Below are 51,499 nucleotides of genomic sequence, written 5' to 3'. Positions count from 1 at the left end.
GAGCCGGGAGCGCAGGCCGGCGATGTCGCCGACGCCGTCACCGTCGCCGTCGGCGAAGCTGCGGATGTAGACCTGGTAGATGACGGCGCTGCGCCACCAGGGCGAGGACGTGGTGGAGGACATGGTGCGAGGGGGTCCTTTTGAGAGTGGGGGAAGGCACGGTGCGGCGGTCAGGAGTTACTTGGCCGCGCCCGCGGTGAGTCCGGCGACGATGCGGCGCTGGAAGAGGAGCACCATGATCACCAGGGGGACGGTGACCAGGACGCCCGCGGCCATCTGGCTGCCGAACGGGATGTCGAACTGGGTGGCGCCGGTGAACTTGGAGATGGCGACCGGCGCGGTCTGGATACTGGGCCGGTTCGTCATCGACAGGGCGATGAGGAACTCGTTCCAGGCAGCGATGAAGCAGATGATCGCCGTGGTGAAGATGCCCGGCGCGGCGAGCGGAATGATGACCTTGCGGAACGCCTGACCCTGCGTGCAGCCGTCGATCATCGCGGCCTCTTCGAGCTCGTCGGGCATCTGTTTGAAGAACGTGGTCAGGTTCCACACCGCGAGCGGCAGCACGAACGACATGCTCGGCACGATCATCGCCTGGTAGGTGTTGATCCAGCCGATGTCGGTGAACAGCTTCAGCAGCGGGACCACGATCGAGACGACCGGGAACATCGAGGTGGCGATGATCAGGGTGAGGATCAGCCGCTTGAACCGGAAGTGCAGTCGGGCCATCGCGTAGGCGGTGAACGTGGCCAGCAGCAGCGCCAGCACGGTGGTGGTGCCGGAGACGATCAGGCTGTTGAGCAGGGCGCGGCCGAAGCCCTGGGAGGGGCTGAAGACCGCCCGGTAGTTCTCGAACGACACCGAGGTGGGCAGGAGCGAGGTGTCGAAGATGTCGGAGCTGCGGCGCAGGCTGGAGACCAGCATCCAGTAGAAGGGGGCCAGACAGTAGGCCACCACCGCGGCAACTCCCAGGTGGAGCAGCCAGGTTCGCCATTTCGCGGTCGACGTCATGCTGTCGGCACCTCCGCACTGTTCCGAATCGAGCCGCGCCGGAGTCTGCTCTTGCCCTTGGTCCTGGCCGGACCGCCCACGTCGCCGACAAGGTCCGCACCCAGCAGCCGGACGAAGCCGAGCGCGATGAGGAAGACGTAGACGAACAGGAGCACCGCGTAGGCGGCGGCCGGTCCGAAGCGGACGTTGGACGCCTCGTTCTGGGCGAGCATGGACAGGGTTTCCACGGAGTTCTTCTGGGCGCCGATGAGGAGGTAGGGCAGGTCGAACATCCGCAGCGCGTCGAGGCAGCGGAAGAGGACCGCGACCAGCAGGGCGGGCTTGACCAGGGGCAGGGTGATCCGCCAGAACTGGGCGAGTGGGCCGGCCCCGTCGAGGCGGGCCGCCTCGTAGACCTCCTTCGGGATGACCTGCAGTCCGGCCAGGACCAGCAGTCCGATGAAGGGGGAGGTCTTCCACACCTCGGCGATGATGACGGCGACCTTGGCGTGGAAGCCCTCGGTGGTCCACAGGACCTGGTGGCCGATCAGGGCGTTGGCGATGCCGTCACTGTTGAAGATCCACCGCCACAGCAGGCCGGAGATGGCCGTGGGTACGGCCCAGGGGATGAGGATGCTGGCGCGGATCAGGGCCCGGCCGCTGAAGGCCCTGTGCATGATCAGCGCCATCGCGACACCGATCAGGGTCTCCAGACCGACCGTGGTGACAGTGAAGAAAGTCGTGTTCCAAAACGCGTTCCAGAACCGGTCGCCGGCGTCGCCGAAGATGTCGGCGTAGTTCTGCAGACCGACGAACGGCTCGGTGTCGCTGATGAAGCCGGTCTGCGGGTCCAGTCCCTTGGTCCCGTACAGCGACTCCTTCAACGCCATGAGCGTGGGGTAGAGGACGACGACGGTGAGCACCAGGAGGGTCGGCGACACCAGCAGTGCCGCCGTCCGCCCCGAAGCCGCGGTCGCCCAGGTCCGCTTGCTCCCCTTCACCGGCGCGGGACTCTTCCCGGTATGGCTGCCGGTCCGGTCTGCGGCGCCGGGTGGGATCTTGGTGTCGACCACGGCTTTTCTCCTCACTGAGCCGCGGACTTCTGCAGCTCGTCCTGCAGGTCCTTCAGCGCCTGCGCACTGGACTTGTCGCCGTTCAGAGCCGCGTACGCTTCCTGCTGGATCGCGGAGGACGCGTCACCGTACTGGACCACCCTCGGGCGCGGTACGGCGTTGAGGATCGACTTCTTCAGCACCGGCAGGTAGGGGTACTGCTTGACCAGAGCCTGGTCGTCGTAGAGGGCCTCGTACGGCGGGGCCATGGAAGCGTCCTTGAGGAACGTGGTCGCGGTGTCCTGGCTGGTGAAGAACTTCATGAAGTCCAGTGCGGTGGCCTTGTTCTCGGCGAACGAGGACAGGGCCACGTTGTGGCCGCCCAGGCTGGAGGAGCCGGCCCCGGTCAGGCCGGGCAGCGGCGCGACCTCGAACTTGCCCGCGACCTTGCTCTTCTCGGCCAGCGAGTACACGTACGGCCAGTTGCGCAGGAAGACCAGCTTGCCGGACTGGAACGCCTGGCGGCCCTCCTCCTCCTGGTAGGTGATGGCCTCCTTCGGGATCGTGCCGTCCTTGAAGGAGTCGACGAGGAAGTCCAGGCCCTTCTTCGCCTCGGGTGTGTCCACGTTCGGCTTGCCGTCGGCGTCGGTGATGACACCCCCTGCGGAGTTCACGGCCTCGGCGAAGTTGACGGTGAGGCCCTCGTACTTCTGGAACTGGCCGGCGTAGCAGTCCATGCCCTTGGCCTCAGGCAGCTTCTCGACCTTGGCACAGGCGGCCTTCATCTCCGCCCACGTCGTCGGCGTGGCAGCGACGCCCGCCTTCTTCAGCAGGTCGGAGCGGTAATACAGCACGCCGCCGTCGGAGGACTGCGGCACCGCGTACAGGTTGTCGCGGTACTGGCCCGTCTGCACCGTCGGCTTGAGCATCTTGTCCAGCGGGAACTGTGCGGCGGGCAGCTGGTCGATCCACTGGTGGGCGGCGAACTCCGAGGTCCACACGACGTCCAGGGAGAGCACTGTGTAGGCGTCGGACTTCGTCTCGGCGTTCTGGATCATCTGCTGGCGCTGCTGGTTCACGTCCGCCGGCAGCTGGACGAAGGTGACCTTCTCCTTGGGATGCTGCTCGTTCCAGCTGTCGATGACCTTCTGGACGACGCCGGAGCTGTCCTTGGCGGCCGCGTACGTGATCGGGCCGCGGCCCGAGAACGACGGGCTCTTCGACGCCCCCGACGAACTGCTGTCATCGGAGGAGCCGCAGGCGGTGAGGACGAGCCCGGCGGCGACGAGCACGGCCGAGCACTGAAGGACTCTGCTGGTTCTGGCGTTCACTGTCTCTCCTGGACGTGCGGAACCGAAGTCTCGGCGGGGGCGCCCTGTAGGGAGTAGCTACCGAGATGACTCTGGGATGTCTCCGTTACGAGACTGTGCTGTCACGGCGTTGTGTGGAACGAAAGCGCAGGTCAAGGCAGCCTATGTATGACTTACGGCGACAGCTTGGCCTCCAATGAGACAACGCTTGCACCGTAGGAGTGCACCTGACGGAAGTCAATGCGTAACGTCGCGGTAGCGCAGATGATTTAGACGACTCATACCGCCCACTGGCTGGATGTAACGGGCATTCTGCCCGCAGGGCTGCGGCGTGACAGCGCTGTCACGAAGACTCCCGTCGAGGGCTCGAACTGTGCTAACTTCCGCTCATGTCACCAGCTCAGCGGCACCCCACCTTGGCCGACGTCGCCGAACGGGCCGGGGTCTCTCCCTCCACCGTCTCGCGCACGATGCGCGGCCTGACATCGGTCTCACCCGAGGTCCGTGCCCGGGTGGAGCGAGCGGCCCATGAGCTGAACTTCGCGATCTCGCGACAAGCGTCGAGCCTGGTCACCGGCCGGACCGGTGTCATGGCGGTGCTCGTGCCCACGCTCGACTCGTGGTTCATGGGAGCAGCGCTGTCCAGCCTGGGCCCGCTGCTGCGCCGGGCCGGCATGGAGCTGACCGTGTACGTGGTCCCGGACCTGGACGAACGGGCCGCGTTCTTCGAACGCCTGCCGGCCCGCCGTAACGCGGACGCGCTGCTGGTGTTCTGCTTCGACCTCACCGGCGAGGAGACCACCCGGCTGGACGACCTCGGCATGCCGGTCATCTACATCAGCCAGCACGTCGAAGGCCGTCCCAGCGTCTACGTCGACGACGTCGCCGGCGCCTGCAAGGCCACCCGCCACCTGATCAACCTCGGACACCGCCGGATCGCCTTCGCCCATACCACCAACGCCCGCGGCTTCAGCTTCAGCTCACGCGAGCGCCTCCTCGGCTACCAGCAGGCGCTCACCGAGGCGGGCATCCCGCTGGACGACGACCTGATCGTCACCACCCCGCCCCGCGACAAACGCGGCACCACCCAAGCGGTCGGCAGCCTGTTGAGCCTGCGCGAACCCCCCACCGCGATCTTCGCCGAACAGGACGAACTCGCCGCCTCCCTCATGCTGAGCCTGCGCACCGTACAGATCGAGGTGCCCGAACGGATCTCCGTCCTCGGCTTCGACGACCAGTTGATGGCCGAATGGCTCGACCTGTCCACGGTGGCGCAGTCACCCGCGGACATGGGCCAAGCCGCGGCCGAACTGGCCCTGGAACTCATCAACGACGCCGAGGCGAACCGCGAACAGCACATCGTCCTGCCCACACACCTGATACTGCGGGGGACCACTGCCCCACCGCAGAGCCCTCAGGGAGAGCAGGAGATCAGCGGGCAGCCGAACGGAAACGCTCGCCACATCTGAACCGGCCAACTATCCCGCAACAAACGGAATGCCGCCCCACGTCGCCCAACTCGACTGCGGGCTCACGGGAACACCGGCTCTCACGGGGGTGCGGCGTGACACGGAATCTCGTACCACCGCAGGGCACCCCGGCCGATGCCGAACCGGGTGGCGGCGCGCCCGCCGAGGTGGTGCCGCCTCCGCTTTTGGCGGAGATCCTCTAGGGGAACACACCGACTGGCCGACACGAAGATCGCCGACAAGGTCATCGTGCTGGACCACGGCCGGATCATCCACAGGGCACGTACGGCGAACTCGCCACCGCCGACGGCACGTTCAGCGAACTGCTCGCCCTCTCCCACGGCCGCTGACCGGTAGCCGTACCTCACCGCACACTCAGCACGATCTTCCCGCGAGCGCGGCCCGTGGCACTCAGCGCGTGTGCCTCGGCGCCGCGCTCCAGGGGAAGGACCTCGTGCAGGGGCACGGTGAACCGGCCCTCGGTGGCGAGTCCGGCGGCCGTGGCCAGACCGGTGTACCCCGGGCTTCTCGGAGCCGCCGGGGCCGCTGTGGGAGAGTCGTACGCCGTGCTCGTGTGCGGTGAAGTCGGCGATCGAGACGACCCGCTTCGGGTCACCGCCGTCGTCATAGGCAACGGGGCCGGCGCCCCCGCCGCGTATCTCGCGGCCGGCCTCGTGGTCCTCCTCTTCTCCATCGGCTTCGTGGCCATGGGCCGCCACGTCGTCGACGCCGGCGCCTTCTACACGTACATCGGCAAGGGCCTGGGCCGCTCGACCGGCTCCGGCAGCGCCGCCGTCGCCCTCTTCGCCTACTGCTCGATCCAGGCCGCCATGTACGGGCTCTACGGCGCGACCGTGAGCGGCCTGGTCGAGCACTACGCCGACGTACACATCGCGTGGTGGGTGTGGACCCTGCTCACCATGGTGGCCGTCCAGGTCCTCGGCGCCGCCGGGATCGAGATGGGCGCCAAGCTCCTGGCCGTGTTCGTCCTGGCGGAGTTCAGCATCCTGATCGCCTTCGCCCTCGTGACCTTCTTCAAGGGCGGCGGCCCCGAGGGGCTCGGCTTCGCCGACAGCTTCTCGCCGGGCGCGGCCCTCCAGGGCGCGCCGGGGGTGGCCCTGATGTTCGCCGTGGCGTCGATGTTCGGCTTCGAGGCGACCGCCATCTACGGCGAGGAGGCACGGGAGCCCAGGAGGACCGTCCCGCGCGCCACCTATCTGTCGGTCGCGGTGGTCACCTGCTTCTTCGCCTTCACCTCGTGGATGCTGGTCTCCGCGCACGGTGCCTCCAGGGCGACCGAGGAGGCGGGCAAGGCGCTGGAGAGCGGCGACGCCACGTCCTGGGTGTTCGCCCCCATAGCGGCGCAGTTCGGCGCGTGGACCGGTGACGTGCTGCCCGTCCTGCTGGCCACCTCACTGTTCGCGGGCATCCTGGCGTTCCACAACTCCGCCAACCGATACCTGTTCTCCCTGGGCCGTGAAGGGCTGCTGCCGCACGGGCTGACCGTGCTCAACCGGCGGCACTCCCCCTGGGTGGCCGGCATCGCCCAGACGGTGATCGCGGTGGGCCCTGGTGATGCCGTTCGCGCTCCTGGCAAGGACCCGGTGCTGACGCTCTTCTCCTGGTTCAGCGGGGTCGCCGTCCTCGGAATCATGCTCCTCTACTTCCTGACCTCCGTCTCCGTGGTCGTCTTCTTCCGCCGATCGCGTGCGGACACCCGGCCCTGGAACACGCTGATCGCACCGGTGGTGGGCGCGCTCGGCATCGCCGGGGCGATCTGGCTGATCATCAAGAACTTCGCCACGCTCATCGGCGGCGACGAGACCACCGCCGTATGGCTCCAGCTCACCGTTCCGGCCGTGCTGATCCTCGGGCTCGTCGTGGCGCGGCTGACCCGGCGCGGGCCCACGGCCACGGGCTGACCCCGGCGGCCCGCACTCGGGGCCGGTGGCGGCAGCACTCCCCGGATGCAGCCACCGGCCCCGGTTCGCGGGCCCCTCTCGCCGCCATGGATCCGAACCGTCGAGAACCCTTCGAGAACCCATCAAGAACAAGGAGAGCTGATGCCGGCCCTCGTCCACGACGACCTGCTGCGTCGCGCCAAGGATCTGCGCCTGCCCGCCCAGCACCACATCGACGGCGTGGACGAGCCGGGCGGGGACAACGCTTTCGCCGTCGTCTCGCCCCGCGACGGACAACTCCTCGTCGAGGTCGCCGACGCGCGGGCCGCCGAGGTCGACCTGGCCGTGGCCGCCGCGCGCCGAGCCTTCGACTCCGGTCCCTGGCCCCGCCTCGCACCCGCCGAGCGCGGCCGCGTTCTGCTCCGCATCGCCGAACTGCTCGAAGAGCAAGGGGAGATGCTCGCCCTGACCATCACCCTGGAGATGGGCAAGCCGATCACGGGCGCGTACGCCATCGAACTCCGCGCCGCGATCAACACCTTCCGCTGGTACGGGCAGCTGGCCGACAAACTCACCGACGAGTCGCCCCACACCGCTCCCGACGCCCTCGCCCTGGTCACCCGGGAACCCGCGGGTGTCGTGGGCGCCGTCGTGCCGTGGAACTTCCCGTTGACGCTGGCGAGTTGGAAAGTGGCTCCGGCACTGGCCGCCGGCTGCACGGTCGTACTCAAGCCGTCGGAGAACTCACCGCTGTCCGCCCTGCTCCTCGGCCGGATCGCCACCGAGGCCAGGCTGCCGCCGGGCGTGCTCAACGTCGTGACCGGCGACGGGCCGGTGGCCGGCCGGGCGATCGGTCTGCACCCCGATGTGGACGTCCTCGCCTTCACCGGCTCCACAGCGGTCGGCCGCCACTTCCTGCGCTACTCCGCCGACTCCAACCTCAAGCGCGTCTGGCTCGAACTGGGCGGCAAGTCGCCGAACATCATCCTTCCCGACGCCCCCGACCTGGAGAAGGCCGCCGCCACCGCCGCCTGGGGCATCTTCTTCAACCAGGGCGAGATGTGCACCGCGCCCTCCCGGCTGCTGGTGCACTCCTCCGTCGCCGAACGCGTCACGGAGGCGATCGTGGCCCGCGCCGGGGAACTGCGTGTGGGCGACCCGCTCGACCCGGCCACCGAGATGGGCGCACTGGTCGGCGAGAACCATCTGGAACGCGTCCTCGACCACATCGGCTCCGGCCTCGACGAGGGCGCGCGGCTGCGGGCGGGCGGCGGTCGGGCGCTGACCGACACGGGCGGCAGCTTCCTGCGCCCCACCGTCTTCGACCGGGTGGACCCCGGTATGCGGCTGGCCCGCGAGGAGATCTTCGGGCCCGTCCTGTCCGTCCTCGCCTTCGACGACCTGGACGAGGCGGTACGGCTCGCCAACGCCACCGAGTACGGCCTCGGCGCCGGCCTGTGGACCTCCGACCTGTCCACCGCCCACCAGGTCTCCCGCGCGCTCCGGGCCGGCACGGTCTGGGTCAACTGCTATGAGGAGGGCGACCTGACCGTGCCCTTCGGCGGTATGAAGCAGTCGGGCAACGGCCGCGACAAGTCCGCCCACGCCATCGAGAAGTACACCGAGCTCAAGACCACGTGGATCCAGCTGTGATCCGCCCCTTGATCGCCGTCCCCGCCCGCTTCTCCGCCACGACCTCGGCACTGCGGTACGCCGCCGAGGTCAACGCACACCTCGTGCACCCGGTGGCGATCCGGCGCGGCACCCTGCTGGAACAGGCCACCGGCGCACAGAAGGTGGAGGCCTCCTGTCACCACCACCAGCGGGTGAACGACATCGCGCCCGGCCTCACGATCACCGCGCGGGCCGCCGACGGCACCGTGGAAGGCCTCGAACTCGTGGGCGGGGACGGGTGGTTCACCGCCGTCCATTGGCACCCGGAGGACACCGCCCACGAGGACCCCGCGCAGCAGGGCCTCTTCGACGCCCTCGTACGGGCCGCCGCCCGAAACGAAACCCGAAACCGAAACTGATGGCCCGCGCGGCTCGTCTGGGAAGGTGCGGGGGCGAGTGGATGGGGAGAGATGGCCGAGCGGGCGGGCGGAGACGGCACGTCGAGGGCGAAGGCGGCGGCAGCGGGGCGGTGGATCTGGTCGCGGGCTCGGGGGCGGGGCCGGGTGCTCGCCTCGGCGGCGGTGCTGACGGCCGGGCTGCTGGCGTTCCATCGGGCGGTGCCCAACACCCCTGCTCGCCTGGGCAGTTCGCTGGAGTCGTTCCTGCCCTGGCTCGGCCTGGTGATCGTGGTGCTGCTCGGCCTGGGACTGCTGCGCCGCTCGGCTGTCGCACTGCTGGCGCTGTCGCTGCCGGTGGCGGCCTGGACGTACCTCTTCGGCGGGCTGTTGCTGCCCGGGGCGGAGTCCGGCGGGCGCGACCTGGTCGTGGTGCAGCACAACGTCAGCGACGAGAACGCCGACCCGGTGGGCACGGCCGACGCGCTGGCCGCCGCCGGGCCCGATCTCATCGCACTGGAGGAGCTGGTGCCCACGGCGCTGCCGGTCTACGAGAGGACGCTCGCCCCGGACTACCCGTACCACTCTGTGCAGGGCACCGTCGGACTCTGGTCGAAGCATCCGCTCACCGGTGCCCGGCCGCTGGACATCAAGCCCGAGGGGATCACGGAGACCTGGAATCGCGGGCTGCGGACGGCCGTCCACACTCCGCGCGGCGAGATCGCCGTGTATGTCGCGCACCTGCCGTCGGTCCGCGTCCGGGCGAGCGGCCTCGCCTCCTCCTGGCGCGACGAGAGCGCCGAGCTGTTGGGTGCGGCGGTCGCCGCCGAGCGGCTGACCAGGGTGATCCTCCTGGGCGACCTCAACGGCACGGTCGACGACCGTGGGCTGGCCCCGCTGACCGCACGGCTGAACGTGGCGGAACGGGGCTTCGCCTTCAGCTTCCCCGCCGCCTTCCCGGTGGCCCGCATCGACCAGGTCATGGCCCGAGCGGCCGCAGTCGGGCATATCCGCACCCTGCCGGCGACCGGCAGCGACCACCTGCCGGTCGCCGCCCGCATCACCCTGGACTGAGCCGGACGGCATGACCCACCAGGGTGGTCCGGAACGGGAACCCCGGAGTCCGTCCTCCGCGTCAATGGCTCCGGCGTGTGCGAAGCAACTCGTGGGAACCGCTCCCGCCTGGATCGCGTACATCTGTACGATCACCGGTCACGCACGGGGAATTGCGGTGGAGGGGGCGGCGATGGGCGACAAAGGCGCTGGACGAAGAGGTGGTTGGCGGTTGAGAGCCGCCGTGTCGGGGACGGCGGCGGCGGTGCTTCTCGGCGGTTGCAGCATGGGGGCGACGGAGGGGGCGGCGGAGCCGGGGGCCAAGGCTTCGGGGTCCCGGGCGCCTTCCGCTTCCGCGTCCGGCGAGGTGTCGGCGGAGGGCTCGGAGCCGTCGGCGACACCGTCCGCGGCGCCGTTCGAGGCGGACCCGGATCGCGTACCGACGTCGGGGACGCGGGGCGCCACGCTGGCGGCGGCGATCGTGATGCGGCCGCAGGACTGGGGCGCGGGTTTCGAGGCGCAGCCGCTCGCCCGCAGCGCCGAGGGCACCGTCGCCGTACTGGACGAGGAGTGCCGGTGGCAGCGCCGGGCCCTGCCCGAGGGCGTGCTCGCGTCGCTGTCGCTGTACAGCGAGCTGCCGGGCACCGGAAAGCGCGGCACGGTCAAGGTGACGGCCGCGGTGACGGTGCACACCACGGTGCTCGGCGCCGACGACCAGTTGTCCGAAACGCTGGAGGAACCGCTGCGCTGCCCCGAGCAGCAGGTACGCGCCGATGAGCGGATCGCGGAGCTCAACTCCGTGGGCACCCCCCTCGGCATACGCGGCAACAACTACGCCGACGACTCGATCTACGAGCAGGGCGCCTATCTGACCGGCGGCGGCAAGGCCTCGTACCGGTGGATGGTCACCCGGCTCGGTCAGGTGACCGTGGCGGTGGCGCTGAAGGGCGCCGAGGGATACACCAGCAGCGAACTGGAGCAGTACGTGACGCGCGGCACCACCACCATGCTCGACCGGGTGAGATTCGAACTGGGCGGAGGCGAGGGCTGATGGAGCGGCTGCGTTCTTCCGATCCCGCCCGGATCGCCGACCACCGTCTGCTCGGCCGGCTCGGCGCGGGTGGCATGGGTGTGGTGTATCTGGCGCGTACCCCGGCGGGTTCGCTGGTGGCTTTGAAGGTGTTGGCGGCGGAGTACGCCGAGGATCCGGGCTTCCGGCGGCGCTTCAGCCGTGAGATCGAGGTGGCCCGGCGCATCAGCAGCCCGTGGGCGGTGCCGCTGGTGGGCGCCGACGCGGACGCGGAGGCGCCGTGGCTGGCGACGGCGTACGTGCCCGGTCCGTCCCTGGCGGAGTCGGTCGCCGCGCACGGGCCGCTCACCGAGCGGGGTTTGCGGGTCCTCGGCGGCCGGCTGGCCCTGGCGCTGGGCGAGGTCCACCGGGCCGGACTGGTCCACCGGGACCTCAAGCCGGGCAACGTACTGCTGGCCGCGGACGGGCCCCGGCTCATCGACTTCGGTATCGCCAGGGCGCCCGAGGACTCCGCGCTCACCGCGACGGGCCTCGTGGTCGGCACCCCCGGCTATCTCTCGCCGGAGCAGGCCGAGGGGCGCGGCGGGCAGACCATCGGTCCGGCGAGCGACGTGTTCTCCCTCGGCTGTGTTCTGGCGTTCGCCGCGACGGGCCGCGCGCCCTTCGGCGCCGGCGCCCTCGACGCCCTCCTGTACCGGGCCGTGCACGACCCCGCCGACCTCGACGGCATCCCGCCCGCGCTGGCCGGCCTGGTGACCCGCTGCCTGGAGAAGGACCCGGCCCAGCGACCCGAGGTCGGGGAGCTGGTACGGCAACTGCTGCCCGGGGACACGGCGGAGGAGGGCGGCGAAGACACCGCCGACCTCGCCGACGCGCCCGCCGAGGCTCCCGCCGCTGTCCCAGCGGATGCGCCGGACGACCCCACCGCCCCCTGGCTCCCCGAGGAAGTCATCCGGCTGATCGCCCGGAGCTCCACCGAAGCACTCGCCCTGCCGGACATCGAACACACCGAGATATCGGCCGCCGCCCCGTCCGCGGACGCCTCCCCGGACAGCGGTTCCGAGGACGGGACCGGCCCACAGCACTCCGCCCCGGACAAGGGCAGAGGCAAGGGCCAGGGCGCCGACACCGCGGCCCCGGCCTCCGGCGCCGACGACACTCTCCCCACCCCCGCGGACACGCCCCGGCCCTCCAGCCGCCGCCGCGCCCTCCTCCTCGCGGGCGCGGGCGCGGTCCTCGCCGCAGGTGGTGGCGCGACCTGGTGGGCCGTCGGCCGGGACGGCGACGGGAGCGGCAAGGAGCCGGCCGCTGCGGCCTCCTCCCGGCGCCCCGCGTACACCGTCGCTCTGCACGGCGACCTCAGTGGCGACCGGCGCGACACCGGGAAGGCCCAGGAGCGCGGACTGCGGCTGGCCGTCGCGGAGTTCAACGCGCGGGACGACGCACCCTTCCACGTGGACGTACGGGCCGTGGACGACGCCGGCGATCCGGCCGCGGCGGCCCGGATCGCGAAGGAGCTCGCCGACGACGAGTCGGTGCTCGCCGTGGTCGGTCCGACCACGGACACGACCGCCCAGTCGGCGCTGGCGGCGTACGACGCCGTCCTGCTGCCCGTGGTCCTGGTGTCGCCCGGCGCCATCAACCTCTCCGTACAGGGCTTCCGTTCGCTCCTGCACGCACGGCTGCCCGACACGCTGCTGCCCTTCTACATCGACGCGTTCCTGCGCGGCACCCGCCCGCGCAAGGTCGGTGTCGTCGTCGACCGCGCGGCCGACAACTACGGCTGGGAGATCAGCAGCACCCTGAGCAGGCAGCTGCAGACGGCGGCGCAGCCGTATCTGCCCCGCGTGGTCAGTGCCATGCGGTCCGGGTTCGGCGACGCGGTGGACGATCTGCTGGCCGCCGACACCGATTCGTTCGCCTTCGCCGGACTGCCCGACCGGGGCGCCTCGTTCGCCAGGACGCTGCGCGAACGCGGCTTCTCCGGCGCCCGCGCCTCCGGACCGGCCCTGCTGGACCCGCTCTTCCTCACGGAGGCGAAGGAGGCCGCCGACGGGTGGACGATCGTCGCGCCGGTCCTCGACGCGACACTCGTGCCCGAGACGAAGGCGTTCGCCGACGCCTACCGCGAGCGGTGGAAGGAGGCACCGCCCCGGTACGCGGTGGAGGCGTACGACGTGACCGGCATGGTGCTGAAGACGCTGGCGGACCTGCCGGCGAAGGGCCGGACCCGTACGGAACTGCTCGCCGCCCTGCGGGCCGTCAAGTACAAAGGTGTCACCAGGACGTTCGCGTTCCAGAAGACCGGTCTGCCGGTCATCGACGGCACCGGTGGCTTCCTCTGGCGGGTCGAGGACGGCGCGTTCGTGTACGGCGGCCCGGCGCCGCTGCTCGTCTGATGGAGCCGCTGCGTACCGCCGATCCGTCCCGGCTGGGCGACTACCGCCTGCTGCGGCGGCTCGGCGCGGGCGGCATGGGCGTCGTCTTCCTGGCCCGCGCGCCGGGCGGGGCCTTCGCCGCGGTCAAGGTCGTACGGGCGTCCCATGCGGACGACGAGGGGTTCCGGGCCCGGTTCCGCCGGGAGATCGAGGTGGCCCGGCGGGTCGACAGCCCCTGGGTGGTCCCGTTGCTGGACGCGGACGCCGACGCGGAGGATCCGTGGCTGGCGACCGCGTTCGTACCGGGCCCCTCCCTCGCGGAAGTGCTTGACGGGTACGGGCAGTTGGCGCCGGAGTCGGTGTGCGTGCTGGGGCTGCGGCTCGCACAGGCGCTGGACGCGGTCCACCGGGCGGGGCTGGTGCACCGCGATGTGAAGCCGGCCAACGTACTGCTCGCCCCGGACGGGCCCCGGCTGATCGACTTCGGCATCGCGCGCACGCCGGAGGGCACGGCGCTCACCTCCACCGGCGTCATCGTGGGCTCGCCCGGATTCCTGTCGCCCGAACAGGCCAGGGCGCGCGGCGCCGGCATCGGCCCGCCCAGCGACGTCTTCTCGCTGGGCTGCGTCCTGGCCTTCGCCGCGACCGGTGTCCGCCCGTTCGGCGGCGGCTCGGCCGCCGGGATGCTGCTGCGCACGGTCTACGACGAGCCGGAACTGCCCGGAATCCCGGACCTGTTGGAGCCGGTCGTACGGGCTTGCCTGGACAAGGATCCGGCGGCCCGGCCGACCGCCGTGGAGGTCGGCCGGGCCCTGGACGCGGTCGGCCCCTACGACCGGGAGCGGTGGCTGCCGGAGCCGGTGACCCGGCTGATCGCGGACCGGTCCGCGACGGTCCTCGCCATGGGCGCGATCGAGCCGACCCGGGTGTCCGCCCCGGCCTCGGCGGCGCCGGCCGCCCCGGATTCGGTGACGGTGACCGATCTCAAGGAACCGGAGCCCAGCACTTCGCCCACGAGCCGCCGCGGCTTCCTGAGGCTCGGCGCGCTCGGCACACTCGGCTCCACGGGCGCCGGGGTGCTTGCGGCGGCCGGCGGGGCCTGGTGGTGGAGCGGCCGTGGCGACCGGAAGACGGACGCCGCCACCCCACCCTCGTCCGCTCCGCGCCCCGAACTCCTCGTGGCCTTCCAGGGAGACCTCTCCGGCGCCACCGCCGAGACCGGACGCGCACAGCTCGACGGGGCCCGGCTGGCCGTCGAGCACATCAACGCCGATCGCGCCCGGCCGCTACGGCTGAGGCTGCGCGCGTACGACGACGGAGGTGAGCCGGACCGGACGCTGGAGCGGGCGACACGGCTGGTGGCGGACGAGCGGGTCCTCGCGGTGGTGGGCCCGACCGCGGACGCGTGTTTCCTCACCTCGGAGGCCACGTACATCAAGGCCGTGATGCCCGTCGTCACCGTGTCGGTGGGGGTGTCGCCGCAGGTCAGGGAGGCCGGTCTGTCCACCCTCCGTTCGCACGCCCAGCTGGCGCCCACCGACCAGCTGCTCGCCGCGCCGTGCAATGTCTACCTCACGCGCTCCGCCGACGCCCGCAAGGTGTTCCTGGTCGAGGACCGGTCCGAGGGCGACTTCGCCTGGACCCTCTGCACCGACATGCAGCGCGCGCTGAGCCGCGACGGCAGGGAGGCGACCGTGACGAGGGTCGCCGCCGGGAAGGTCGGTCACACCGCGCTGGCCGGGCAGGTCGTCGCGTCCGGTGCGGACGCGGTCGTGTTCAGCGGAGGCCAGGAACGGGCGGGCGCCTTCGCGTCCGCGCTGCGCGGGGCCGGCTTCTCCGGAACCCGGGTCGCGACCCAACGGGCCCTCGGCAGCAGCTTCTTGAAGGCAGCGGGCGCGGCGGCCGACGGCTGGGTGTTCGCCACCACCTTCGTCGACCCGACGGCCACCCCGGCGGCCCGCTCCTTCACCGAGGCGTACCGGGACCGGTACGGCGAACGCCCCGGCTGGTACGCCGCCGAGGCCTACGACGCCGTCCTGTTCCTCGCCGAGGTGTGTGCGGGGGAGGACGCCCCTGTGACGGAACGCGGTGCGATCGTGCGCCGTATGCACGAGGTGCGCTACAAGGGCATCACCCGGACCGTCGCGTACACCGCCGACCAGGGCTACAACAGTGACGCGCTCTTCCTCTTCCGTGTGGTCGACGGGGCGTTCGACTTCCTCGGCCAGTACCAGCGGGTGAACGGGTGAGGGCGTGCCCCCACCCTGCCCCCGGTGTCCCCCTGCTCACTTTCCCCAGATCTTCCGGTACGCCTCCTGGTAGCCCGCCGGGTCCCACGTCGTGGCGCCGGCGCTGTTGTCGGCCGTACTGATGTGGACGGGGGCGACGTAGCCGCTGGCGGGGCGGTCGGCGAAGGCGCGGTTGAACTCGTCGACGATCTGCCAGCCCTGGAGGGTGAGCGGCTCGGGGACGGTGGCCGCCTGGTACTGCTCGTTGTCGATGCGCTGGAAGGCGGAGGGGTCGCCGTCGCCGGCGCCGATGTTGAAGGGCGGGCCGGCGCCGTTCTCGCCGGCCGCGCGGAAGGCCGGGGCGGCGTCGGCGAAGTACAGGTCGTTGATGGCGACGGAGTGGGTCCATCGGCCCTGGAAGCGGGAGAGGAGCGAGGAGACCTCACGGGGCGTGCGGCTGCTCGCGTCCGGGATGGGGATGTTCTCGTACGACAGCAGTTCCACGCCCGAACAGGTGGCCAGCTCCTTCCTGATGAGCTCGGACTTGTTCTTGGCGAAGGGGATGGAGGCGTCGGTGAAGACCACGACGCCCGCGTCGCCGCCGGAGGTCGCGATGACCCACTGCGCGCTGATCCTGGCGACCTGCTCGACCTCGGTGGTGACGTTGGTGAAGAGCGCGGGCCGCCTGCTGGGGCCGGGGGCGGCGACGGCGTGCCATCCGATGAGCGGGATGCCCGCCTCGTCGGCCCGTGCGACCTGCCGCGAGGTCGCGTTGGGGTCGAAGCCCCCGATGACGATGCCCGAGGGTCTGAGGGCCACGGCCTCGCTCATCGCCGCCTGGATGCCGGCGGGGGTGCCGCCGCCGTCGATCACCCGGACGTTCCAGCCGATGACCCGCGCGGCCTCCCGGACGCCCTCGGCGGCGCCCGCGACTCCGGGATTGGTCATGGTCTGGGCGACGTAGACGAGGGTCCTGCCGGTCACCGCCCCGGGGCCGGTGGTCGGTCCGTCCCACGGGGCGTCGGTTTGCTCCGCCCGGCCGACGGCGGCCTGGGCCCTGGCCTGCACGGCGGGGCAGCCGCTCGGGCCCGACGCGGACTCCCCCGGTCCTGCCGAAGATCCGCGTTCGCAGGCGGCCAGCAGGGTGGTCGTCGCGGCCAGCAGGGCGGTCGCCGCGCACCGGGCCTTGCGGGCGCCGGGAGTGGCTCTGCGGTTGCGGTCGTGCACGGGAGCTCCTCCCGGAGGGGGGACTAGCGAGAGAAGGGCGGCGGCCTCGGTTCACGGTGTGCCGCTGCCCGACGTGCCGTCGTCGCGGGGCGGGGAGGGCGGGGGTTCCGGTGGCACGTCGGGTGTGTCGGGGGTGTCGGAGGTCGCGAAGACTCCGGTGCGCACCCGGCGGCGGGCGGTGTAGCCGGCCAGGCCGACGGCGACGAGCAGGGTGCCGCCGTGGAACAGCGGGACCGTCCAGAACTCGGCGCCCATCTGGGCGATGCCGGTGAGGCCGACGGCGAGGACGGCGACGGCGACGAGGGTGCCCATGGCGTTGGGGCGGCCGGGTTTGATCGCGGTCGCGCCGAGGAGGGCCCCGACGAAGGCGGGCAGCAGATAGTCGAGGCCGACACTCGGGTTGCCGAGCTGTTGCTGGGCGGCGAGGAGCACTCCGGCGAAGCCGACGATCAGGCCCGACGCGGCGAAGGCGCAGACGGTGTACTTGCGGACCGGGATGCCCACGAGGTCGGCGGCGCGCGGGTTGGATCCGACGACGTACAGGTACCGGCCGAGCGGCAGCCGTTCCAGTACCAGCCAGAGGGCGACGGCGAGGGCGAGCACGTAGAAGGCGGGGACCGGGAGGCCGAGGAACGTGGAGGTGTAGAGGTCGGTGAAGGCCGGCGGAAGGCCCTGCGGGCCGGGGACGATCCGGCCGCCGTCGGTGATCCAGCCGGTTACCGCGTACATCATGCTGCCGGTGCCGAGCGTGGCGATGAAGGAGTCGATCCGGCCGAACTCGACGATGACACCGTTGAGGACGCCCACGACGAGCCCGCCGGCGATCACCGCGAGGCAGGCGAGCGGCCAGGGCCAGCCGGCGTCGACGACGAGGTACAGCACCATGACGTGGGCCAGGCCGAGGCCGTAGCCGATGGAGAGGTCGAACGCGCCGGTCACGATGGGGACCATGGCGGCGAGCGCGAGGCAGGCCGGGATCGACTGGGTGAAGAGGATCGAGTCGACGGTGTCGAGGGTGGGGAAGGTGCGCGGCAGGGTGAGGGAGAAGATCAGGACGAGCAGGGCGGTGAGGGCCAGGAGGCCGTAGGCGCCGATCAGGTGTCCACCCGTACGGCTCGGGCCGCGGCGCCGGCCCGGCTTGCTCTGCGGGCCCGGCTTGCTCTGCGGGCGCGGCCGGGGCGAGGGCGGTGGGGCGGTCACCGGTTCGTGGCGGTTCCGGTGCGGGGCAGGGCCGAAGCCGCCCGGGTGAGGCCCGCGACCGTGAGGGCCGGGCCGCTGAGCTCCACCGTCACGGAGCCGCGGACGAAGACGAGGGCGCGCCCGCACACCCCCGCGACCTCCTCGGAGTCGGTGGAGATGAGGAGGACCGCGAGGCCGTCGGCCAACGCCTCGTCGAGCAGCCGGTGGACGGCGGCCTTGGCCCCGATGTCGACGCTCGCCGTCGGTTCCTCCAGGATCAGCAGGCGCAGGCCGGTCCTGAGCCAGCGGCCGATCATGACCTTCTGCTGGTTGCCGCCGGAGAGGGTGGCGATGGGGGCCTCGCTGTCGCGCGGACGTACCGCGAACCGTTCGATCAGGGCGGCGGCCTCGCCGCGTTCGCGGCGCGGGCCGATCCAGCGCTGTGCCGTCTCGTGTCCCGCGCCGGGGTTGGCCAGCAGGTTCTCCCGTACGGTCAGTTCGGCGAGGCAGCCCTCCCGCTGCCGGTCGCCGGGTACGAGGGCGACGCCGCGTCCGACGGCGTCGGCGACCGTACGGGGGCGGTACGGGCGGCCGTCGAGCAGGGCCCGGCCGCCGAGGAGTGGCCGGGACCCCGCGAGGGCCCGGCCGAGGCCCAGGTGTCCGGCGCCCGAGAGGCCGACCAGGCCCACGCTCTCCCCGGGCCTCAGCTCCAGGTCGACCGGTCCCGTGCCGGAGGTGCGTACGCCTTCGAGGGTCAGGACGGCTGGGCCGCCGGCCGGTGCCGGGGTGGGGCGGCGGGCGGTGGGCTCCTCGCCGGTGATGTCGTGCACCAGACGGGCCGGGCTGTGGTCGGCGAGCGATCCGTGGCTCAGGAGCCGGCCGTCGCGCAGGACGGCGAAGGTGTCGGCGACCTGGTACACCTCGTCCAGGCGGTGGGTGACGTAGAGGATGCCGTGGCCTCGGTCGCGCAGGGTGTGCAGGACGCGGAAGAGCCGGGCGCAGTCCGCGGCGGGCAGACGGGCGGTCGGTTCGTCGAGGACGATGAGCCGCGCCCGCGCGGCCAGGGCGCGGGCGATGGCGACCAGGGAACGCTCGGCCGGGGCGAGTTGAGCGATCGACGCGTCGGGGTCGAGCCGGCCGCCGACGATCCGCAGGGCGTCGACGCAGCGCTCCCGGGTCCGCCGCCAGGAGATCAGTCCGGCGCGGCGCGCGTACCCGGTGCTCAGGGCGATGTTCTCGGCGACCGTCATCCACTCCACGAGGCCCAGGTCCTGGTGGATGAAGGACATGCGGTGGGCGGCGGCGTGGCTCCCAAGAGGGTGCCCGTCCACCGTGATCCGGCCCGCGTCGGCCTGGTGGACGCCGGCGAGCACCTTGATGAGCGTGGACTTCCCGGCTCCGTTGGGGCCGAGGAGCGCGAGGACGCTGCCGGCGTGGACGTCGAGGTCGACCCCGGCCAGCGCGCGGGTGCCGCCGAAGCGCTTGGCGAGTCCTCGGATACGGACGAGCGGTTCCGCCCCGCCGGGCGGGATCGCCTGTGCGGAGGTGTCGTGAGCGTCGTGCACGGACAGCTCCGGGGGTCGGCCTGGCGGGTTCTTCCCGAATTGCGACTAGTAACTTGCGACTTGCTACTTGCGACAGCGATACTAGCCGCTCATATCAGACCATTTACGGCATTTCGTCGCAGGGTGTCGTGTGTGTCAGGTGCCGTCGAGCCCGCAGGCGGCCCAGAGGACCTTGCCCTCCGGGGTGTAGCGCGTGCCCCAGCTCCGGGAGAGCTGCGCGACGAGGAACAGACCCCGGCCGCCCTCGTCGGTGGTGGCCGCCCGGCGCAGTCGCGGGGCGGTGTTGCTGGTGTCGGAGACCTCGCAGATCAGGGCGCGGTCGTGGAGCAGCCGTACCCGGATGGGTCCGGCGCCGTGGCGGATGGCGTTGGTGACGAGTTCGCTGAGCATCAGTTCGACGGCGAACGTGGCCTCGTCGAGCCCCCAGTCGGCCAACTGCCGCAGGGCGGAGGCGCGGACTTCGCTGACGACGGCGGGGTCTGCGGGCAGCTCCCAGGTGGCGATCCGCCGCGGATCGAAGGCGTGGGTGCGGGCGACGAGCAGGGCGATGTCGTCGCCGGGGTGGGCGGGCGCCACGGCGTCCAGGACGACGCGGCAGGTCTCCTCCGGTGCGCGCTCGGGGTGCGCCAGGACCTCGGCCAGTTGGGCGAGGACCACGTCGACGTCTCGTTCGCGGTCCTCGATGAGCCCGTCGGTGTAGAGGACCAGCTGGCTGCCCTCGGGGAGGTGCACCTCGGTGGACTCGAAGGGCAGACCGCCGAGGCCGAGCGGGGGCCCGGCGGGCAGTTCGGGGAACGACACCGTGCCGTCCGGGCGGACCAGGGCGGGCGGCGGATGGCCGGCCCGGGCCATCGTGCACTGCTGCGAGGTGGGGTCGTAGACGGCGTACAGGCAGGTCGCGCCGATGACTCCGGCGCCGCCGGAGACAGGATCCTCCCGGTCCAGCCGCCCGACGAGGTTGTCGAGGTGGGTGAGGACCTCGTCCGGGGCGTATTCGAGTTCGGCGAAGCTGCGTGCGGCGGTGCGCAGCTGGCCCATGGTCGCGGCGGAGCGGATGCCGTGGCCGACGACATCGCCGACGAAGAGGCCGATACGGGTTCCGGAGAGCGGGATGACGTCGTACCAGTCGCCGCCGACGTCGGACTCGGCGGGCAGGTAGCGGTGGGCGACCTCGACGGAGTCCTGGTCGGGCAGGCCCTGCGGGAGCAGGCTGCGCTGGAGGGCGAGGACCATGGCGCGCTCGCGGGTGTAGCGCCGGGCGTTGTCGATGGACAGGGCCGCGCGGGAGACGAGTTCCTGGGCCAGCGAACGGTCGTCGTCGCCGAAGGGGGCGGGGTCCTGCGCGCGGTAGAAGGCGGCGACGCCCAGGACGACGCCGCGGGCGACCAGAGGCACCGCGATGAGGGAGTGGACGTGGCCGAGCAGCCGTTCGGTGTGCTCGGGGTCCTGCGCGAGCCAGCCCGCGGCTGTCCTCAGATCCGGTTCCAGCACCGGCTTCCCGCTGGTCAGACAGCGCAGCTGCGGCACGGTCGGGCCGTAGTCGACCTGCTTGCCGACCGGGCTGAAGGGGAGGTCGTCCCGGAGGCCGTGCACCACCGTACGGCGCAGGTCGCCGCGGGGGTCCGCGGCCTCCTCGCCACGCAGTACGGGCTCGGCCAGGTCGATGGTGACGTAGTCCGCCAGCCGTGGTACCGCCGTGTCGGCGAGTTCCTGGGCGGTTCGGCGTACGTCCAGGGTGGTTCCGATACGGGCGCTGGCCTCGGACAGCAGCTCCAGCCGGCGGCGCGCGGCCAGGGCGTAGCCACCCACATGGGGCTCCCCCACCATCAGGAGACTTCTCGCGGGGGGTGCGGAGCCGGGGCGGGGAGCCGGGGTGCCGTCGGCGTCGGCGTCGGTGGGGGTGGTTGTGCGGTCGGCGGGGACGATGGTGGTCGTGCGGTCGGCGGGGGTGAGGCTGTCGGGTGGGACGCCATCGGTCGTGGCGCCGTCGGATGGGATCCCATCGGCCAGGCCGTGATCGCTCGCGACACCGGCGGCCGGGACGTCATCGGTCGCGACACCGGCGGTCGTGGCGTCGGCGCGGGCCGCGGTGATTCTTCCGGGTGCGGCGGCGCGCGGGTGCCCGGGCGGCGCCGGGATGGACGAGAGGGGGCCGGTCGCCGTGACGACGGGGAGGCCCGCGAATCCCCGCGCGGCCCGGGCGACCGGGGTGGCGGGGACGGCCAAGGCGGCGGCGATCGAGCCGGGGTGCCCGGTGGGCCCGGTCAGGACGCCCGGCGCCTCCTCGACCTGGTGCGGGACGGAGAGGGGCTCGTGCGGTGCGAGGCCGGGGAGGACGGCCTCGATGACCATGCCCTCCACCCCGGAGGCGCTGGTCATCGGGCGGCTCACGAGCGTGACCCGTCGGCCGCCGGCCAGGGGCACGTCGACGGCGGCCCGCTGCGCGCGGGAGATCAGCTCGGCGGCCTTCTCCATGAGGGTGGCCCGGTCGCCCGGGCGCAGCCCGAGTGCCAGTTCGTCGACCCCGATGCTGTGGTGCGGTCCCGCGCCGGCTTCGGTCCCGGCCTCCAGGTACGCCCGCAGCAGGGAGCGCTCTCGCGCGGAACTCTGGCCCAGCAGCCGCCGCTCGATGGCCCCGGCCGCCTTGCGTATGACGGCGGTCAGCGCGGGATCCTCGGCGCTGCGCGGATAACCGAAGCACAGGACGCCCTCGATACGGCCGCTGAGCGGGTCGCGTACGGGAAGGGCGCGGCAGGCGCTGCCCTGGGAGCGTTCGGCGAAGTGTTCGGCACCGTAGACACGGATGAGCTGCCGTTCCGCGAGGGCGAGGCCGATGCCGTTGGTGCCGGCGAACCGTTCGGCGAAGACGAACCCCGGGACGGTCTGGATCGCCGGGAGGCCGCCGGCCAGCGACGCCTGTCCGAACCGGCGCAGCAGAACCGTCCCGGTCGCGTCGGCGACGGAGATGTTCATCGCGCTGCCGGCGAACCTGGACTGCAGCCGGTCGAGCACGGGCACGGCTGCTCGGGCGATCCGGTCGTCCCGGTCGAAGTCGTCCCGGAAGGGAAGGTCGGACTGGTCCGGGGAGAGTCCGAGGGAACGGCAGCGCCGCCAGGAGTTCAGGATCGAGGTGCGCACGCCCGTCTCCAGCGGCTCACCCTGCAGAAACCGCTCACGGAAACGGACGGGGCCCGTGCCGCCTGCCGCACGTCCCGTGAGTATCGGCTCGCCGTCGGACCGAACCACGCTGGCCTCACACGCGTTAGACAATCCACTTATCGGAAATATCTGGCATTGACGAGGATACGGGCATCAGCAACGCGAGTCACGGTTCACACGTGTCCTCACAGCTGGTGACCGCGGCCCCCGGCGGGCGGGCGCGGCCGGCCGTCACAGGACCGCGACCGGGTTGACGGGCGAGCCCGTCCCGCCGGGGATGTTCAGCGGGGCCACCACGAGCAGGAACTCGTACCGGCCCGCCTCGGCGGTCGCGGCGGCGAGCGCCTCCAGGTCGAGGTTGTCCAGCAGCGGCACCCCCATCGCGGCCACGGCCAGGGCGTGCACCGGCGAGTGCACCCCCTCCACGGGCGACGGCCGCACATCGCTGTCCCCGTCTCCGCCGAGCAGCGCGACACCGCGCTCGGCCAGCAGCGGTACGGCGTCCACATGGAACCCCGCGCTCGCCCGGCCGGGGTCCCAGGCGCCGAGTTCCGCGCGGCGGCGGACGTGCCCGGAGCGCAGCAGGACCGCGTCACCCTCACCGATCGTCACGCCGAGCGCCTGCTCCGCGGCGACGACGTCCCCGGCCCGCACCGCGTGCCCCGGCTCCAGCCAGGGGACGCCGAGGACGGCGGGGAGGTCGAGGAGCACCCCCCTGGTGACGAGGGGACCGAGTTCCGACACCGCCCCGAATCGGGCTCCCGCGGCGCCGACGGCCTCGCGGGCCGCGCGGCCGTCGTAGAGCTGTCCCCGGTAGGCGACGTGACTCAGCGCGTCGAGGTGGGTGATGCCCTTGCCGTGGTAGTCGGCGGCGATGAAGTCCTTGTGGGTCGCGGGTTCCGGGCTCTCCACATCCCCGAGGTCGGTCATGTGATGCAGGGCGGGCTTGCGGTTGTCCGGACCCGACCGGGTGTTCCAGGGCAACGCCATCGGGACGACCTTCCCGACCCGCACGGCGGCCGTGGCCCGCCGCACATGGCCCTCGGTCACACGGTTCCAGGCCCCCCGGTCGGCCGGGGACCACCGCCCCCACGCACTCACCGCCTCGAACATCTCATCGAACTCCCGGCGGGAGACGGCGGGACCGTTTCCGGTACCGGTACCGGAAACGGCGCCTGTGCCTGCGCCTGCACCCGTCGAGCCGGGAAGCGAGGCATCGGCGGAACTCGAACCCATCTGCACTCACCGTTCACAGTCGACGCGGCACCACGGACGGAACCACGGACGGAACCATCCGAAAAGCACCTTATGTGACGATGTCGGCCAGGGTCACTAGGCAGGTGAGGCGGGTGAGGCAGGGCCTAGGCCGAGGCCGGTGAGTGCCGCCGTACCGGCGGCGATGTGGTCGTCGCCCGCGAGCAGCAGGGTGCGGGCCGACTGGTAGGGGCAGCCGGCCGCCTCGAATGCCGCGGCGGCGGCGAGTTGGCGCGGCAGGTCGCCGTCCAGGAGCGCCTGGGCCCGGTCCAGTTGGGCGGTGGCGACCGGGTTGCCGGTGACGATGCCCCGGGCGGTGGCGACCCGGTCGCGGGCGTCCGGGTGGCCGGCCAGCACCGACGCCTCCGCGCGGAGCGCCACGTACCAGTGCAGCCAGATCCAGGAGACCCACTTCCACACCTCATCCGGGGCGGGTGCGACGCGCTCCAGAGCCGCGTCGGGGTCTCCGTGGTGGAGCTGGACCATGGCGTCGAACACCGCGCCGTAGCCATGGTGGTGTTCCGCCGCGGGGCCCGCCCGGTCGACGATCGCGAGCCATGCCGCCCGGGCGTCGTGGTCGCCGCGCAGACCATGGACCATCGCGACCGACGCGGCGGCCGGGCCGAGCGAGAACGACCGCTGCCGGCCGCCGCGCTGCCACGCGTCGAGGAATCTCACACTGCCGGTGAGTACGTCGTCGGCGCGGCCCGCGAAGGCGTCCGCGACCATGAGCCAGGACGTGGCGTGGTGGGCGACCTCGGCGAACAGCGGGTGGTCGGCGAGTTCCCTGCCCCACCGGCGGGCCTGCGCCAGCTCGCCCACGCCGAGGGCGGTGCCGGCGGCCATGGCGACGGTCTCCCTGGTCCGCTCCCTGGTCCGCTCCGTGGTCCGCTCCGTGGTCCGCTCCGTGGTCCGTTCCGTGGTCCGTTCCGTAGTGGACTCCGTGGTGGATTCCGTGGTCGGCACGGAGGCGGGCCGTCCCCCTGCCGGGAGAGGCTGTGAGCACAGCGGTCGAGCCCGGCAGCACACGCCGGGCCGATCATGGCCCACGACGGCAGGAGTCCCCATGAGTGCCGGCCCGCGCCCCCGCGCTCTGCGTCGCCGCGACACCGAGCACCGGCTCACCCATGACGTCGACGTCTGGGTGGCCAGTGCCTCGGCGGACGGCGCGCCGTATCTGGTGCCGCTGTCCTTCGACTGGGACGGCGAGACGCTGCTGGTGGCGACCCCGGCCGACAGCCCGACCGGCCGGAACCTGGCCGCGGGCCGGACCACTCGGCTGGGGCTGGGCGACACCCGCGACGTGTCCATGATCGAGGGCGAGGTCGAGGACCTCGCCCTCGGCGCCCTGCCGGGCCGGCGAGGCGACCGGTTCGCCGCGCGCACCGGCTTCGACCCGCGCGCGTCGGCCACGCCGTACCGCTGGTTCCGTATCACCCCGCGCCGCGTCCAGGCCTGGCGCGAGGCGGACGAGATCCCGGGCCGCGAGCTGATGCGCGACGGCCTCTGGCTCATCTGACCGACCGACGTACTGTGCGAAATGAGGAGACCTGCGATGCCGAACAAGAAGTTCGACGGGTTCACGGCCGAGGAACGCGACGCGATGAAGGAGCACTCCCAGGAGCTGAAGACCGCCGCGCGCCGCAGCCCGCGCACGGCCAAGGCGGACGGGGAGAGCGACGTGCTCGCGAAGATCGCCGACATGACCGACGCGGACCGCGTCCTCGCCGAGCGGCTCCACCAGATCGTCGGATCCGCCGCGCCGGACCTCGCGCCGAAGCTCTGGTACGGGATGCCGGCGTACGCCAGGAACGGCAAGGTCGTCTGCTTCTTCCAGAGTTCGCAGAAGTTCAAGACCCGGTACGCCACCCTCGGCTTCAGCGACCAGGCGCGGCTCGACGAAGGCACCATGTGGCCCACCACCTACGCCCTGACGGAGCTGACCCCCGCCACCGAGACACGGATCAGCGAACTCGTCGCGAAGGCGGCTGGCTGAGACAACCGCGCCCTCCCTTCTCCTCCCTGAGATGTAGGCGCCAGATGTACGGGATGCGCCGAAAGGGGTGCCGGGGAGGATGTCCCATGGTCGGCGGCCCCGTGACAATGAGCCGGTGATGAACGTCAAGGTGGGCGGCCGGGCGCGCGAAGCGATCAACGCGCTGACGCGCCCGACCGGTTCGCCGCCCCGGCCGACGCGGCGCGGTCTGCTCTTCGACGTGCTGCTCGCGTCGGCGCTCGCCATCGGGGCCACCCACTACGCGCTGAGCGCCGGGCTCGGCCGCAGCTACCAGCTCGTCGACGGAGTGGTACGGGCCCGGACCGGCGCGGACACCTGGCTCGGTGCGGCGGTCCCCGCCCTCCTGGCGACGCTGCCCCTGGCGGTACGGAGGCGGTATCCGCTCGCCGTACTGGCGGTCGTGACGGTCGCGGGTGCGCTCGCGCCGGACGGCGAGGCCCGCATCGTCTTCTACTCCGTCGTCGTCGCCACCTACAGCGCCATCGCCTACAGCCCCTACCGGGCGGCCACCCTGGGCAGCCTGCCCCTCGTACTCCTGGTGCTCGCCTCGACCGGTGACACGGGCGTGCCGACCGTCCCGGACGAGTACGTCCCGCTGCTCGTTCTCCTGCCGCTCGCCACGGCCGCGTACGGGATGCGGACCTGGCGGGCCCGGGCCGACGAGCGGCAGACGCGGATGGCGGAGCTGGAACGCGAGCGGGCCGAGGAGCTGCGGCGCGCGACGGAGTACGAGCGGGCTCGTATCGCCCGCGAACTGCACGACGTGGTCACCCACAACGTCAGCGTGATGGTCATCCAGGCCGGCGCCGCCCGCACGGTCCTGGACGCGGCCCCCGACCGGACCCGCGAGGCACTGCTCGCGATCGAGGCCGGGGGCCGCGCGGCCATGACGGAACTCAGGCATGTCATGGGCCTGCTCACGATGAACGCCGGCGACGATCCGTCCGCCCTGGCCGCCCGCGTGGACATGGCACCGCCACCGGGCCTCGATCGGCTGGACAAACTCATCGGCAGGGTGCGCGCCTCCGGCCTCCCGGTCGAGCTGACCGTCACCGGTGTGCCCCGCCGGCTCCCGCCGGGTGTCGACCTCGCCGCGTACCGGGTGGTGCAGGAGGCGCTCACCAACACGATGAAGCACGCGACGGGCGCCCGCTCGGCCGTGACCGTCTCCTACGGTGGGACCGGCCTCGGCGTCGAGATCACCGACACCGGCGGCCCACCGAGCGCCCGCGCCTCCACCGGTGACGGACATGGCCTGCTCGGTCTGCGCGAGCGCCTCGACGTCTACGGCGGCACCCTGCGCGCCGGGCCGGCTCCCGGCGGCGGTTTCCGCGTCGCGGCCATGATTCCGCTGCGGTGACGGAGGCCGGGACCGGGACCGTCACCGCGTCCAGTAGCCGATGTCGCGGAAGCGGGCCTCGACGCGCCCGGAACCGTGGTTGTAGACGCCGTTCTTGAAGTAGCGGGTGGCGGGGCCCCGGTCGGCGACCGTCAGGACGAGGGAGTCGTCGAAGTAGACCTTGACGGTCCCGGTCCCGCTGCTCGCCCGGTGGGCGATCTTCAGGTTGAACCAGGTGTCGTACGCGCCGGTCCTGAGGACCGCCCCGTCGTAGCGCCGCACCGTGCCGCCGTTGGCGGCGTACACATTGAGCATGATGTCGGTGGCCGGGGTGCCCGAGGGGCGGGCGGTCCGCAGGATCTGGACGAAGGACGCGCCGTCGGTGCCGGACGGCAGGTAGACATCGGCGTCCCACATGCGGTCGCCCGTCGTGTAGTCGTTCTTCCAGCGCATCTCGGTGCGCGGGTCGGTGGAGTTGCCCTCCTCGAACGGCTCGTCGGTGGCGTACACCCACATGCGGTGGACGCCGCCGCTGTAGCTGTGCCGGTCGCTGAGGTCGAGGTTCCAGGGCTTCTGCCAGCTGTACGTGAACGCGGTCTTCGTCCAGCCGTCGGTGGGGTCGGCGAGCGGCGACGCGGTCGCGGCGCCGGCGAGCGGAGCGGGCTGCAGGGTCAGCGCGGCACCGCCGGCCAGGAGGCCGGCCCCCGTCCGTAAGAGGGATCTCCGGTCCATCGTCATCACGTGTCCTTTCCTCTGAGGGAGCACACGCGAGCAGGCAACCCGAAGACATCGGATGAGTCAAGGACTTCAACACCGCTTAACCGATGTGGCCGATGTGGGCACGGAGTCCAAATCTGTTGATTTTCATCCGAATTGCCAGGTATATTCGGCCACTCCTCCCCCCTTGGTCCAGATCATTGACAGGTTCACGAAGCCTGCCTAGGTTCCCCGATACACCCGATGTATCGATGCTCCGTCAGGTCTGGAGGACGATGATGACCTCGCAGCCGGGAAAGCACTCACCGCTGCCCCGCAGAGCCGTACTCGGCACCGCGCTGGGCGGAGCGGCAGCGGCGGCCCTGCCCGGGACGGCCCACGCCGCCCAAGCCACCCCTGCCGACCCACTCCTACCGGCGGTGTCGCCCGTCGGCGCCGATGACGCCGACGCGGTGGCCGGGGGCGGCAGACGCCCCTGGAGACTCCGCGACACCATGACCACCGACGGCTCCTGGGACAGGTTCCTGCGCGGCCAGGACCTGCTCTGGAGCAGACTGCCGAGCCGCTGGTACGAGGGTCCGTTCCTCGGTGACGGACAGCTCGGCAGCATGATCTACCAGGAGCCGGACACCAACCACCTCCGCTTCACCGTGCAGCACGGCCGAGTCCAGGACCACCGGCCCGAGTTCGGCAGCGGCTGGGGAACCTGCCGGCTCCCGGTCGGACATCTCACGCTCGAACCGGCCGGCACCGTCACCGCCGTCGACTGGCGGCTGAGCCTGTGGAACGCCGAGCTCACCGGCACCGTCACCACCACCGCCGGCACCCTCACCCTCTCCGCCCTCATCCACGACGAGGTCCTCGCGGTCCGCGTACGGGCCGGGGGCGAGGAGCGGGTCACCTGGACGTTCCACCCCGAGGAAGCCGTCAGCCCGCGCGGCATCAGCGAGGCCCCGCCCGCCGGCTACACCCCCAACCCGCCCTGGACCACCCGGACCACCGCCGACGGCACCGAACAGGTGCTCCAGTCCCTGACCGGTGGCCAGACCGCCACCTCGTACCGCCGCACCGGCGACGACCTGCTGCTCAGCGTCAGGCACAGCTCGCCCTCCACCACCGCAGCCGAGGCCGAGTCGCTGCGCGGCCTGCGGCGCGCGACGTCGTACGGCGCGCTGCGGCGGCGGCACGTGCGGTGGTGGCACGCGTTCTACAAGAAGAGCTTCATCTCGTTCCCCGATCAGCGGTTGCAGAGTTTCCACTGGATCCAGCTCTACAAGGTCGCCTCGGCCAGCCGCGCGGGCGGGCCCGTCATGGCCACGTGCGGGCCGTGGCTGGAGCCGACGCCCTGGCCGGCGGTGTGGTGGAACCTCAACATCCAGTTGGAGTACTGGCTCATCCACGGCGCCAACCACCTCGAACTCGACGCGCTCGCCACCACCGTGCGGCAGAACCAGGAACAGCTGATCGCCAACGTGCCCACCGCCTACCGCGCGGACAGCTCCGGTGTCGGCCGCAGCTCCGACACGTTCGCCAACCGGGGCGTGGGCAGGCCCGGCACCGGCGCCGAGACCGGCGACCTCACCTGGGCGCTGCACAACGTGTGGCTGTCCTACCGGCACTCCATGGACGAGTCCCTGCTGCGTGACACCGTCTTCCCGGTGCTGCGCCGGGCGATCAACTACTACCTGCACTTCCTCACCCCGGGCAGTGACGGCAGGCTCCATCTGCCGAGCACGCTCTCCCCCGAGTACCCCGTCGTGCCGCCGCAGGACACCAACTACGACCTGGCCCTCATCCGCTGGGGCTGTCAGACCCTCATCGAGTCCGCCGAACTGCTCGGCGTCGACGACGAGTTGATCCCCCGCTGGCAAGAGGTACTGGCCCGGCTCACGCCGTACCCGGTCGACGGCAACGGTTTCATGGTCGGCGCCGACACCCCGTACGCGCAGTCGCACCGGCACTACTCGCATCTGCTGATGGTGTACCCGCTGTACCTCGTCAACTGGGACCAGTCGGAGAGCCGTGACCTGATCGCGAAGTCGATCACCCGCTGGCACGTGCTGACCGGCGCCCACCGGGGCTACAGCTACACCGGGGCCGCCTCGATGTACGCGATGGCCGGCGACGGCGACACCGCGATCACCTATCTGCGGAAGTTCTTCGACACCAGCACCCGCTACCCCTGCCGTCCCAACACGCACTACACCGAGGCCGGTCCGGTCATCGAGACGCCGCTGTCCGCCTCGCAGTCGCTGCACGACATGTTCTGCCAGAGCTGGGGCGGCGTGATCCGGGTCTTCCCGGCCGTCCCGGCCGCCTGGGCGGACGTCACCCTGCACGACTTCCGTACCCAGGGCGCCTTCCTGGTCAGTGCGGTCCGCGAGGCCGGGGCGACCCGGTTCGTCCGGATCAGGAGCCTGGCGGGCGAGCCGCTCAAGCTACGGCACGGGCTCGGTGGCCGCGTCACCGCCGTACTGGACGACGGCAGCCCGGCGCGCACCCGCGAGCTGGGAGACGGCACCCTCGCCATCGACCTGCCCCGCGGCCGCGAGGTGCTCGTCCACTCCGGTTCCCGGCCCGACCTCGTCATCGCGCCCGTCACCGTCAGCGAACCGGGCCCGGCCTGGGGACTTCCGTAACGACCGCCGTCCATCCGGCCGCACAACAGGCCCGGACGCCCAACAAGTCCGGACGCTGAACAGGTCCGGACGCCCAACAGGGAGGTCTTCCATGGCAGTTCCGATCAGGACGGCGGTCGCCGCGCTCTGCGCCGGGCTGGTGGCCGCACTCTTCACGACCGTGCCCGCGAGGGCCGTGCCGAACGAACAGAGCAAGCAGAACGTCTGGGCCGTCTCCGTCGCGGCGCACGCGCCCCGGGCACGGATATCCCTGGACGACACCACCGGCGCGCTGAGCCTGTCGGTGTCCCGCGCGGGCCGTACCGTCGTCGAACCGTCGCCCGTCGGCATCGTCACCGAACAGGCCGACCTGTCCCAGGGGTTGCGTTTCCTGCACCGGAAGGACCGCCGGATCGAGGAGCGTTACCGGACGAAGTCCGGCAAACGGCTGGACCGCCGGATCCGTATGAACGAGACCCGGCTGTCGTTCGCCACCGCCGCGGGCACCCGGCTCGACCTCGTCGTCCGCGCCGCCGCCGACGGTGTCGCCTACCGGTACGTCCTGCCCGGCGGCCAGGGCGATGTCCTCGGCGAGACGTCCGCGTTCAACCTGCCGGCCGACGCGAGCGCCTGGCTCGGCACCTACCGGGCCGACAACGAGGGCCAGTTCGTCCGGTACACGGCCGCGACCGCCCCCACCGGCACGTACTCGGACCAGGCGCTGTTCGCGACCGGCGGCGGCTACACCCTGCTCGCCGAGTCCGACCTCACCGGCGCCTACTCGGGCGCCCGGCTCGCCCACGACCAGGGCACCGGCACGTACCGGATCAGGCTCGCCGACGACCGGGTGCGTACCGACGGCCCGCTCGCCACCCCCTGGCGGGCCATGGTCACCGGCGACCTCGCCACCGTCACCCGCTCCACCTTCACCGACGACCTCGCCCCCGCCTCCAAGGTGGCCGATCCCTCCTGGATCCGGGCCGGCACCGCGCTGTGGACCTGGCTCGCCGGGGGCCGCCCGGCCGGCCAGAGCCTCGCCGCGCAGCAGGCCTACGTCGACTACGCCGCCGAACGGAACTGGCCGTACGAGGCCGTCGACGCGGGCTGGTACTTCAGAAGCGACGCGTGGGACACCACCGACCCCGACTGGCAGACGAACAGCTGGATGCCGGAACTCGTCGAGTACGCCCGCGCCAAGGGCGTCGGGATCATCGTCTGGATCCACCAGCGCGACCTCGACACGGCTGAGGAACGCGCCCAGTGGCTGCCCACCCTGGAACGGTGGGGCGTCAAGGGCGTCAAGATCGACTTCATGGACTCCGAGGCGCAGTCCACGCTCCGGTGGTACGACGCCATCCTCCCGGAGACCGCCGCCCACCACCTCATGGTCAACTTCCACGGCTCCACGATCCCCAAGGGCATCCAGCGCACCTGGCCGCACGTCATGACCCTGGAGGGCGTCGCGGGCGAGGAGAAGCGCACCAACACCGCCGCCCACCTCACCACCCTGCCCTTCACCCGCAACGTCATCGGCTCCATGGACTTCACCCCCGGCGCCTTCCAGCGTGTCGGCCTGCGCCCCAACTCCGACGCGGCCGAGGTGGGGCTCTCCGTCGCCTACGAGTCGGGCCTGCAGATGTTCGCGGGTACCCCCGAGTCGTACGACGCCCGGCCGCTCGCCCGCGCCTTCTTCGACCAGGTCCCGGCGGCCTGGGACGACACCCGCCTCCTCGCCGGACAGCCCGGCGAGCAGGCGGTGCTCGCCCGCCGCAGTGGCGACCGCTGGTTCCTGGGCGGGCTCTACGCCCGGTCGGCCCATACGGCGCAGGTACCGCTGTCACTCGGCCCCGGACGGTGGCTGGTCGAGACGATCCGCGACGGCGCCGACGGGCTCGTCCAGGACCGGCGGGTCCTGCGGGGCGGCGACACCCTGAGCGTCGACGTCGTCGCCAACGGCGGCTTCGCCGCGCTCGCCTGCCCCTGGCGGCCGGGGCTCACCACCTGCTACCGCTGAGTAGACTCCGCCCACGCCGGACGACCGGCGACCGCCCGTCATGGCCCGGCGGGCGCAGCCGCCGGGCCACCTCGGTGCCCAGGGATTCAGCCCCGTCACGGTGGTACTCCGCCGTGACGGGCGTACCCCTCAGGTGTTCCCGGCCGACCCCGTGGCGTATTCGCTCTATCGTGGAACAGCACAGTGACGGGTCGGCGCCGAGGCGGGGCAGCACATGAGAAAACCGGAGATCGACTACGCGGCGGTCTTCCGGGCACTGCCCGGCATGGTGGCGCTGCTCACTCCGGATCTGGTGTACGCCGACGCCAACGAGGACTTCCTCCGGCTGGCCGGCCGCACCCGTGAGCAGCTGCTCGGCCGCTACATCTTCGACGTCTTCCCCGAGAACCCCAACGACCCGGCGGCGGCCGGCATGCGCGAGACCCAGGCGTCGATGCTGCGCGTGGTGGCCACCGGCGAACGCGACACCATGGCGCTGCTGCGCTACGACATCGAGGACCGCGAGCGGCCCGGCCACTGGGTGGAGCACTTCTGGAGCCCGGTCAACGCCCCCGTGCTCGGCCCGGACGACAAGGTCGCGCTGGTCGTGCACCGGGTGGAGGAGATCACCGAACTCATCCGCGCCCGCGGCGGCCCCGACGCACCCGCCATGGCCGGCGACGACACCCGGGCCCGGGTGCTGGAGGCGGAGCTCTACACCCGCGCCCGTGAGCTCCAGGAGGTCAACGAGCGGCTGCGCCAGGCACACGCCCGGGAACGCGAGGTCGCGCTGGCCCTGCAGGCGGCGATGCTGCCGGCGCCGAGCCCCGTCGGGCACCACCGGGCGGCCGTACGGTACCGGCCGGCCATCGGGGCCCTGAACGTGTGCGGAGACTGGTACGACCTGGTCGAGCTGCCCGGCGGCGGTGACCGTATCGCGGTCGCCGTCGGCGATGTGGTCGGCCACGGGCTCGCCGCCGCCTGTGTCATGGGGCAGCTGCGCAGCGCCCTGAGCGCCGCCTGCCGTGTCGCCGACGGCCCGGCCGAGGCCCTGGACGCGCTCGGCCTGTACTCCCGCTATGTCGACGGCGCCGAGTCGACCACCGCGGTGAACACCTTCATCGACTGGGACACGCACACGATCGCCTACAGCAGCGCCGGCCATCCGCCGCCCGCCCTGCTGCATCCCGACGGAACCGTCACCTTCCTCGACCGGTCCACCGACCCACCGCTCGGCGCCCGCCCGGTCCATGTGCGCCGCCCCCAGACGACCCTGCCCTTCGTCGAGGGCGCCACCCTGGTCCTCTACACCGACGGGTTGATCGAACGCCGCACCGAGGACATCGACGTCGGCCTCGCCCGTCTCGCCGACTGTCTGAGCCGCCACCCGGACACCGCCCCCGAGACCCTGGCCGACGCGCTCCTGGCCGACCTCCTCCCGGCCACCGGCGCCACCGACGACGCCGCCCTGGTCGTCATCCGCCTCTGACGGACGAGCGCGCCGACGACATGGCCGGTCCCCGCCTCGACGTCGGGCGCCTCGCGGGTCAGAGCGGCGCGGGCTCCGTGCTCGCGGTGGAGAACTCGCAGACGGCGCCCTTGCCCGTGAGCGGCTACCAGAACCACCCGTCGACCTCGCCCCCGGTGACCCGGGCGGTGGGCGAACTCCCGCTTGTACGCCGTACGCCGCGGCGACTCGACGGGCGGGATGCGCGATAGTCCCTGACCGCTCAGGGGGTACGAAGGGGCCCGGGGTCCAGACGCTCTGCCCAGGGCGGGTCCGCGCCGGGGACGGAGCAGGTGAGGGCGGCGACGCGGGCGGCGAAGGAGCAGGCGTCAGCGGTGTCTTCGAGGGTCAGGGCATCGAGCCGGCCGCCGAGGTGTCCGAGTGCGGTGAGGCGGTGCAGCAGGCCGGCGGTGAAGGAGTCTCCGGCGCCCACGGTGTCGATGACCTCCACGGTCGGGGACGGGACCTTGACGCGTGCGCCGTCGAGGGAGGCGAGGGCGCCGCGTCCGCCGAGGGTGATGACGACAAGCCGGGCACCGGCCGCGTGCCAGGTGTCGCAGGCCTGTTCGGGAGTGGCCCCGGGGAGGAGGAGGGCGAGGTCGTCTTCGCTGAGGCGGAGGATGTCGGTGAGGGCGCACCAGTGGTGCAGCCGTTGGTGGTAGGCGGCGGGCGGTACGAGCAGGGGACGGACGTTGGGATCGATGGACACGGTGGCGTGCTCGCGCGCCTTGGCGAGGTGGTCCTCGATGTGGCTGCCGCCGGGACGGCGTATCAGCGCCAGGGAGCCGGTGTGCACGGCGACGGTGTCGTCCGGCACGGTGGCGGACAGTTCGTCGGCGGTCCACTGCCAGTCGGCGGCGCCGTCGGCGAAGAACGAGTAGGTGGCCTGGCCGGTCTCGTCGAGGTCGGCGACGGCGAGCGTGCTGGGCTCCGAAGCGGTCACGGTGCCGGTCAGGTCGACGCCGGAGGCGCTGAGGTGGTTGCGGAAGAGGGTGCCGAAGACGTCGCCCGAGAACCGGGCGAGCAAGCGGGTGGGGGTGCCGAGCCGGGCGAGGGCGACGGCAGTGTTGGCCGGGCCGCCACCGGGCAGGACGCTCAGCGCGAGATGGCCGGGGGTGGACCGGGCGGCGTCCGTGAAGGCATCGGCAACGCACTCCCCGATGACGGTGATGCCGCTGGTGGTCGTATTCATGGAGTGTCTCCGTAGAAAAAGCGCTGGGCGCGGGGCTCAGCCCTTGACGGCGGAGCTGGCGACGCCCTGGACGAACCAGCGCTGGAAGAAGGCGAAGACCACGAGGACGGGCAGGACCAGGAGGACGCCGAAGGCGAGGATCTGGCCCCAGTCCGGGGGCAGTTGGCCCTGGAAGACGCTCATTTCCAGCGGCAGCGGACGGACGGAGGGGTCGGAGACCATCAGGACCGGCCAGAGGAAGGAGCCCCACTGGGTGAGGAAGGTGAGGATGGCGACGGACGCGAAGGCCGGCTTCGACATGGGGACGATGATGGCGAAGAAGGTGCGCCAGGGACCGGCGCCGTCGATGCGGGCCGCTTCCTCGATGCTCGGCGGGATCGTGCGGAAGAAAGTGTGGAACTGGTAGATCGAGAAGGCGTTGGCGATGAACGGGAGCGCCAGGATGGGGAGCGTGTTGCGCTGGTCGTTGAACATGTAGAACAGCGGCACGGCCACCGACTCGAACGGGACCAGCATCAGCAGCAGGACGAGGGTGAAGACGGCCTCCCTGCCCCGCCACTTCAGTCGCGAAAGCCCGTACGCCGCCATCGAGTTGACGAACAGTCCCCCGGTCACGACCACGAACGCCAGCAGCAGCGAGATGCCCATGAAGCGCCAGAAGTAGCCGGTGCTGTCGGAGTTGAGGGCGTCGAGGACCGCTGAGTAGTTGTCGAAGGACAGGTGGGTGGGCAGGAAGCCGGACAGGCCGTCGAGTACCTCGTCGGAGGGCTTGAGGCTGCCGAGGAACAGGTAGATCACGGGCAGTGCGAAGACGAACGCCAGCACGCTCAGTACGGCGTAGTCGAGGAAGCGGCGCAGCGGCTGCCTGCGGGGCATCCCCGTGCTCGTGGTCGTGCTCATGTTCAGTCCTCGTTTCCGGGCCGGACGACGCGGCGCTGAATGAGGGTCAGGGCGACGACGATCAGGAAGAAGACGACCGTGATCGCGGACGCCTGGCCGATGTTGTTCTGGTCGAAGGCGGTGGTGACGGCCTGGTACATGACCGTGCGGGTGGCGTCCTCGTCCAGACCGCCGCCCTTGACGAGGACGTACACCTGGTCGAACACCCGGAAGGACAGCACCGAGGTGAGCATGGCGACGAAGACGAGGGTGCCGCGGATGCCGGGCAGGGTGACGTGCCGGAACTGCTGCCAGCGGGACGCCCGGTCGAGTTCGGCGGCCTCGTAGAGTTCGCCCGGGATCTGCTGGAGCCCGGCCAGCAGGATGACCATCTGGAAGCCGACGCCCTGCCACACCGACAGCACGATGATCGAGGCCATCGCGGTGAGCCCGTCGCCGAGCCAGTCGAACGCGCCCCAGTGGCCGAAACTCACCGCGTCCAGCGCGGAGTTGAGCATGCCCTGGTCGCTGCGGGCGAGGATCAGCCGCCAGATCACGGCGACCAGCGCCATCGGGAAGACCACGGGCATGAAGAACAAGGACCGGAACAGGCCGATGGCCTTGAGCTTGCGGTTCAGCAGGATCGCCAGGCCCAGGGCGAGACCCGTCTGCAGCGGTACGACGACCACGGCGAAGGTCAGGTTGTTCAGCAGAGCCCGGAGGAAGGGGCCGGACAGGTCGGGGTCGGTGAACAACCGCCGGTACTGCTCGACGCCGAAGAAGGTGGGCTCCAGCGGGGAGCCGAGGCGCACGTTGTAGAAGGAGAGCACCACGGCGTAGCAGAAGGGGATGCCGACGAAGGCGATGAGCCCGGCGACGGCTGGGCCGGACATCGCCAGTCCGTGGATCCAGTCACGGTTCTTCCGCACCGGTCGCACCGGTCGCGCCGATCGGGACGGTCGGGACGGTCGGGACGGTCGGGACGGTCGCGTGGATCGTGCGGGGCGCCCGGAGCCGGCGGGCTTCTCGGAGGTCACGGGTGGGTCCTGCTCCCGGTCGGAGGGCGCGGACTGCGCGGGTTCGGCGGAATTCACGGGTGGGTCCTGTTCCCGGCCGGGGCGGGCGCGGCTGGCATGCGCCCGCCCGGCCGATGTGGCCTACGGGATCTTGTAGCCGGCGTTGTCCGAGAAGTCCTGGTCGATACCGCGGGCGGCCTTCTCCAGGGTGCTCTTGGGGTCGGCGCCGCCGTAGATGGAGTTCAGGGCCTCGCTGAACTTGGCGGTGACCGTGGGGTATCCGGCGGTCACGGGGCGGGTGACGGCGACGCAGGACTTGGTGATGTCGGTGTCACCGCAGGGCTTGGCGAGCTGGTCGGAGTAGAGCTGGAGCGGGCCGCCCTGCTTGTACAGCGGGCTCGCGGCGAGTGCGGTCCTGGTGGCCGGCACCGCGCCGTTGGCTGTGGTCATCGCCGTGATGTTGGTGTCGTCGAGAAGGCTGTCGAGGAACGTGCCGGCGGCCTTGGCGTTCTTGGTGTCGGCACCGATGCCCCAGGCCCAGGAGCCCTGGCCGGTCTTGGGGCCGTTGCCGAAGTCGGGCAGCGGCAGCACGACGAGGTCGTCGCCGAGCGCCTCGCTGTAGGTGGGGTACATCCAGTGGCCGACCCAGCTCAGGGCGACTCGGCCCTTGGCGAAGGCGTTGCCGTCGGTGTTGGGGTCGACGTAGGTCTTCCAGGACTGGAAGGTCTTCATCGCGGAGACCACGGCCGGGGTGTCGAGGGCGCCTTCGGCCTTGCCGTCCTTGAGGAGGGAGCCGCCGGCCGACCACACGATGGGGGCGAAGCCGTAGGTGCCCCACTCGTTGTTGTAGCCGCCGGTCTCCTGGAGGTCGAGGGGCTTGCCGTCGGAGTCCTTGGCCTTGAGCGTCTTGAGCGCGGCGGTGAACTCGTCCGCGGTCCAGTCGTCGGACAGGCCGGTGGGGTACTTCACCCCGGCGGCGTCCAAGAGCTTCTTGTTGCCGTAGATGCCGAGGCCGGAGTCGTACATGCCCAGCCCGTAGTGCTTGCCGTTGATCTCGCCCTGCGCCTTGCTGGCGTCGGTGGCGTTGGCCATGGTCTTCGAGGAGACGTAGCCGTCGATGGGGGCGAGCTTCTTGTTGTAGACGAAGTTCGCCATCGTCGGACCGTCGAACTCCATGACGTCCGGCAGCTTGGAGGCGTCGGTCGCGGTGATGGTCTTGGTGTAGTCGTTGCCGGGGATCAGCTTCAGCTCGACCTTGACCTTGTCCTGCGAGGAGTTGAAGGACTTCACCGCGTTCTGCAGCGCGGTGTCCTCGCTCTTCTGTCCCTGGTGGGCCCAGACGCTGATGGTGCCCGTACCGCTGCCCGACTCGGCCGCGGTGTCGGTGCCGCCGCCCCCGCCACAGGCGGCCAGCGCCGCCAGGGGAAGGACGAGGGCCAGGCCCGTGCGGGCCGCGTGACGGGACCTTCTGTTTCCGGCGTTCATGGGTTGGTGCCTCCGTGCGAGGGTTGGTGCTGCTGTGAGGTCCGAAGCGCTGAAGTGCTTTCCGGTCTTGGGGCGTGGGGGGGCTCAAGGGACGTGAGTCCCGGGGACTGTGCGGTGGGGTTCGGGGGTTACTGCGGTCCGCGTGGTCGCGGCGGCGCGGTGGTTTCGCGCAGTACCAGACGGGTGGGCATCTGGACGTGCCCGGGCTGCTCGTCGGCCGACTCGTCGAGCTGCCGCAGCAGCAGCCGGGCGGCCTCCGCACCCTGGCCGGCGACCGGCTGGGCCACGGTGGTCAGGCCGAGCACATCGGCGAGTTCGTGGTCGTCGAAGCCGATGACAGACACGTCGTCCGGCACCTTCAGGCGGTGTCGTCTGAGGGCGCGCAGCGCGCCCATCGCCATCTCGTCGGACTGGGCGAACACGGCGGTCGGCGGCCGGGAGGCGGCCAGCAGTTCGGTCATCGCCCGCTCGCCGCCCTCGACGGTGTAGTCGCCGTCCGACACCAGGGCGGGGTCGTGCTCGATCCCGGCCTCGGTGAGAACGTGCAGGTAGGCCGCACGACGGTCGATGGGCGTGGTCCAGTGCAGGGGGCCGCTGGCTCCGGAGATCATGCCGATCCGGCGGTGGCCGAGGTTCGCCAGATGCCGTACGGCGCTCTCCGCGCCCGCCCGATCGTCGATGCCGACCACCGTGAAGCCGGGGCGCTGGCCCCCGACGGTGGAGGCCAGCGGCACCCCGAGCGAGCGCAGGGCGGCGGACTCGTCCTCGTCCGGGATCAGCAGCGACAGCACCGCGTCGACGCGCTTGCGCACGGGCAGCTTGGTGAAGAAACGCTTGCGTGCTTCCGGCGAGCCCAGGTTGTACAGCAGCACGTCGTACCCGGCAGCACTGAACACCTGTTCGGCGGCGTCCAGCACGGTGCCGAAGAACCAACGGCCGATGTACGGGGCGACCACCCCGATGGTGAAGGTGCGCCCGCTGGCCAGGCTGGACGCCGAGCGCGACGCCGTGTAACCGAGCGAGGCCGCGACGGCCGTGATCTGCGCCCTCACCTCCTCGGACACGCCCGTCCGGCCGCGCAGGGCGCGGGACACGGTGGACGCCGAGACCCCGGCGGCGCGGGCGACATCGGTGATGCGAGCCGTCACGGCGGATTTCTCCCTAGATTTCACGTCGGTGTGATCTGTGAGTGACGCGACCGTAAACCCGCCCTCGTCGTTGCGCAAGCGTTTGCGTTCATATTTACTGGACTGACTCCCAAGAGGGTCGATGGAGATCAACATTCAGCGCATGCGTTTGGGCGCTGTGAGCCGACAGGAACAGTGCATGCGATACGCCCCGCCCGGCCTCTGCGTGAACGACTTCGCCCTGCTCCGTGACGAGGACGGCACCTACGCGGTGCTTCATCTGCAAGGCCCCTGGACGCCCGACTTCGACCATCTGAGTATGGAGACCTCCTACGGCCGGGCCACGTCCACGGACCTCGTCCACTGGGAGCCGCAGGGCACCGCCTTCGGCAACGGCCTGCCCGGCCGCTTCGACCAGCAGGCCGTGTGGACCATGCACCCCGTCCGTCACGGCGAGGGAATGGCGATGTTCTACACAGGGGTGAGCGGATTGACGCCTGGCGGCTGGCCGCTCCAGTCCGTCGGCCTCGCGTACTCCGACCGGACCGACGGCACCGGCTGGCGCCGCCACGGCACCGGGCCGGTCGTCGAGGCGGACCCCCGCTGGTACCGCACCGGTGAACGCATGGGCTGGCGCGACCCCTTCGTCGTACGCGACGACGAGGGCGACGGCTGGATCATGATCGTCTGCGCCGGCGACGCCTCCCTGCCCGTCGAGGTCAGCGGCTGCGTCGCCTGGGCCACCTCCGACGACCTGGAGCACTGGACCGTCCACCCGCCGCTCATCTCCCCGGGCGATGTCGACGAACTCGAATGCCCGGTCCTGGAACGCCTCGACGACGGAAGCTGGTTGCTGCTGGGCTCCATCGGAGCCACCCGCGGCTTCGAGGCGTGGACCGCGCCGAGCCTGCGCGGCCCCTGGAGCCGCCGCGGCCCCCTCGGCCCGACCGGCTCCTACGCGCCCCGCGTCATCCCGGCCCCCGACGACTCCCGGGTCGTCCTGCACACCGCCCCCCGCCGAGTCGGCCTCACCGACACGGGCGCCCCCTGCCGCGGCATGCTCGCCCAGCCGAAACTCCTGGTCACGCCCCCGGATGCGGCGCCCCGCCTGGAATGGTGGCCCGGCCTGAACGCCTGGCTCGGCGAAGAGACCGACGAGGCCGCCCTGCACGCGGTCGGCGACATCACCCTCTCCGGCCCCGTCAAGATCACCCTGCGCACCGACACCCCCGGCGGCGACCGCCCCGCCCTCGTCGTCGCCTGCGACGGCAAGGAGCTCAAGGTCACCGGACTCGACGGAGCCCAGCTCGGGCAGGCGGCCCTCACCGAACCCGCGGCCGGCTTGCGGATCCTCACCATCGGTGAGTACGTCGAGGTGTACGCCGACGGAGTCTTCGTCCTCGCCACCCTCAGCTACGCCGGTCACCCCGCCCCGTGGACAGCCGGCGCCGAGGGCAGCGAACACACCATCCCTGTCCGACCTGTCCGCCTGCCCGACCTCCACCGCGACGACGCCTCGGCCATCTGGCCCGGCAACCCGGACCACCACGCCCGCTGAAACCGTCACCCCGCACGCCCCGAAAGGCCCAGCCATGCACGTCACCGCCGACGGTCTCCGCTTCCCCGACGGCTTCCTGTGGGGAGCCTCCACCGCCGCCCACCAGATCGAGGGCAACAACGTCAACAGCGACTGGTGGCAGATGGAACACGAGGCCGGCACCACCATCGCCGAACCCAGCGGCGACGCCGCCGACAGCTACCACCGGTGGCGCGAGGACATGGACCTGCTCGCCCGGCTCGGCTTCACCGACTACCGCTTCAGCATCGAATGGGCCCGCATCGAGCCCGCCCCCGGCCACTTCTCCCGAGCGGAGATCGCCCACTACCGGCGCATGGTCGACGGAGCGATCGAACGCGGCCTGCGGCCCATGGTCACCCTCCACCACTTCACCGTGCCCCGCTGGTTCGCCGACCGCGGCGGCTGGACCGCCGACGGCGCCGCCGACCTGTTCGAGACATACGTCCGGGCGACCGCGCCGATCATCGGCACCGGCGTACGGCACGTCTGCACCATCAACGAACCCAACATGATCGCGGTCGCCGGCGCCGTACGGAAGCTGGGCGCCGAAGCACCCCCCGCCGTCGGAACGCCGCTGCCCGACAAGGCCACCACCGACGCCCTGATCCAGGCCCACCACCGCGCGCGAGCGGCCGTCAAGGCCATCTCCGAGGACATTCAGGTCGGCTGGTCGATCGCCAACCAGGTGTACCAGGCCCTGCCCGGTGCCGAAGCCGCGACGGCCGCCTACGGCCACCCCCGCGAGGACGTGTTCATCGAGGCCGCCCGCGACGACGACTGGATCGGCGTCCAGTCCTACACCCGCACCCGAATCGGCCCCGACGGCCCGGTCCCCGCCCCGGACGGCGTCGAACGTACCCTCATCGGCTGGGAGTTCTACCCCCAGGCCGTCGGCCACGCCCTGCGCCACACCGCCGAGATCGCCGGCGACGTCCCCCTCATCGTCACCGAGAACGGCATCGCCACCGACGACGACACCCGCCGCATCGCCTACACCACCGGTGCACTCCAGGAAGTCGCCGCCGCCCTCGAAGACGGCCTCGACATCCACGGCTACCTCCACTGGAGCGCCCTCGACAACTACGAATGGGGCTCCTACAAGCCCACCTTCGGCCTCATCGCCATCAACCCAAACACCTTCGAACGCACCCCCAAGCCCTCCGCCGCATGGCTCGGCGGACTCGCCCGCACCAGGGTGCTGCCACGAGCCGGCTCCTGACCGAGGGAATTCCGGCGGCATCCTTCAAGGACCCGCGAACCCGTCGAATTCACCCCCGGCAAGCCGGGGTGGACAGGCAGGACCCGAGTTCACCGAGTCGTCGCCGGTCACGTCGAGGCCGAGGAACGTCACGCGACCGCGCGAGTGAGATCTCCGGTGTGCAAATTCTTCGGGCACACGGCGGCGCACCCGGGCCATACTCCTGCCGAGGCCCGAGTGTTCGCCGCCCCGCTACATGTTGATCATGTGGCCGGCGAGGCCGTGGACCGCTTCCTTGACGGCCTCGCCCAGCGTGGGGTGGGCGTGGACATTGCGAGCCACCTCGTGGACCGTCAGGTCCCACTGCTGGGCCAGGGTCAGCTCGGGGAGCAGCTCGGTGACGTCCGGGCCGATGAGGTGGCCGCCGAGCAGCTCGCCGTACTTGGCGTCGCTGATCAGCTTCACGAAGCCGGTCGCATCGCCCAGGCCGTGGGCCTTGGCGTTGGCGGTGAACGGGAACTTGGCCACCTGGACGTCGAAGCCCTTCTCCCTCGCCTGCGCCTCGGTGTAGCCGAAGCCGGCGATCTGCGGCTGGCAGAAGGTGGCCCGCGGGATCATCACGTAGTCCAGCTCCATGGTCTCCGCGCCGGCCAGGGTCTCCGCGGCGACCACGCCCATCGCCTCGGCGGCGTGCGCCAGCATCAGCTTCGCGGTGACGTCGCCGATGGCGTAGATGTGCGGGACGGAGGTACGGCAGCGGCCGTCGACGTCGATCGCACCGCGCTCGGTGACGGTGACGCCGGTGTTCTCCAGTCCGTAGCCGGTGACGTTCGGCGCGAAGCCGATCGCCTGGAGGACCTTGTCGGCCTCCAAGACCTGCTGGGTACCGTCCTTGCCGGTGACCGTGACCCGGACCTGCGGGCCCGACTCGTCGATCGACTCGACGCGGGTCGAGGTGAGCATGTCGATGCCCAACCTCCGGTACTGCTTGGCGAGTTCGGCGGAGACCTCGCTGTCCTCCAGCGGGGCGATCCGGTCCAGGAACTCGACGATCGTGACCTTCACGCCGTAGTTGTGCAGGACATAGGCGAACTCGATGCCGATGGCCCCGGCGCCCGCGATCACGATCGACTGCGGCAGCTCCTCGGCGAGGATCTGCTCCTCGAACGTCACCACGCGCGAGGTACGCCGGGTGCCGGGGAGCAGCTTGGGGGTCGCGCCGGTGGCGATGACGCAGTCGTCGAAACCGATGGTGCGGCTGTTGCCGTCATAGTCCGCCACCTGGAGCGTGTGGGGGTCGAGGAACGTGCCGCGGCCGCTGATTTCCGTGATCTTGTTCTTCTTCATCAGGTAGTGGACGCCCTTGACCCGGCCGTCCGCGATCTTGCGGCTACGGCGGTAGGCCTCCCCGTAGTCGAAGGAGACCTCCCCGTCGACCTTGATGCCGAAGGTCTTCGCCTCGCGCGTGAACACGTGTGCGAGTTCGGCATTGCGCAGCAGGGCCTTGGTGGGAATGCAGCCCACGTTCAGACAGACGCCGCCCCAGTACTTCTCCTCGATGACCGCGACGCGCTTGCCCAGTTGGGCGGCCCGGATGGCGGCGACGTACCCGCCGGGGCCCGCACCTAGTACGACGACATCGAAGCGCTCACCCTGCTCGTCCATGGACGGATCCTTTCCGCTGGGACGGCCGACTTCCCGTACGGGGCCGGCTCACTCCCGATCGAACAACCTGTTCCTGTACCTGTACGCCCCGCTGCCTTGATCCATGCCCGCACGGCAATCATCGACGGCGGCCCGACGCCTCGTCGACTTCGCGTACTCCGGCCTCGGCAGCACCGAGCCTGAGCGTGTAGAGCCCGAACGCCGCGACCGGGCCGTGCACGCCGGGCTTGAGGACGGCGTCCGGCGCCGCCGCGTGGACGGCGCCCCACGTCAGAAGGGCTCCGGTCATCTCGTACGGATCGGGCCCGGTGAGGGCGGTCGTGGCCAAGGGGCGACCGTGGCCGTCGCGGGCGACGGCGATCACCAGGGAACGGCCGTCGCTGTCCGGCTCGCGCCGCGATCCCGGGAGCCGCTCGGACAGCCGCGTCACCACGGCGCGCACCTTCGCCGAGCGCGGCAGGGGCGCGCCTGGAGCGCGGCGGCGATCCGCACCGGCCGCGTCCACCGCCCGAACCACCCAAGGCCCACCTCGACGCTCTCCAATTGGGGGAAGACCTCCGGCAGTCCGAGATGTTCCGAACCCGGGACGGTCATGGCCGGACGTGTCACACCGGCGTGGCGGAACGTGCGGACACGCTTGGCGGCAGGCTCGTCGACCAGCCGGGAAGGGGCCCCGGCACGTGCGGGGCGGTAGGCGAACCCGCCCTCGGCCGCCGCGCCGACCAGCGTCTGCCGCGTACCCCCCGTGATCAGGGTGCAGGCGTCGTGCAGGGTGCCCCGGTAGAGCAACTCGTCCCCACGGCCCGAACGGGTGATGAGGTAGCCGATCTCGACATGACGTGCCCGGTCGCCCGCCTGATCCAGGGCCAGCGCACCGGCGAGATTGCCCGGCACATAGTCGTAGTCGAACGCGGGTACGAGGGCCGCTCCCCGGTCGGCGCGACGGAGTCCAGCTCACGCAGGACATGACGGGCGCACCCGCCCGCGCCGCCGCCGTGACCGTGGCCATGCCGAGCCGAGGCGAGCCGAGCCGCATGAACGGCCCGACCGTGGAGACGACCACACGACCCGCCGCACCGCGAGCTGATGGTCCAGGCGCCCTCGGTCCTGGGCGAGCGGTACCGGCACCGCAACGACACCATCGCCCAGCCGCCAATCGAACGTCTGCTGACCGCCCTGGCCGAACGCGGCGACCTGCGACCTGACGTTCCCGTCGTCACGGTCGCCCGCCTGCTGATGTCCGGCCTCTGCGAGGGCAACCAGATCATCGCCGCGGCGGCGGATCGGGAGGCCGCCCTGAGCAGTACGTTCCGGGCGATCACCCTGCTGATGTCGGGCCTGGCGGCCGACGGTGCCGGCGCCCGCCCGCAGGCCACCTGACACAGGCCTCATGGAGGGCCTCTCGGCCCGCCCCCAAGAGGCCGACACGGCCCTGTCGCTACCTGGCCGCCCCGTCCTCGACGTCGCGGACCACTTCGATGGCCCGGCCCAGCGTGGCAAGCCGGGCGCCCAGGGTCTCGCCGGCGGGATAGAAACGAACGGTGTCGACGCCGACGTCGCGCCACACGCGCAGCCGCTCGCGCACCATGTCCTCGGTGCCGATCAGCGTGGTCGCCAGCACCATCTCGTCGGTGACCAGGCCGGCCGCGCCGTCCCGGTCCCCGGCCTGCCAACGCGTCCGGACGTCGGCCGCCACCTCGGCCCAACCCTGGCGGCTGTAGGCGTTGTTGTAGAAGTTCGTGGTCGCGGAGCCCATACCGCCGAGGCTGAAGGCCAGCTCCTTCTTGCGTCCGGCCACCATCGCGCGCAGCGTGTCCTCGTCATCGGCGAAGGCGACCTCGGCGCCCTGGCAGATGTCCAGGTCGGCGCGGGTGCGGCCGACGGCGGCCAGGCCCTGGTCCAGGTGGTCGAAGTACGCCTCCTTGGCGCCCTCGGGCACAAAGCTGGTGCCGAGCCAGCCGTCGGCGATCTCACCGGTGAGGTGGAGCATCTTCGGGGAGAGGGTCGCCAGGTAGACCGGGATGTCGTGCTCGGCGCGCGTCGACAGGCGCATGGGTTTCGCCTCACCGCCCGGCAGCGGGAGCTGGAACTCCCGCCCGGAGTAGGAGATCTTCTCGCCCGAGGCGGCCCGGCGCACGATCTCGACGGTCTCACGCATCCGTGCCAGCGGCCGGGCGAAGGGCACGCCGTGCAGCCCTTCGATCACCTGCGGGCCGGAGAGGCCGAGGCCGAGAAGGAAGCGTCCCTGGGAGATCTGCGCCAGCGTGATCGCCGCGCGGGCGATGGCCACCGGCGTGCGGGTGCCCAGCTGGATGATTCCGGAGCCGAGCAGCAGGCGCTCGGTCTTCGCGGCGAGGTAGCCCAACGCGAGGGCGCCTCGGAGCCCCACGCCTCCGCGACCCAGCAGATGTCCAGGCCGAGTTTCTCCGCCTCGGTGACGTAGTCGACGATCTCCCGCCAGTCGCCCCCGGAGGCTTCGATCGTGGTGGACGTACGCATCAGAGATTCCCCTCGCCCGAGGTCCGGGGCCTCTCGGCCAGCTTCTTGATCTCTTCGAGGGTGGCGGCCATGTCGGTCTCGAACTCCCGCATGCGCACGAAGACGATCTTCTGTTCCTTCTCCGGCATGCGGTCGATGGCGAAGGAGAGGCCCGAGCGGGCCGGCCCCATCTGCATCCACTCCCGCAGCAGGGTGCCGCCGTCGTGCCGTTCAAGGGTGAACCGCCAGATGGCCGTGGGGTGCTGCGGATCCTCGACCGCCCAGGCGAGCACCTTCGACGGCTCGTACTCGACGATGTGGGACGTGGTGGCCCACTCCCCCAGCGCCTCGTGCCTGCTCCGGCCGATGAACCGGGCCCCCGGCGCCGGACCGCTCCCGCCGTCCAGCCATTCCACCGACTGCAGCTCGGGGCTCATGCGTGGCATCAGCTCGATGTCGGACACCAGCGCCCACACTCGCTCCGGCGGGGCGGCGATCCAGATGCGGACCTCGACCGTCGGCTTGTCCCCATAGCGCGCACCCGTCCACTCCATGATCCTGCGGCCTCCCTGCCCGTCCGAAAACCCTCATCCCAGCACCTGACCAGTAAAGTTGCGTAGATAGACTTACTTGTCAAGGGCGGGCGCAGGCGCCAGGGAGCTACTGGGACGGCCCGAGGACCACGGAGCTGGTCGGCCGGCCCCAGAACCACCCGATCAATCGGCGAAACGCTCCCGCACGTCCGGCCGCTCGGCCAGATGCGGTGGATAACCGGGGCCCATCCGGGGGTGGGTGTTGTCGGCGGTCATCGGCTCACCGCATGCGGCGCACACCACCTCGGCATGGCTCTCCTGCCCGCACACCTCGTGACGCATGGCCACCGGCGGGCCCGCTTCACCGGCCAGCCAGCGGTCTCCCCACCGGTTCATCACCAGCAGCACCCCGTAGAAGTCGCGCCCCTTCTCGGTGAGCACGTAGTCGTACCGGACCGGCTCCGTCTGGTACGGCCGCTTCTCCAGCAGCCCCTCCTCCACCAGTCGGCGCAGCCGGTCCGTCAGGGTGTTGCGGGCGATCCCCAGCGACTCCTGGAACGCGTCGAAGCGCCGGATCCCGTAGAACGCCTCGCGCAGGACCAAGGGCGTCCACCAGTCGCCGAGCAGGTCCATGGTCCGCGCGATCGAGCAGGGCCACTGCGCAAAGGATGTCCGCCTCATGACACCCAGCATAGGTTCGTCCAGTCATGAGACCCAGCAGGTACGGAGAGGTGACCGATGGGCGCGACATCTTGCGCTCGCCCTCAGGCACGGCCTCGGATCCACCCGCGAGACGCGCCTGGACGCCTTCGCCGAGCGTTTCGCGCAGGCGGGCATCGCCGCCCTCGCCTTCACCTACCGGCACTTCGGCGACAGCGGCGGCCACCCTCGCCAGCTCCCGCCGTCAAGCTGTGAGCCTGCCCGCAGGGAAATACCGGTCGAGGGGACCCGCCGCGCACAGCGGGCCCGCTCCCTTCCCATGCCTGAACGGAAACGTGATGGCGGGCCCGTCCCGATCGGGCCCGCCGACACCGTCGCCACGCCGGAGACCCGCCTCCCCCGGCCGGTCCCCGGCATCCCGCACGACCGTGTCGGGCAGGATGGGGTGTTCGTGTCCGACACCCTGTTGTACGCCGCTACGCCCCTGTCCCTGGATGTCACAAAGGAGTGCGCGATGGGAATGTACGAGGACGTCTTCCGTGCCAGTACCGAAGACCCGGAGAGCTTCTGGCTGAAGGCGGCGGAGGGCATCGACTGGGAGGTCGCTCCACGACGCGCACTGGATTCCTCGGGCGCCCCCTTCTACCGCTGGTTTCCCGACGGTCGGCTCAACGTCTGCCACAACGCGCTCGACCGGCACGTCGAAGCCGGCCGGGGCGAACAGCCCGCGCTCATCTACGACTCTCCCGTCACCGACACCCGGCGCACCCACACCTACACACAGCTGAGGGACGAGGTGGCGGCCTTCGCAGGTGCGCTCGCGCAGCTCGGCGTGGGACACGGCGACCGGGTGGTGATCTACATGCCGATGGTTCCCGAGGCCGCCGTCGCGATGCTGGCCTGCGCACGGATCGGCGCGGTCCACTCGGTCGTCTTCGGCGGGTTCGCCCCGCACGAACTCGCGGTGCGCATCGACGACGCCACCCCCAAGGTGGTCGTCTCCGCCTCCTGCGGCATCGAGGGCAAGCGCGTCATCGCCTACAAGCCGCTGCTCGACCGGGCGATCGAACTCGCCGCCCACCAGCCGGAGAAGCAGGTGATTCTGCAACGCCCGCAGGGGCGCGCCGAGTTGGGGCCCGACGATCTCGACTGGGCCGACCTGGTCGCCGCCGCGCCCCCGGCCGACTGCGCGCCGGTCGCCGCGACCGATCCGCTGTACATCCTCTACACGTCCGGAACGACCGGGAAACCCAAGGGAGTCGTACGGGACTGCGGCGGCTACGCGGTGGCCCTGCACTGGTCGATGGGCGCCGTGTACGACGTGGGACCGGGCGAGACGATGTTCACCGGTTCCGATGTCGGCTGGGTGGTCGGGCACTCGTACATCGTCTACGGGCCGCTACTGGCCGGGGCGACGACGGTCCTCTACGAGGGCAAGCCGGTCGGCACACCGGATGCGGGCCAGTTCTGGCGGGTCGCCGACGAGTACCGGGTCAAGACCATGTTCACGGCGCCCACCGCCTTCCGGGCCATCCGTAAAGAGGACCCGAAGGGTTCGCTCACCGGGGCCTACGACCTGTCCGGCCTGCGCCACCTCTTCCTCGCCGGCGAGCGCCTCGACCCCGAGACCTACCACTGGGCCGGCGCTCTGCTGGGTGTCCCGGTGATCGACCACTGGTGGCAGACCGAGACCGGCTGGCCGATCGTCGCCAACCCGGTCGGCATCGAAGCCGCTCCCCTCAAGCCCGGCTCCCCGACCCTTCCGCTGCCGGGCTGGAACGTCCGCGTCCTCGATCCTTCGGGCGAGCCGGCGCCCGCCGGCGTCGACGGCGCCATCGTCGTGCGGCTCCCCCTGCCACCCGGCGCGCTCCCCACCCTCTGGAACGACGACGAGCGCTATGTCGCCTCCTATCTCTCCGCATTCGACGGCTTCTACCTCACCGGTGACAGCGGACACATCGACGACGACGGCTACGTCTTCGTCATGGGCCGCACCGACGACGTCATCAACGTCGCCGGACACCGCCTGTCCACCGGCAGCATGGAGGAGGCTCTGGCCGCCCACCCCGACGTAGCCGAATGCGCCGTCATCGGCGTCGCCGACGCCCTGAAGGGACAGGTACCGCGCGGCTTCGTCGTTCTGAAGGCGGGCAGCGGCCGCGAACCGAGCGAGGTCGAGGCCGAACTCGTCCAGCTGGTACGCGAACGCATCGGCGCCGTCGCCTCCCTCAAGGACGTGGCGGTCGTGGCCGCCCTGCCCAAGACCCGTTCGGGAAAGATCCTGCGCAAGACGATGCGCGGCATCGCCGACGGCCACGACGAACCCATCCCCTCCACGGTGGACGACCCCGGCGTCATCGAGGCGCTGCGGCCCGTTCTCCGCCGCGCCGAGCAGACCCCGTGAACGGCTGACCGAGTCCCGGGCTCCAAGTTCCGGGCTCCAAGTTCCGGGCTCCAGGTTCCGGCGGCGCGCGACTTTCATCCCGGTTCCCACCAGGTACCGCACTTGCGCCTGTTGACATCCACACATAGCATTATGATCGTAATTCTATTACTTCCACAAGCACGCCCAACAACCTGAGGAATCCCACATGCTGAACGCCCTGTGGAACCCGACCGTCGCCGGGGACATCCCGCTTCCGCACCGGCTGGCGATGGCCCCCATGACACGGGACAGGTCCACCCCCGAAGGCATACCCACCGAGCTGAACTCCGAGTACTACGCCCAGCGCGCCTCGCACGCCCTGATCATCACCGAGGGCACCCAGCCCTCCGCCGACGGACAGGGCTACCCGCTGACCCCCGGCATCTACACCGAGGAGCACATCACCGGCTGGCGCAAGGTCACCGACGCCGTACACAAGGCCGGCGGACGCATCGTCATCCAGCTCATGCACACCGGACGGATGTCCCACCCCGACAACACCCTCCACCACCGGCAGCCGGTCGCCCCCTCCGCGATCCAGCCGGCGGGCACCATGTTCACCGCGTCCGGCCTTCAGGAGATGCCGGTACCGCGCGAGTTGTCCACCGAGGAGGTCGCCGCGACGGTCGACGACTTCCGCCGCGCCGCCGCGGCCGCCATCGCCGCCGGCGCCGACGGCGTCGAGATCCACGGCGCCAACGGCTACCTCGTGCACCAGTTCCTCGCCACCAACACCAACCAGCGCACCGACCGCTACGGCGGCTCCCTCGACAACCGCATCCGCTTCGCCGTCGAGGTCGCCACCGCCGTGGCCGACGAGATCGGCGCCGGCCGCACCGGCATCCGGATCTCCCCCGGCAACCCCTTCAACGACATCGCCGAGAGCGACACCCACGAGCTGTACCCCGCCCTCGTACGCGCCCTCGCCCCCCTCGACCTCGCCTACCTGCACATCAGCCACGGCGGCGACGACGAACTCCTCCACACCCTGCGCAAACTGTGGCCCACCACGCTGGTCCTCAACCGGGCAGGCACCGACATACCCACCCGCGCCAAAGACGTCGAAGAGGGCCTCGCCGACGTCATCAGCGTGGGCGTGATGGCACTCGCCAACCCCGACCTGGTCGAGCGCATACGCTCCGACGCCCCCCTCAACACCCCCGACCCCGCCACCTTCTACGGCGGCGACGCAGCCGGCTACACCGACTACCCGACCCACGCCGCCTGAGCGGCACGCCCGAGGCGCCCGAGGGAATTCCCCTCGGGC

General features: G+C 71.3%; 40 protein-coding genes and 2 pseudogenes. 20 read left to right on the top strand and 22 right to left on the bottom strand.

All coding sequences use genetic code 11. The annotated features are described in order from the left end of the window. Positions 1 to 177 precede the first annotated feature (177 nt). From I8N67_RS29465 to I8N67_RS29455, 3 genes are read right to left on the bottom strand one after another with little or no spacing between them, the layout of a single operon-like run. A complete protein-coding gene (locus I8N67_RS29465) occupies positions 178 to 1,011 on the bottom strand; it encodes a carbohydrate ABC transporter permease (protein WP_200307262.1) in 834 nt (277 codons plus the stop codon). Next, entirely contained in the window at positions 1,008 to 2,063 is a 1,056-nt protein-coding gene (locus I8N67_RS43080; RefSeq protein WP_307835406.1) for a carbohydrate ABC transporter permease, read from the bottom strand. Before I8N67_RS43080 ends, I8N67_RS29465 begins: the two co-directional genes overlap by 4 nt. An 11-nt stretch (positions 2,064 to 2,074) precedes the next feature. Further along, positions 2,075 to 3,373: an ABC transporter substrate-binding protein gene (locus tag I8N67_RS29455; RefSeq protein ID WP_200307261.1), complete on the bottom strand. Its 1,299-nt coding sequence runs from the start codon at positions 3,371 to 3,373 to the stop codon at positions 2,075 to 2,077. Positions 3,374 to 3,741: 368 nt separating this feature from the next. On the opposite strand from I8N67_RS29455, the gene I8N67_RS29450 reads away from it, so the two are divergent. Next, complete coding sequence (locus tag I8N67_RS29450) at positions 3,742 to 4,821, top strand: LacI family DNA-binding transcriptional regulator (RefSeq protein WP_307835405.1); 1,080 nt, start codon at positions 3,742 to 3,744, stop codon at positions 4,819 to 4,821. A gap of 364 nt (positions 4,822 to 5,185) precedes the next feature. Here I8N67_RS29450 and I8N67_RS43075 read toward each other — a convergent pair whose 3' ends face one another. Further along, on the bottom strand, positions 5,186 to 5,449 hold the full coding sequence (locus tag I8N67_RS43075) for a zinc-binding dehydrogenase (protein WP_234046487.1): 264 nt from the start codon (positions 5,447 to 5,449) through the stop codon (positions 5,186 to 5,188). On the opposite strand from I8N67_RS43075, the gene I8N67_RS29445 reads away from it, so the two are divergent. The 7 genes and pseudogenes from I8N67_RS29445 to I8N67_RS29415 all read left to right on the top strand — a co-directional run bounded on the left by I8N67_RS29445 (position 5,394) and on the right by I8N67_RS29415 (position 15,441). Beyond that, positions 5,394 to 6,743, top strand: coding sequence for an APC family permease (locus I8N67_RS29445; RefSeq protein WP_307835404.1), 1,350 nt, complete (start codon positions 5,394 to 5,396; stop codon positions 6,741 to 6,743). The two genes, I8N67_RS43075 and I8N67_RS29445, sit on opposite strands and share 56 nt — an antisense overlap. A 141-nt stretch (positions 6,744 to 6,884) precedes the next feature. Next, the gene (locus I8N67_RS29440; protein ID WP_200307259.1) at positions 6,885 to 8,375 is read left to right on the top strand and encodes an aldehyde dehydrogenase; all 1,491 of its coding nucleotides are present in this window, start codon (positions 6,885 to 6,887) and stop codon (positions 8,373 to 8,375) included. Positions 8,376 to 8,452: 77 nt separating this feature from the next. Beyond that, positions 8,453 to 8,755, top strand: a pseudogene (locus tag I8N67_RS29435) (gamma-glutamyl-gamma-aminobutyrate hydrolase family protein); the annotation flags it as partial. A 51-nt stretch (positions 8,756 to 8,806) separates the two neighbouring features. Further along, complete coding sequence (locus I8N67_RS29430; RefSeq protein ID WP_200307257.1) at positions 8,807 to 9,805, top strand: endonuclease/exonuclease/phosphatase family protein; 999 nt, start codon at positions 8,807 to 8,809, stop codon at positions 9,803 to 9,805. A 211-nt stretch (positions 9,806 to 10,016) separates the two neighbouring features. Continuing rightward, the gene (locus tag I8N67_RS29425) at positions 10,017 to 10,835 is read left to right on the top strand and encodes a hypothetical protein (protein ID WP_200307256.1); all 819 of its coding nucleotides are present in this window, start codon (positions 10,017 to 10,019) and stop codon (positions 10,833 to 10,835) included. Then, positions 10,835 to 13,213 carry a bifunctional serine/threonine-protein kinase/ABC transporter substrate-binding protein gene (locus tag I8N67_RS29420; RefSeq protein ID WP_200307255.1) on the top strand — a complete coding sequence of 793 codons (2,379 nt, stop codon included), beginning with the start codon at positions 10,835 to 10,837 and terminating at the stop codon, positions 13,211 to 13,213. Before I8N67_RS29425 ends, I8N67_RS29420 begins: the two co-directional genes overlap by 1 nt. Next, positions 13,213 to 15,441 (top strand): bifunctional serine/threonine-protein kinase/ABC transporter substrate-binding protein, encoded by a 2,229-nt coding sequence (locus I8N67_RS29415; protein WP_200307254.1) that lies wholly within the window; start codon positions 13,213 to 13,215, stop codon positions 15,439 to 15,441. Before I8N67_RS29420 ends, I8N67_RS29415 begins: the two co-directional genes overlap by 1 nt. Before the next feature lie 36 nt (positions 15,442 to 15,477). Here the strand turns inward: I8N67_RS29415 and I8N67_RS29410 are convergent, their stop codons facing one another. The 6 genes from I8N67_RS29410 to I8N67_RS29385 all read right to left on the bottom strand — a co-directional run bounded on the left by I8N67_RS29410 (position 15,478) and on the right by I8N67_RS29385 (position 24,770). After that, positions 15,478 to 16,647, bottom strand: a complete 1,170-nt coding sequence (locus I8N67_RS29410; protein ID WP_200307253.1) for a substrate-binding domain-containing protein — start codon at positions 16,645 to 16,647, stop codon at positions 15,478 to 15,480. A 51-nt stretch (positions 16,648 to 16,698) separates the two neighbouring features. Continuing rightward, positions 16,699 to 17,847, bottom strand: a complete 1,149-nt coding sequence (locus I8N67_RS29405; protein WP_200307252.1) for an ABC transporter permease — start codon at positions 17,845 to 17,847, stop codon at positions 16,699 to 16,701. Continuing rightward, complete coding sequence (locus I8N67_RS29400; protein WP_200307251.1) at positions 17,844 to 19,391, bottom strand: sugar ABC transporter ATP-binding protein; 1,548 nt, start codon at positions 19,389 to 19,391, stop codon at positions 17,844 to 17,846. Before I8N67_RS29400 ends, I8N67_RS29405 begins: the two co-directional genes overlap by 4 nt. Before the next feature lie 135 nt (positions 19,392 to 19,526). Beyond that, positions 19,527 to 22,637, bottom strand: a complete 3,111-nt coding sequence (locus I8N67_RS29395; RefSeq protein ID WP_372443820.1) for a SpoIIE family protein phosphatase — start codon at positions 22,635 to 22,637, stop codon at positions 19,527 to 19,529. A gap of 144 nt (positions 22,638 to 22,781) precedes the next feature. Next, positions 22,782 to 23,663 carry a cyclase family protein gene (locus I8N67_RS29390; RefSeq protein WP_234046486.1) on the bottom strand — a complete coding sequence of 294 codons (882 nt, stop codon included), beginning with the start codon at positions 23,661 to 23,663 and terminating at the stop codon, positions 22,782 to 22,784. 219 nt (positions 23,664 to 23,882) lie between these two features. Continuing rightward, positions 23,883 to 24,770 (bottom strand): hypothetical protein, encoded by an 888-nt coding sequence (locus I8N67_RS29385; RefSeq protein WP_234046485.1) that lies wholly within the window; start codon positions 24,768 to 24,770, stop codon positions 23,883 to 23,885. 100 nt (positions 24,771 to 24,870) lie between these two features. Between I8N67_RS29385 and I8N67_RS29380 the strand changes: the two genes are divergently transcribed. The 3 genes from I8N67_RS29380 (at position 24,871) to I8N67_RS29370 (ending at position 27,181) form a co-directional block, all read left to right on the top strand. After that, a complete protein-coding gene (locus I8N67_RS29380; RefSeq protein WP_200307248.1) occupies positions 24,871 to 25,323 on the top strand; it encodes a pyridoxamine 5'-phosphate oxidase family protein in 453 nt (150 codons plus the stop codon). 36 nt (positions 25,324 to 25,359) lie between these two features. Next, on the top strand, positions 25,360 to 25,800 hold the full coding sequence (locus I8N67_RS29375) for an iron chaperone (protein WP_234046484.1): 441 nt from the start codon (positions 25,360 to 25,362) through the stop codon (positions 25,798 to 25,800). Between the two features lie 118 nt (positions 25,801 to 25,918). Beyond that, positions 25,919 to 27,181 carry a sensor histidine kinase gene (locus tag I8N67_RS29370; RefSeq protein WP_200307246.1) on the top strand — a complete coding sequence of 421 codons (1,263 nt, stop codon included), beginning with the start codon at positions 25,919 to 25,921 and terminating at the stop codon, positions 27,179 to 27,181. A gap of 21 nt (positions 27,182 to 27,202) precedes the next feature. On the opposite strand, the gene I8N67_RS29365 is transcribed toward I8N67_RS29370, so the two are convergent. Further along, a complete protein-coding gene (locus I8N67_RS29365) occupies positions 27,203 to 27,892 on the bottom strand; it encodes a polysaccharide lyase family 7 protein (RefSeq protein WP_200307245.1) in 690 nt (229 codons plus the stop codon). Between the two features lie 263 nt (positions 27,893 to 28,155). Here I8N67_RS29365 and I8N67_RS29360 point away from each other — a divergent pair, with 263 nt between their 5' ends. The 4 genes from I8N67_RS29360 (at position 28,156) to I8N67_RS29345 (ending at position 34,207) form a co-directional block, all read left to right on the top strand. Further along, on the top strand, positions 28,156 to 30,516 hold the full coding sequence (locus tag I8N67_RS29360; RefSeq protein WP_200307244.1) for a glycosyl hydrolase family 95 catalytic domain-containing protein: 2,361 nt from the start codon (positions 28,156 to 28,158) through the stop codon (positions 30,514 to 30,516). 91 nt (positions 30,517 to 30,607) lie between these two features. Continuing rightward, positions 30,608 to 32,509 (top strand): glycoside hydrolase family 97 protein, encoded by a 1,902-nt coding sequence (locus I8N67_RS29355; RefSeq protein WP_200307243.1) that lies wholly within the window; start codon positions 30,608 to 30,610, stop codon positions 32,507 to 32,509. 214 nt (positions 32,510 to 32,723) lie between these two features. Continuing rightward, entirely contained in the window at positions 32,724 to 33,977 is a 1,254-nt protein-coding gene (locus I8N67_RS29350; protein ID WP_200307242.1) for a PP2C family protein-serine/threonine phosphatase, read from the top strand. A 20-nt stretch (positions 33,978 to 33,997) separates the two neighbouring features. Further along, positions 33,998 to 34,207, top strand: a complete 210-nt coding sequence (locus tag I8N67_RS29345; RefSeq protein ID WP_200307241.1) for a hypothetical protein — start codon at positions 33,998 to 34,000, stop codon at positions 34,205 to 34,207. Between the two features lie 11 nt (positions 34,208 to 34,218). Here the strand turns inward: I8N67_RS29345 and I8N67_RS29340 are convergent, their stop codons facing one another. The 5 genes from I8N67_RS29340 to I8N67_RS29320 form a co-directional block, all read right to left on the bottom strand. Further along, positions 34,219 to 35,187, bottom strand: coding sequence for a carbohydrate kinase family protein (locus I8N67_RS29340; protein WP_200307240.1), 969 nt, complete (start codon positions 35,185 to 35,187; stop codon positions 34,219 to 34,221). Positions 35,188 to 35,223: 36 nt separating this feature from the next. Next, positions 35,224 to 36,087, bottom strand: coding sequence for a carbohydrate ABC transporter permease (locus I8N67_RS29335; RefSeq protein ID WP_234046483.1), 864 nt, complete (start codon positions 36,085 to 36,087; stop codon positions 35,224 to 35,226). Positions 36,088 to 36,089: 2 nt separating this feature from the next. Next, complete coding sequence (locus I8N67_RS29330; protein ID WP_372443819.1) at positions 36,090 to 37,160, bottom strand: carbohydrate ABC transporter permease; 1,071 nt, start codon at positions 37,158 to 37,160, stop codon at positions 36,090 to 36,092. Positions 37,161 to 37,223: 63 nt separating this feature from the next. Then, the gene (locus tag I8N67_RS29325) at positions 37,224 to 38,567 is read right to left on the bottom strand and encodes an ABC transporter substrate-binding protein (protein WP_200307239.1); all 1,344 of its coding nucleotides are present in this window, start codon (positions 38,565 to 38,567) and stop codon (positions 37,224 to 37,226) included. 128 nt (positions 38,568 to 38,695) lie between these two features. Then, positions 38,696 to 39,715, bottom strand: a complete 1,020-nt coding sequence (locus I8N67_RS29320; protein ID WP_200307238.1) for a LacI family DNA-binding transcriptional regulator — start codon at positions 39,713 to 39,715, stop codon at positions 38,696 to 38,698. A 178-nt stretch (positions 39,716 to 39,893) separates the two neighbouring features. Between I8N67_RS29320 and I8N67_RS29315 the strand changes: the two genes are divergently transcribed. Next, the gene (locus tag I8N67_RS29315) at positions 39,894 to 41,252 is read left to right on the top strand and encodes a glycoside hydrolase family protein (protein WP_200307237.1); all 1,359 of its coding nucleotides are present in this window, start codon (positions 39,894 to 39,896) and stop codon (positions 41,250 to 41,252) included. A gap of 34 nt (positions 41,253 to 41,286) precedes the next feature. Next, on the top strand, positions 41,287 to 42,492 hold the full coding sequence (locus I8N67_RS29310) for a glycoside hydrolase family 1 protein (protein ID WP_200307236.1): 1,206 nt from the start codon (positions 41,287 to 41,289) through the stop codon (positions 42,490 to 42,492). A gap of 231 nt (positions 42,493 to 42,723) precedes the next feature. On the opposite strand, the gene lpdA is transcribed toward I8N67_RS29310, so the two are convergent. The 3 genes from lpdA to I8N67_RS29295 form a co-directional block, all read right to left on the bottom strand. After that, positions 42,724 to 44,136: a dihydrolipoyl dehydrogenase gene (gene lpdA / locus I8N67_RS29305; RefSeq protein WP_200307235.1), complete on the bottom strand. Its 1,413-nt coding sequence runs from the start codon at positions 44,134 to 44,136 to the stop codon at positions 42,724 to 42,726. Positions 44,137 to 44,254: 118 nt separating this feature from the next. After that, positions 44,255 to 44,569 carry a hypothetical protein gene (locus I8N67_RS29300; RefSeq protein WP_200307234.1) on the bottom strand — a complete coding sequence of 105 codons (315 nt, stop codon included), beginning with the start codon at positions 44,567 to 44,569 and terminating at the stop codon, positions 44,255 to 44,257. Then, positions 44,563 to 45,030 carry a hypothetical protein gene (locus I8N67_RS29295; protein ID WP_200307233.1) on the bottom strand — a complete coding sequence of 156 codons (468 nt, stop codon included), beginning with the start codon at positions 45,028 to 45,030 and terminating at the stop codon, positions 44,563 to 44,565. The genes I8N67_RS29300 and I8N67_RS29295 overlap by 7 nt, the downstream gene beginning before the upstream one ends. Before the next feature lie 192 nt (positions 45,031 to 45,222). On the opposite strand from I8N67_RS29295, the gene I8N67_RS29290 reads away from it, so the two are divergent. Then, positions 45,223 to 45,516 (top strand): TetR family C-terminal domain-containing protein, encoded by a 294-nt coding sequence (locus tag I8N67_RS29290; protein WP_200307232.1) that lies wholly within the window; start codon positions 45,223 to 45,225, stop codon positions 45,514 to 45,516. 58 nt (positions 45,517 to 45,574) lie between these two features. On the opposite strand, the pseudogene I8N67_RS29285 reads toward I8N67_RS29290, so the two are convergent. The 3 genes and pseudogenes from I8N67_RS29285 to I8N67_RS29275 form a co-directional block, all read right to left on the bottom strand. Next, a pseudogene (locus I8N67_RS29285) lies at positions 45,575 to 46,635 on the bottom strand (LLM class flavin-dependent oxidoreductase). Then, the gene (locus I8N67_RS29280; protein ID WP_200307231.1) at positions 46,635 to 47,168 is read right to left on the bottom strand and encodes an SRPBCC family protein; all 534 of its coding nucleotides are present in this window, start codon (positions 47,166 to 47,168) and stop codon (positions 46,635 to 46,637) included. The pseudogene I8N67_RS29285 and the gene I8N67_RS29280 overlap by 1 nt, the downstream one beginning before the upstream one ends. Positions 47,169 to 47,330: 162 nt before the next feature. Beyond that, positions 47,331 to 47,828 (bottom strand): winged helix-turn-helix transcriptional regulator, encoded by a 498-nt coding sequence (locus tag I8N67_RS29275; protein WP_200307230.1) that lies wholly within the window; start codon positions 47,826 to 47,828, stop codon positions 47,331 to 47,333. Between the two features lie 493 nt (positions 47,829 to 48,321). On the opposite strand from I8N67_RS29275, the gene I8N67_RS29270 reads away from it, so the two are divergent. Together I8N67_RS29270 and I8N67_RS29265 are read left to right on the top strand one after the other, a co-directional pair. Beyond that, positions 48,322 to 50,211, top strand: a complete 1,890-nt coding sequence (locus I8N67_RS29270) for a propionyl-CoA synthetase (protein WP_200307263.1) — start codon at positions 48,322 to 48,324, stop codon at positions 50,209 to 50,211. A gap of 187 nt (positions 50,212 to 50,398) precedes the next feature. Beyond that, positions 50,399 to 51,460: an alkene reductase gene (locus I8N67_RS29265; protein ID WP_200307229.1), complete on the top strand. Its 1,062-nt coding sequence runs from the start codon at positions 50,399 to 50,401 to the stop codon at positions 51,458 to 51,460. Positions 51,461 to 51,499 lie beyond the last annotated feature (39 nt).

It is taken from the genome of Streptomyces adelaidensis (assembly GCF_016598475.1).
Taxonomy (GTDB): domain Bacteria; phylum Actinomycetota; class Actinomycetes; order Streptomycetales; family Streptomycetaceae; genus Streptomyces; species Streptomyces adelaidensis.
Note: the sequence above shows the minus strand (reverse complement) of the source record. Positions and strands in the feature narration are given on the sequence as shown.

Excerpts from the sequence above, each read along its gene's own strand:
- I8N67_RS29465 (WP_200307262.1), bottom strand. The coding sequence starts at position 1,011 with ATGACGTCGACCGCGAAATGGCGAACCTGGCTGCTCCACCTGGGAGTT.
- I8N67_RS29450 (WP_307835405.1), top strand. The coding sequence starts at position 3,742 with ATGTCACCAGCTCAGCGGCACCCCACCTTGGCCGACGTCGCCGAACGG.
- I8N67_RS43075 (WP_234046487.1), bottom strand. The coding sequence starts at position 5,449 with ATGACGACGGCGGTGACCCGAAGCGGGTCGTCTCGATCGCCGACTTCA.
- I8N67_RS29440 (WP_200307259.1), top strand. The coding sequence starts at position 6,885 with ATGCCGGCCCTCGTCCACGACGACCTGCTGCGTCGCGCCAAGGATCTG.
- I8N67_RS29430 (WP_200307257.1), top strand. The coding sequence starts at position 8,807 with ATGGCCGAGCGGGCGGGCGGAGACGGCACGTCGAGGGCGAAGGCGGCG.
- I8N67_RS29420 (WP_200307255.1), top strand. The coding sequence starts at position 10,835 with ATGGAGCGGCTGCGTTCTTCCGATCCCGCCCGGATCGCCGACCACCGT.
- I8N67_RS29415 (WP_200307254.1), top strand. The coding sequence starts at position 13,213 with ATGGAGCCGCTGCGTACCGCCGATCCGTCCCGGCTGGGCGACTACCGC.
- I8N67_RS29390 (WP_234046486.1), bottom strand. The coding sequence starts at position 23,663 with ATGTTCGAGGCGGTGAGTGCGTGGGGGCGGTGGTCCCCGGCCGACCGG.
- I8N67_RS29380 (WP_200307248.1), top strand. The coding sequence starts at position 24,871 with ATGAGTGCCGGCCCGCGCCCCCGCGCTCTGCGTCGCCGCGACACCGAG.
- I8N67_RS29375 (WP_234046484.1), top strand. The coding sequence starts at position 25,360 with ATGCCGAACAAGAAGTTCGACGGGTTCACGGCCGAGGAACGCGACGCG.
- I8N67_RS29370 (WP_200307246.1), top strand. The coding sequence starts at position 25,919 with ATGAACGTCAAGGTGGGCGGCCGGGCGCGCGAAGCGATCAACGCGCTG.
- I8N67_RS29365 (WP_200307245.1), bottom strand. The coding sequence starts at position 27,892 with ATGGACCGGAGATCCCTCTTACGGACGGGGGCCGGCCTCCTGGCCGGC.
- I8N67_RS29360 (WP_200307244.1), top strand. The coding sequence starts at position 28,156 with ATGACCTCGCAGCCGGGAAAGCACTCACCGCTGCCCCGCAGAGCCGTA.
- I8N67_RS29355 (WP_200307243.1), top strand. The coding sequence starts at position 30,608 with ATGGCAGTTCCGATCAGGACGGCGGTCGCCGCGCTCTGCGCCGGGCTG.
- I8N67_RS29350 (WP_200307242.1), top strand. The coding sequence starts at position 32,724 with ATGAGAAAACCGGAGATCGACTACGCGGCGGTCTTCCGGGCACTGCCC.
- I8N67_RS29345 (WP_200307241.1), top strand. The coding sequence starts at position 33,998 with ATGGCCGGTCCCCGCCTCGACGTCGGGCGCCTCGCGGGTCAGAGCGGC.
- I8N67_RS29340 (WP_200307240.1), bottom strand. The coding sequence starts at position 35,187 with ATGAATACGACCACCAGCGGCATCACCGTCATCGGGGAGTGCGTTGCC.
- I8N67_RS29335 (WP_234046483.1), bottom strand. The coding sequence starts at position 36,087 with ATGAGCACGACCACGAGCACGGGGATGCCCCGCAGGCAGCCGCTGCGC.
- I8N67_RS29325 (WP_200307239.1), bottom strand. The coding sequence starts at position 38,567 with ATGAACGCCGGAAACAGAAGGTCCCGTCACGCGGCCCGCACGGGCCTG.
- I8N67_RS29315 (WP_200307237.1), top strand. The coding sequence starts at position 39,894 with ATGCGATACGCCCCGCCCGGCCTCTGCGTGAACGACTTCGCCCTGCTC.
- I8N67_RS29310 (WP_200307236.1), top strand. The coding sequence starts at position 41,287 with ATGCACGTCACCGCCGACGGTCTCCGCTTCCCCGACGGCTTCCTGTGG.
- lpdA (WP_200307235.1), bottom strand. The coding sequence starts at position 44,136 with ATGGACGAGCAGGGTGAGCGCTTCGATGTCGTCGTACTAGGTGCGGGC.
- I8N67_RS29290 (WP_200307232.1), top strand. The coding sequence starts at position 45,223 with ATGGTCCAGGCGCCCTCGGTCCTGGGCGAGCGGTACCGGCACCGCAAC.
- I8N67_RS29280 (WP_200307231.1), bottom strand. The coding sequence starts at position 47,168 with ATGGAGTGGACGGGTGCGCGCTATGGGGACAAGCCGACGGTCGAGGTC.
- I8N67_RS29275 (WP_200307230.1), bottom strand. The coding sequence starts at position 47,828 with ATGAGGCGGACATCCTTTGCGCAGTGGCCCTGCTCGATCGCGCGGACC.
- I8N67_RS29270 (WP_200307263.1), top strand. The coding sequence starts at position 48,322 with ATGGGAATGTACGAGGACGTCTTCCGTGCCAGTACCGAAGACCCGGAG.
- I8N67_RS29265 (WP_200307229.1), top strand. The coding sequence starts at position 50,399 with ATGCTGAACGCCCTGTGGAACCCGACCGTCGCCGGGGACATCCCGCTT.